We start from the raw sequence: 54088 nt of genomic DNA, 5'->3' as shown, positions 1-54088 counted from the left end.
TTGCCTTGGCACACCGTCAAACGCATTGACAAAGCTAGGTTGGTTCGGGAGTTGCCTGAAGTCGATTACGGTTCGCTCAGAACTCTGGTCATGGATGAGTTCGCATTGCACAAGGGGCACCGCTACGCCTCCGTCGTAGCCGATGCGGACACTCGGCAAGTGCTTTGGATCGGTGAAGGGCGCAGTCGCGAATCCATACGCCCCTTCTTTGAATCACTGGGCGAACACTGCGATCAAATCGAAGCGGTCGCGATGGATCAGAACAGCGCCTTTGACCTGGAGGTGAAGATGCACTGCCCGAATGCGGAAGTCGTCTACGACCTTTTTCATGTCGTTGCCAAATACGGCCGTGAAGTCATCGACCGAGTCCGCGTGGATCAGGCCAATGAACTAAGGCAGAACAAGTCGGCTCGCAGAGCGGTCAAACGTAGCCGATGGTTACTTCTAAAGAACAAGGACAACCTCAATGAAGAAGAACTTGTCAGGCTCGAAGAGCTGATGAATGCCAACCAATCCTTGGCTCAAGTCTACGTCCTGAAAGAACAGCTCAAAGAACTATGGCGAAGCTCAAGCATCTGGGGCGCCTTCAAACGCTGGCGCACATGGTGGAGGATGTGCCGTGAGTCCAAAATCAAACCCCTGCTCGCCTTCGCTGATAAACTCAGACCCTACCTCCGTGGAATCATAGCCTCAGCCAAATACCCACTCAACACCAGCGTGCTCGAGGGCATGAACAACAAGATCAAGGTCATCAAAAGAACCGCTTATGGCTTCAGGGATACGGAATACTTCTTCCTCAAGATTAAGCATGCTTTCCCCGGGAAATGACGATGAACCGAAAAAAAGGGGGAGGAAGAATTTGAGCCGTGGCACTAAGAAAGAAGCTACTCCTTCCCAGTGCGAGTTCAAGTGCAACACGACGGATCTCGTCGATTAATCCCGGGCACGTTTCCGGTAGTGGGCGGAGAGGCAGGATCCTTTTGCTGAAGCTGAACGGTACGATGGGGACACCAACGTTTTGTCTGTGACCTTCCTTTGTGGAAGATCGGTGCTGCTCGTCTTAGATTTCGCGAACGGGAATCCCACGCTCGCGAAGAAAAGCTTTTGCTTCTGGAATCGAGTAGGTGCCGAAGTGGAAAATGGAGGCGGCGAGGACCGCGCTGGCCTTGCCTTGGTCAAGGACGTCGGCGAGGTGATCGAGCTTGCCGGCTCCGCCGGAGGCGATGACCGGGACTTCGACCGCTTCACTGACGGCTCGGGTGAGCTCGATGTCGTATCCGTTTTTCATTCCGTCCTGGTCCATGCTGGTCAGGAGGATTTCTCCGGCGCCCAGGGAGACGGCTTTCTTGGCCCATTCCACGGCGTCGAGTTCGGTGGGTTTGCGCCCGCCGTGCGTGTAGACGCGCCAGCGGTTTTCTCCCGGCTCTTTCTTGGCGTCGATGGCCAAGACGATGCACTGGTTGCCGAAGCGTTTCGAAGATTTGAGGATGAGCTCTGGGTCGAGGATGGCAGCCGTATTCAGGCTGACCTTGTCGGCACCGGCCTTCAGCATGGTGCGGATGTTTTCGACGGTTCTCAACCCTCCGCCCACGGTAAGGGGCATGAAGCATTCGGACGCGGTCCGCTCGACGACATGAAGCATGATCTCCCGCTCATCGCTGGAAGCGGTAATGTCGAGAAAGACGAGTTCGTCGGCCCCTTGGGCCTCATAAGCCTTTGCGGATTCGACGGGATCTCCCGCGTCGCGGAGTTCTTCGAACTTCACCCCCTTGACCACGCGGCCGGCGGCAACGTCGAGACAGGGGATGATCCGGACACTAAGCATCGGCCAGCGTCAGGTCCGGGTCGAATTCGATCGCGAAGCGATAAATTTGGCCAGGACGGAGGACGAGGGGATGGTTGCGAGCGATTGTCTGCAAGTAGAAGAGGGGACCCCAGTAGGTGCGGGAGTCGGCGTCGTTGGCGACGATCTCATTTTCCTGCCATTCGCCTTGGAAGTCGTCTTTGAGGACGTTCGGGCGGAGGCCTTCTTCACCGAGCTTCAGAGAGGTGCCGACGCGATGACGCGAGTGAGGCATTCCGACAGCCAGAACGTAACGCATGCTGTCGATCGTAGTCTGGGTCTTTACCTCAAAGGAGAACTCACTGGAGATCTTGGTTCCGTTGAACTCCCAGCGCACTTTGCAGGAGCCGAGGTTCGGGATGATCTTTTCCTCGACCGTGATGAGGTCGGGTTGCTCGTAAGAGAAGAAGAGGGAATTGCGGCGGCCAATACCGGTCACGCAGCTCTTGCCGTAGTAGCAGGGGACGACCCGTTGCCCGCCGAAGTTGAGTTCGGGGACCATGACTGGCAGGTAGCGTCCGCAGGGCCAGTCGAAGATCCCGGGGCTGTGCGGGAATGCCAGCGAGTCGGAGTTGGCTCGGCCACGGTTGCCGACGAGCGGGATCTGGAAGTGTAGGCCGGAGGCGGCGTCGCTGTAGCTGAAGAGGCCGTTTTCGCGGCGTCCCCGCTGGTAAAGGGTGAACTTGCCACCGGACTTTGCAGGGGCTGGACGGGCGTCTCCCAGGTTGCCACCGATCGCACGGGCGAGTCGGGACCACTGGCTGAGGTAGCGGGCGGCGTCGAAATTCGCCATGCGGCTGGTGTGCCGGGAAATGGTCGAACGCTCTTCGTCACGAATGACGAGGAAGCCCTGCTCCTGATCCACGTAGGTTTGGAAGAAGAATTGGAAGAGGCGGCGAAGGACGTCGAGATAGACGGGCTTCTTCTCCGGAGCGATCCAGTCGTCACGAAGAGCCTGAAGAATGATGCTGATGCAGTGCATCTGGCCGTAGGCGCCGATGTTCTCACCGTAGGCCCAGCCGAGTCCATCTTGGCGGACGAGGTCGGGCATCATCTTAACATATTTCTCCGCATGGGTGCGCAGGCTGGGAAGCTTGCGGTCGCGGAGATGCAAGTTGGCGTGCAACTGCAGGGATTGGCGGATCATCACGAATGCGAGGATGCCGTAAATGTCGAAAGTGCCTCCGATGCCTTCGCCGCCAGCGTCGTCGAAGAATCCACTGGAGCTGTTACTCTTGATCTGCTCGAGGAAGCGCTCGATGAGCTTGCCGGTTTCGTCCTTCTTGGTGAGGCCGAAGCTGAAGCGGGTCACGGCCTTGGCAATGTTGCAGGCCTGACGGTGATCCGAGAACTCGGAACGCATGAGCATCTGGCGATCGAGGGCCTCACGGGTCTCGTCGACCAAGCGTGACCAGACGGCGTTGCGGTCCTTGGCGGGGCCAAAGGACAGGAGGCCGAGGCCGGCGTAAGCCAGTCCATTCTCGTTGCGTTCTTCGTCGAAGACCTGAGCGGTCACCGTGCGGGCAGCGAGGTCGACCAGGTCGAATTCCTCCAGCTGGGTTTCCCCGGTTGCGCGGTAGTATTCTCCGATCGCGAGCGCTGCGTGGCCCGGTTCATTGGCGACAGAAGCTTCTGCGTCCAGTGGGGAGAGGGTTCCGTCCTCGTTGATAGCCCCTAGGTTATTCCAGAGGATTGATTTTGCCAGTTCTTGGCACTGTTCGGCAAATGGATGTTCCATTCGGTCTTCGGTCTGCGTTGGTCTCGGTGTAAAAGAAGGTTTTCGGAGGGACGAAAGCCTTCCTTCATGGGCTTTCTCCGTTCGGATGGCAACCCCGAATCCTACGGGATTGCCGGAAAAGCTCGTTTAAAGATTTAACAAGCGTAAAAATTCTTGGTTTGTATCGGTTCTGCCCATCCGGGAGAGGACGGTCTCCGCCGCGTCTTCGGGTTTGAGGCTGGCGATGGCTCTCCGGAAAAACTGAGTTTTTTCCAAGACATCCGGAGCGAGAAGAAGTTCCTCGCGGCGGGTGCCGGAGGCGTTGACGTTGATGGCGGGCCACATGCGCAGTTCGGCGACCTTGCGATCGAGAACCATCTCCATGTTACCGGTGCCTTTGAATTCCTGGAAGATGAGATCATCCATTTTGCTGCCGGTTTGGATGAGAGCCGAAGCGACAATCGTCAGGCTTCCAGCTTCTTCCGTTTTCCGGGCAGCGGAAAAGAGTTGGCGGGGTTTTTCGAGGGCGCGGATGTCCAGCCCCCCCGTCATGGTCCGGCCACCTCCGCCTTTGCCTGAATTGTAGGCGCGGGAGATGCGGGTCAGCGAATCGACGAGAAGGACGACGTCCTTGCCCACTTCCACCAGACGCTTGGCCCGGTCGATTGCGAGCTCGGCGACGCGCAGGTGGTTGAAGATTTCCTCATCGTTCGAGGAGGCGTAGAGTTCCGCTTCGACGGTGCGGCGGAAGTCGGTGACCTCCTCAGGACGTTCATCACAGAGAAGAACCATGAGGTGGCACTCGGGATGATTCTCTTGAACGCCAGCGGCAATATCCTTGAGCAAAGTGGTTTTCCCGGTGCGGGGAGGGGCGACAATGAGGCCGCGCTGTCCTTTCCCAATGGGGCAAAAAAGGTCCATGATCCGGGTGGTCATCCGGCCATCCTTAGACTCGAGGGCGATTTTCTCGTCCGGAGTTACGGTGGTCAGCTGGGTGAAAGCGAATCGGTTCCGCCGGTCGTCCATCGTATCGCCGTCAATGGCGTCGATAAAGCGGACTTTCGGGTTCGGGAAACGGCCGTCGTGGATCGCCTTGGCTTTGATGTGGCTCCCTTGCTTCAGCTTGAAGCGGCGGATGAGTTCTTTGGGAACGAAAGGGTCGTCTGGGCGTTGGCGGCCGTTGTAGGCCGGCTGCAACAGTTGGCCCGTCTTGTTTTTGAGGATTTCGAGGACTCCCTCTACTTCAACCTCGTTGGAGTTAGCTTTGGATTCGGACATCCGGTGAATTTATTCGATCAGTGGGTTCGGCGTTTTCGAGTGCCGGTTCGGGATTCGTTGAGCACAAATCCAATTGCGGGGACGTTTCGGAGGGAGACTAGAAGGATGGAATGATCCAAGTTCTCGTTTCGCGATGTCGCCGAAAACCAGTAATCAGTCCGAAAGGCGGGAAGGGTGTCAACGCCGAAATGTTAAACCCTGCTACCGGGACCCCCGTAGAGATGTCATCGAAGAGATCCGTAATCGGGGCGTGCTCGTCTTCAAAATGTCTCCGGTTCTGGTCCGACGGTGAAACGTGCAGAAAGGGGCTGCTCTCAATGGATTGACGATGTGACGGGAAAGTTGCCAGAAGGGGCATAAAAAACCGCCGCCCGAGAAGGGCGACGGTTGGGAAAGTATTTGGCTTCGCCTGAGCTTAGAAGGAAGCGTTGACGAACGGGAAGAAGTAGAGCGGATCTGCTTCGACGTTGATGTTCGCCAGGCCGATTTGAACCCCGTAGAGTTTTTCGGAGTAGTTCACCAAGCCCAACTGGAGGCCTCGCATGTCACCGGCTTTATTGAAGAGACCCGTTTGGAGACCTGCAACTTTTGCGTCGGCGAGGGTGATCGCGCCAGCTTGCCATCCGTAGAAGTCGTCACCCTGAAGGTTAATGAGGCCGCCTTTCAGACCGCGGAACTCACCCTTGGTGTGGGTGTAGATCCCGGTTTGCCAACCGGACATGTCACCTTCGACGACACTGCCGATGAAGTTCAATTGGACACCTTTGACGTCGCCGGTGTTGTAACCAAGACCGAAAAGGCCGAGGTCCAGACCGGTGAGGTCATCGTTCTTCGCGTAGAAGATGTTCAAGCGAACTCCTTTCACGCTGTCGGTGGCGTCTCCAAGTTGGATTGGCGACCAAACGGAAAGTTCGATTGCGCGAGTTGGTCCTTCTTGGGCTTGGGCGTTCATGCCGAAGGCCGTGAGAATTGTTGCGAGTGCAAGTAGGGATTTTTTCATCGAGGGTAAAATATCGAATCATTTGACGCTTTGTCTATGGAAATTTACGAATTTATCTTAACAGGATTTTAGCCAACCTCTTTTTATGCAGGAAGTTGGAGAGCAGCGTGCAGGTTTTTCTAAGATTTTGAGGATGCTTCATTTTGGGCGCAAGAGGCTAGCAGCGGGGCTTTTCGGCTTATTTTGTCCGGCGTTTTTGGGAGTCATATCGATCGCTTCGAGTATCGAATTTGAGTTGCGGGAACAGTGAACTTATGAGCACTTAAAGGAGTGGCTTTTCCGAAACTCCAGCCGTTCTACTACCGGGATCATTTTCTCGAGATGCTTGCATTTCTTGAGATGCATTGTTCTCCGCTCATGGAGGAGGAGCATCGGGCCTTTATTCGTGAGTTCCGTTCGATGGAGGGGCGGACTCAGGCGGTTCTTGTGCGGATGGTTAACCGAAAGGGGGAGTTTTTCCGGATTCGTTCGCTGAATTATGAGGAGATCGGCGATCCGTCAGAGGCTTTGCGGGACCTGATGGAGCGCGGTTGGGCCCGGCCCGTCTTTAAGAGGGATCTGCCGGAATTGCTGCACCGACTGACGAAGGAAGAGTTGGTGGGAATGATGGACTCGGTGGGTCTCCCTCTGCGGGGGAGACGTTCCAAGGCGAAGGCCCAGTTGGTTGATATTTGTCTGAACGAGGGTGAGGTTGAATCGCTTTATTCGGCTTGCGCTCCCGAGGAATGGGTGGCTCTGGTGCGTCCGGAGTGCACGGGGTTTTTGCTTTTTCTCTACTTTGGGTTTCAGGCTGAAGATCTGACCGTGTTCACGATGCGGGATTTGGGAATTCTGAAGAAGTCGACAGGGGCCTTGCGGATCGAGCCGGCGTTCCCCGATTTGGAATCGGCGAGGAATGGATATTTTTACGCACGGCTGAGAGATCGGATGAAGCAGGGGCAGCGCTCGGTTTGGCTGCAGATGGTAAGCGAAGTATCTCATTGGCCGCGGCGCGAGAGTGGGGAGGACGAATTGCTGTTTGACCGGGCGGTGACGAGGCTGGGTCGCTCACTGGAATCTGTTGGGGAAGTCGACGCGGCGCTCGTGGTCTACGGGCGAACCGACTCGTACCCTGCGATCGAAAGGCTTTGCCGGTTGCAGTATTCGGCAGGGGAGACAGAGACGGTGCGGATGCGTTTGGAGCGGGTCATCGCAGATCCACCTTGCGATGAGGCCCAGATCTTTGCGGAAGATTTCTACGCACGGAAGTTTGGATGCCGGCGAGTCGGAGCTTTGACCTCGCTTCTTCGCGAGGCTCCGGTGATCGAAATTGACGAGTCGTTTCGAGGGCAGGTTGAGTCGGGTGTGGCCGAGTATTTTACCTCCCGTGACATGCCTGCGTATTGGACAGAGAACGGATTCTGGCGCGGCCTCTTTGGGGTAGTGTTTCGGGAGGAGTTGTTCGGCCCCGAGGGAGCTGGGGTGCCCAATGAGTTTGTGCGGGTGCCGATCTGTCTGCGGGATGGCAGTTTTTATCCCCGTTTTGAAGAGGCAATCGAGAGAAAGCTCGCAACTCTGGAGGCGGGACAGTTTTCAATGGGCCCCGGCAGTGAGGAAAGGGAAGATTCTTTGGGGTCCGAGACTTCTTTCAAAGGATGGGGCGGCCATGAAAAGGTCCGGGAGTTTTTGCGGAAAGCTCCGGGGGAAGCCGTTGCCGCGATCCTTCGGAGGATGGCCCGCGATTTCCAAGCCCACTCCAGTGGTTTTCCGGATCTTCTCGTCTTTGAATCCGACGGGGTAAAGGCCGTAGAGGTGAAGGCGGAGGGCGATTCGATTCGCCGCAATCAGCTCGCACAGTTTCGTCGTCTTCAAGAGGTCGGTTTTCCGGTGGAAGTCGTGCGGGTGCGTTGGTGTGTCGATCCCGATCAAGTTTATACGGTGGTCGATGTGGAAACGACAGGGGGATCGCCGGGGCGGCACCGATTGACGGAAGTGGCTGCCGTTAAGGTGCGCCGCGGGCAGGTCGTGGACCGCTTCCAAACATTGCTCAATCCCGAACGCTCGATTCCCCGGTACATCAGTGAGCTGACGGGTATCACCGATGAGATGGTGCGTGACGCCCCGACCTTTACTGAATCCGTTGAGGATCTCGCCGCCTTTTTGGGAGAGGGTGTTTTCGTCGCCCATAACGCCAAGTTCGACTACGGATTCTTGCGAGCGGAGTTTGCGCGATGTGGTCGGGAGTTTAAGCGTCCGGTTCTCTGTACGGTGGTGGAGTCGAGACGAGTTTTTCCCGGACTGCCCTCCTATGGGCTGAAGAATCTCTCCCGGCATTTTTCGATTCCCCTCGAGCAGCACCACCGGGCGCTGGCGGATGCGGAAGCGGCGGCTGCGATTCTGATCAAGATTCAAGAAAAGCGGAGGGAGGCAGCGCGGAAGAAGGACGAGGGTTCGTGATCTCTGAAATCCCGTGGATCGTTTGACGAGGGCGATGTTTCGAGTTTTTTGAGCGTCCGCGTTCGACGTATTTTACCTATTTTGTCTCATGAAAAGATTTATTGCCGCTTTGATTGTCTCTCTGATTCCGATTTTTGCCGTGGGTGAGGCTCGGGCTCAGACGGGAAAAGAGCTATTCATTGTTCCGGGTTATGCCGCGACTCCTTCCGATCACTGGTTTCCGTGGTTGGATGCTTATTTCAAAGAGAAGGTCTCGGAGGTTTCGATTGTTGAAATGCCGAGTCCGAATTCTCCGGATGTTGAAGAGTGGGTCGGTGCGCTGGATGAGGTCATCGGTATTCCCGATGAGAACACTTTCTTCGTGGCGCACAGTCTTGGATGCATTACCCTCCTTCACTATCTCGAATCATTACCGGAGGACACGAGAATCGGAGGTCTTGTTCTCGTCTCTGGATTTGATGCCTCGCTTCCCATTCTTCCGGAACTCGATCCATTTGTACAGCAACCCGTCGATTTTTCCCGGATCAAAAAAATGACTTCAAAGATCATTTTGATCACCGCGAGAGATGATTCGATTGTTCCCTATGAGCTAACGGAAAACCTCGGGAAGTCTTTGGGCGGAGAAGTGATCGTCGTCGACCAAGGAGGCCATTTTCTGGGAAGTGATGGTTTTACCTCCTTTCCCCTGGTAGCCGCGACTCTAGAACGAATCCTGGCCGAGGAATAATAGGAATCACACTTGGATGTAGGAGCCTGGGGCTCTGGGCACCCCCAGTCGCCTCTGTTGCAGCGGAGGCGACTGGAAGTCAGTCGTCTGGAAAGTTCAATACGAGTCGATGAGCGAGTAGACGTCCACAAGCTTCCGTGCTTCCACGACGGTAATTTTGTCCGGAAAGGTTGCCCGAATCGTGTGTGGAACATTCGGATACAGGTCGATGAAGTTCTCACTGTAGTGGGCCCCTCTTTCCGGGAAGTCCACTTGGACGCCGAGGTGGAGGGTCTTTGATTGCAGGGTGATCTCGATCTCGTTCGCTCCAATCTTTTGGCAGTCGACCTGAATGGGGTCGCGGCGGAGGCCGAGGAAGCGTTGGGCGGAGAAGAGAGCTGTGCGGGAAGTTGGCTCGCCCTTTTTAGGAGCCAGATCGACGCGGAGGAAGATCTCCTCTTGACCGTAGGCTTCAATCTCCTTCGAGAAGTCGAGGGTTTCCTGGAGAACGGATTGTCCGTATTGCAGTTTTACCTTTTTCGACCCCTTGCGGATCGTTTTTCCGTCAAGGGTCTGGAGTGCCCAGGAGATCTTGCCGGAATCATCCTCAGGGCTGTCGTAGACCGTGTGGATTTCGGCGCCGTGCATGGTGTTGATGCGGGTGTTGTTGGCACCGAGGGACTCTTCTCCGAGGATCTTGACGCTCAGTAGCGCCGGAGCGAAGAATCGCTGGGCTTCGAAGTGAACTGCCTTCCATTTGCCCGTATACTCCAAGCTGCTCCAAGAGGCGACGGGCCAGCAGTCATTGAGCTGCCAGTATAGAGCTCCCATTGTGCGGGGCATGCAGCGGCGGAAGTGTTCGATCCCCACTTTCATGCAATGCGCTTGGTTGAGCTGGGAAAGGTAGCTCAGGGCGCGGTAGTCCTTGGGGAACCGGAAAAGGCGAAGGACGTAATCGAGGATGATCAGATTCCCGGCGCCGTTCTTCTGGTGGATTTCCATGACTGGACCGAAGGGATTCATGTCCTCCGGGTTGCAGTAGGTGCGGGCGACCTCGGGAGAGCTGTAGGACTGCATCCCAAACTCGGAACAGAAGCGGAAGAACTTGGTCTCGTAAGTGTTAACGGGTTTGCGCGCGTGCCAGACATCCCAGAAATGGGAGTCTCCCGCCGACTCATTGTTGTGGCCTTTCTCGTAGCCTTCGGGGTTGTGTGGAGAGCACGGCCAATAGGTGGTGATGCCGTCCAGCCGCTCGACGATCTCCGGAATGACATCGTAGAAAACCTTCTCGTAGGCCTTTTTGCGGGCCTTGGTTTCGAGGATCTTCTCGGAGAGCTGCTCGAGCTCGTTGTTTCCACACCAGAGAGCGAGGCAGGTGCGGTAAGAAAGGCGTTTTACCTGCTGCTCCGCTTCAGCCTTTACGTTTTTGACAAAAGCGCGGTCGGCGGGATAGAGGCAGCAGGCGAACATGAAGTCCTGCCACACCAAAAGACCTTTTTCGTCGCAGAGATCGTAGAAATCCTCGGACTCGTAGATGCCTCCGCCCCAGACGCGGATCATGTTCATGTGAACGGCGGTCGCATCGCTGAGGAGCTTGTCATACCAAGCCCGGTCGACTCGATGCGGAAAGGAGTCAGCCGGGATCCAGTTCGCACCTTTGGCGAAGATCGGACGTCCGTTGATGACGAACTGGAAGGACTCGCCAAACTCATCTTTGTGACGATCGAGAACGATGGTGCGGAGACCCACGCGTTTGCTCCACGTGTCGATGACCTCACCTTCCTTGTTCAGCAATTCAAGGGTTACGGTGTAGAGTGGTTGTTCTCCGTGCCCGTGAGGCCACCAGAGCTGGGGATTCTTGATGGTCGCCAGGTCGCCTTCGAAAGTGGAGACAGTCTCGTCGTCGAGTTCGATGGTTCCCCGGAGTTTGGCAGATTTGCCGCGGGTGAGATGCGGTGTGAACTTGAGGTCGACCGTTTTCTTGCCGTGGTGCTGGGCGATGTGGACGGATTCAATCCGGTTCTCGGACCAGGCTTCAAGTTGAATGGGGCGCCAAATGCCGGAGCTGGGATAGCGGGGACCCCAGTCCCAACCGAAGGAGCATTGTTCTTTGCGGATGAGGGAACGCCCGCCGACCGGCTCGCAGTTTTCGACCATCTTCCCCGGGTAGGGGCGACTGCGGATGTATTTCATTGGACTGGTGAAATGAATCTCCAGATGATTCGAGCCTGTCTGAAGGAGTTTTTTCACTTCGAATCGATGTCCGATAAACATGTTTTCGGTCGTGCCGACCTCGGTTCCGTTCAGGGTGATCGTGGCGACGGTGTCGAGACCCTCGGCGACGAGGTCGACATAGGTTTGCTCGAGAAGGGATTCGTCGAGGTCAAAATCTAGGCGATAGGTCCAGTCCTTCTCTTCCAGATGCTGCAGGTCGAGCTCGTTGCGGCCCCAGTAGGGATCGGGGATCAACTCGTGGCGGAGGAGGTCGGTGTGGACGCAACCGGGTACTTCGGCGGGGAGCCATTGCTTGTCTTTGGGGGAAAGGAACGTCCATTCGGAATTGAGAGATTGGGTCTTCATCGCGGTTCGTAGTTTCGAATTTATCTTGTTTGTAATTAAGTTTGATTATGAAAGTGGGGAATGCGACCGTTCAGGATATCGAAAATATCTGATCTGTTATGAAATTCTCCGCACGCCCTCCGGAAACGATCCACGAAGCGGCCCTCTATTTTCATCCGGGTCCTGACATTCCAGAGTTTACGAAAATCCCTTCTCACGAGGAACGCATTGAGCTAGTGCTCGGGGGGCGCGGCTGGGTGGACGATTCCGGGAAGCTCGTCGAGGTGAAAGCGGGCCAGTTGATTTGGCACATCCCGGGAGACGAGACGATTTGCCGAAGTGATCCGAGAGATCCTTATTCGTGTCTGAACGTTCGCTTCGGGATCGGGGAAAAGTGTCCTCCGCGGAGTCACGCCCATCTTTCTCATTGGGAGAGTCCCGAATCGGCTCGTCGGTTCGCCGAGCAGGTCGTCCGTTGGTATGTGGATGAATCGATTGATCGCGACGGGCTCATTCAGTGGATCTACGGGACCCTGTTGATTCAATCCCGCCGGAGGATCGGATTCGCGGAGCGGGAAAAGCTCTCGTCCAGAACCAGACAGGTGCTTGTGGAATTGGAAGGGGATGAAGCTTCGGGGAGATCTCTGGCCGAAATCGCTCGCAGTGTGGGATGGTCGGTTTCCCATCTACATGCGGTATTCAAAAAAGAGATCGGCACCACTCCTCACGAGATTGTTCAGGTCCAGCGCTTGCGCCGGGCAAAGGAATTGTTGGCGAGCACAGAGCTGTCGATCAAGGAAGTCGCGGGCCAATGCGGTTACAGCAATTCTGCAGCATTCTGTCATTCGTTTCGCCAGCGAACTCAAGAAACTCCGAAAGCCTGGCGTTTGCGTCATCGGGGGAGAGGGTGAGCCTTTGCGAACCCGTTTCTTGTGAGAGGATGAGAGCTTTGGACGCAAAAAGATCTATTCGAAGAGAGCTCTGTTGAGCCCCCCGTAAAGGGCCTTTTTGATTAAAACGATGAGGGGGGGCTTTGAATCTCTCCTTCTCCAGCTTTTACGTGCATCGAAAGATATCGCCCGGGTTTTCGATGGGATGCCGGTTGGTGCCTGAGGGCTGACGGTCGCGCCTACTGCGGGGAGAATCCGCGGCGAATCATGCGGGCTGGAGCGTAGGCTTTGTCGAGAGGAGCATTTTTGAGGAGATGGTCCGCGAGGTGTTGCGTGAGCTTGGGTGCGAAAAGAGCGCCTTTGGAGCCGAGCCCGTTGCAGATGTAGAGTTGCGATTGGTTGGGGTGGGGGCCGAGGTAGGGCACGCGGTCACGGCTGCAGGGTCGGATGCCAGCACGGTGGTCGAGGATCTCTGGATCCTGATCGAGGCCAAACATTTCGCGGCAGGCGCGAAGAAGTTCGTCGCGGCCTTCCTGGGTGCGGGCGGACTGGGGCGCTTTGGTCGGCGCCTCGACTCCTTCTTTCCGGGAAGGGCCACGGCGATAGGTGGAGCCGATGCGGAATTTCTTCTCCCCGAGGGGGATGACCCACTTGTGATGGTGGAGAATTTCGGAAAAATCAGGCAGGTGTGGCAAGTGAACCGTGAGAGTTTCGCCCTGAACGGGACGAAAGGGGAGCCAACGGAACTGGGGATTGGCGAGGACGCCGACTCCTTCGCAGCAGATGATGAAATCGGCCTTGATGTTGTTGAGGCTCAGTCCTGATGGAGACTCGGTAAATGTCTGCCAGTCGGCGTCGACGGGGCGGTAGCGTTCTCCGAGTTCTTTGCGGATGGCGGCGAGGATCGGAATCGGCTCGACGCGGCCAACATCGTGGATGGGGAAGCTTCCGAGCGGGTCGTCTTGAATTGCGCCCGGGACTCCGGGAGGGAGGCGCGAACCGAGGTAGGGTTGGTAGTGGGGGATCTCTTTCCGCTCCTCAAAGCGCTCAATCTCAAGGTCGTTGACGAAGTAGCGCCGGATCGTTGCCTCGAAAAAGTGATTTTCGCCCCCGGGAATTTCCCGGTAAAGGGTGCGGGCCGCGTCCCGGTAGAGGTTGAAATCCTCCATCAGGGTGAGTCGGCCGCCGGTCACGGGATTGAGGACTCCGGCGGAAACGTCTGAAGCAGGCGGGAGTCGATTTCCTCCCAGGACCAGAATGTCCTGGTCGCGCAGTCGCCAAGCGAGGAGGAGTCCGGCGAGGCCTCCGCCGACAATGAGGAATCGGGTGCGCTCGGAAATCATCGGGGTGACCGGGCTTTTTTGCGGCGGAGAATCGCTGGGAGAAAGTCACGCACCGGTCCAAAACGGAGAGCGAAGAGAACTCCGAAGTAAAGCGCTATGCTGGTCGGAATGATCCAAAGTAGGCGTAACAAGAGGATTGTCTTGCTGGCATCGGGAGAGGAGGCCGGAAGGAGGAGGAGATAGCCGAGAAGGAGGAGCGATGCGATGCCCACTTTCCAGAGTTCGACGGGCATCCAGCTCTCGCCGTCGTCGACGTTCTTGCGGAGGCGGTGCTGCAGGAGGCAGACCTGGACGATGGAGGCGAGGGTATTGGAAGCGGCTAGTCCATAGACGCCAAAGGGGATCATGAGGCCGATGCTGAAGATGAGGTTGGCGAGTAGGACCCAGCCTGCCACTCGCACCGGTGTTTTCATGTCCTGACGGGCTTGGTGGGCACGGGAGAGGAGGGTGGATTGGGCGTAAAAGGGGAGGCCGGTGGCAAAGATTGCGAGAACCGGTGCGGCGAGGGCGGCATCGCGGGGGTCGAAGAGTCCCCATGCGAAGACGGCGCGGAAGATGGTGTCGCCCAGGAGGGCTAGACCGACGAAGGCGGGGAGAGTGATGCTCGCTACCAAGGCCGAACCGTTTCGATAGGAGCGGCGGAGGCCCGGGGTGTCCCCTCCGGCGGCAAATCGGGAAAACTCCGGGAAGAGTACGGTGGCGGCGGCAATCCCGAAGATCCCCAGGGGCAGCTCGACCAGGCGGGCTGCCAAGTAGAGGAGAGCGACCGCGTCGTCGTTGAGGAAGAAGGCAAGGGTGCGGGAGACCAGAATATTGACCTGAAGAATCGCGGCTCCGGCGAGGGCGGGGAAGAAGAGCAACTGCAGTTTCCGGAGCGATTCGTCACTCGAGAGGTCAATAGCGGGGCGCCAACCTCTCCGGTAGAGGTCGATGGCCGGGAGGAGAAGCTGGACAAGTCCACCGACGAGTACTCCGCCGGAGAGCCATAGGGCTTTTTGAAAGGGAGTCTCTCCGAGCCAGAGCGCTGGGCCAGCGAGGGCGGCGATCATACAGACGTTGAGAAAGACCGGGGTTATGGCGGCGGTGAAAAAGCGCCCGAGGACCTGAAGGGCGCCGGCCAGGAGGGCGGCCAAGCAGATGGGGATGACGTAGGGGAATAGGAGAAGGCCGAGGCGGCTCGCTTCGCCGTAGCGGGTTTCGTCCAATTTTCCGCTGAGGAGGGGGATGGCTACCAGAGCTCCAAAGAGTAAAGTAATTGAAAAAAGAACGAGGAAGAGGCGGGTTAGCGTCCGGTTGAGAAGGCGAAAACCAGCTTCGTTGTCATTTTTCAGGTTCTCTTCGGTATAAATGGGGATGAGGGCAGAGCTGAGTGCTCCTTCCCCGAAGAGCCTGCGGAAAAGGTTAGGCAGGGTGAAAGCGAGGATAAAGGCCGAGTTGGTCGGGCTCAGACCCAATTGAGCATAGACGAAGACATCCCGGAAAAGCCCGAGAATGCGGGACCCCAGCGTGGAACTGGACACGGTAAGGATCGACTTGAGATTTTTTCGCATGACTTCGAGGGGGGATTTCGGCATCTTCCGTGCTGAAACTCAATACAAGGCTTTGGCTTATCCCGAATGGTTTTCCAACCAGTCGAGCGCGAAGCCCCCCGAAAAAAATCTTACAGTCATGCCACTCATCCAAAAATTAACCGAGAAACTGGCCCGCCACCCGAAGCGGATCGTGTTCCCTGAGGGAAGCGATCCCCGAATCATTCAGGCAGCGCGCCTCTTCGCCTCGCGTCAGCTCGGAGTGCCGATCTTGCTCGGTGACCGGGCCCTGATTAAGAGCAATGCCCGCCGGCTGGGGATTTCGCTCGATCATATCCGTTTGATCGAGCCGCAACGCAGCGATGAGTTTGAGAGTTTTGTCGAACGCTTTCAGGGGCTGCGTCGTTTCCGGGGCCTTTCCCAGAAAGAATGCCACGAGTATGTGGCCGAAACGAATTACTTCGCCACCATGATGCTGGCGACGATGCAGGCCGATGCGATTCTCTCCGGAGCCACTTCCTCGGCGTCGAGTGCGATCCGGCCATTGCTGAAGATTATTCCCAAGCAGGAAGGGGTGCAGACGATTTCCTCCCTCCAGATCCTGGATTTTGATGAGGATTCCCACCGCTCGGAATTGTTCCTTTCGGACTGCGCCGTGGTGCCGGATCCCAGTCCTGAGCAATTGACGGACATCGCCCTGACGGCGGCCCACTTGCGCACACACCTGACCAATGAGGTCGCTCGGGTTGCGATGCTCAGTTACACGACGAAGAACACCAATTCTCGGAATCCGTCGGTCCTCAAGGTCCGCTCGGCGACCGAGATGGCGCAAAAACGGGTTTTGGAGAACAAGTGGTCCTTCAAGATTGACGGGGATCTCCAGGTCGACGCGGCGCTGGATCCGGCGACGGCCGATACCAAGCAAGTCGGCGGAGATGTCGCCGGCCGGGCGAACGTTCTCATCTTCCCGGATTTGAATAGTGGTAACATCAGCTCGAAGATGATTCAGATTCTCGGCGGTGCCCATTGCTACGGTCACATCCTTAGCGGATTGAGCCGCCCGGCAGCGGAAATCAGCCGCGGAGCCAGTGCTCATGATATCTTCGGCACGGCGGTTCTCGTTTGTGCTCAGGCTATCGAGCGCAGTTTTCTCTATCCGATGGAAACGAAAGGGTCCGAATGAGCAGTAGTGCCTCCCAGAAATCTTCCGATGACGAAGCCCGCTACGATTCGGAAAACTCGATCTCGATCTTCTCTTCGGGGAATGAGCCACTGATCAGCGCGCCCAAGAACACGACGACGAAACGCATCTTTGTCGCCGCTACACGTCAGAACCAGGGGAAAACCACAACCTCTCTCGGACTGTTCGGTGGGATGAAAAAGTTTTCGCCTCACGTCGGCTACATCAAGCCGATCGGTCAGCGCTTCGTGCAGATCGAAGGGCAAAAGATCGACGAGGATTCGGTTCTTTTCGATTCGGTCTACGACTTGGACGTTCCGATCGGCGCGATCAGTCCGGTTGCAATCGACGGAAGGATGACCCGTTGGTATCTGGATAATCCTGGTCGCAAGTTGGAGCATTTGATCGACCTGATCTGCCGGGCCTTTGACCGGGCGGCTTTCAACAAGGATTACATTATCATCGAGGGGAGCGGTCACGCCGGAGTGGGATCAGTCTTTGACTTGTCCAATGCGGCCATCGCGAGGATCCTCGGCGCCAAGGCGATCATCGTCTCGGAGGGCGGAATTGGTTCTCCGGTCGATGAAATTGCGATGAATAAGGCGCTTTTCGATCAGTTTGGGGTCGAAGTCATTGGGGCGATTATCAACAAAGTGCTCCCGGAAAAGCTGGACTTGATCCGCGAATATGCGGGCAAGGGCTTGGAGCGTTTGGGGATCCCCCTTCTGGGTTGCCTCCCTCTGCGGAAGCGATTGCAGGCTCCAACCTTCTCTCAGGTGGTGAAAGAGATCAACGGGCGCTGGCTCAATGGTGCCGAGCATGGAATGACCGAGCGCATTCTCCGGGTCGTTATCGGTGCGATGACGGCGAAGGGCGTTGTGGACTACATTCAGCCGGGGGTCTTGATCATTACTCCTGGGGACCGTGAGGATGTTCTCTTTTCGGCGATTGCGAGCGCGAACATTTCCAAGAAGCAAGTCGTCTCGGGGATTATCCTGACTCGCAATATTCTGCCTCATCCCAAACTCATGGATCTGATCAGTATGACGGAAATTCCCGTCGTGATCTGTAGTGAAGAAAGCTATACGGTAGCTTCGAAGATCAATAACATGACGGTGAAGACTCAGCCCACCGACGAGGATAAGATTCCGATCATTCAGGAGATTGTCGCCGAGCATACGGATATGGAACGAATTCGGGACGCCTTTACCGAAGGGAAGCCGAATCGGAAATAGCGGTGTGTAGGCAGGAATCTTAGTCAGAGATTCAGTGAAGAAATCGAGAAGGCTGGCGACGATTCTTTTCGGGGCCCTCCTTTTGTGTAGTTGTGGAATGCCCTCGCTGCGAGGCGAGGAGAATTCTGGATCTACTGCGCAAAAGGCGAATTTTTCTGCGACCTCGAATCAATCCCAAGGGGAAGCGGAGGAGACCAATCGTTCTGAGGAAGCCACTCCGGAAAAGTCGGAGGCGGAGGGAGGGGCTGCGGATCCAGCATCCGTTCCCAGTCCTGTCATTAAGCAACAGTATGACTGGATTGATACAAGTCACTCGTGGGCTTACAACGAAACGCAGCGAGTCATCGAGTGGTTTGATGGCTTGTTCGTCAGCGAGGATGAGAATCCTATCAAGACTCCTCCGTCCCGTTTTCGACTCGGGCTTTTTACCGAGTTTGATATCGAAGCAGACCGAGATTTTAAACTGGTCCCCGTGATCGACTTTAAGACGGATATCGAGCTTCCGAATCTTGAGCGCCGCTTGAAGGTGTTCATTACGACGAGGGATCCGACGGCTCTCCCGGATGAGGACCCGACGGAGTCAAACAGTGAGCTGCGTTTTGGTGCGACTCGGGATTTTTTTAAAAACTGGAATACGTCTGCGGGGGTCAAAGCCCGTTGGCCTCCCGAAGCTTTTGCGAATGCAGAGTGGGTGCCGACTTACAAGTTGCCCAATTTGTGGCGGATCTATCCGAAATTGAAACCCTTTTGGGATAGCGAGCGGGGATTTGGAGCGCTGACCTCATTGGTGGCCAATCATTGGAAGGATCGCTGGTTGTTCCGTCCGACGATATCTTTGAAATGGGACGAGAAGGATTACCATGAAGATCAAGACAGCGCCAATGACCCGACTAGTTCGCAGTATGGCCAGGACGGCTTGGGCTATCGTTGGTCCGTTTCTACCGTAGTCGGATATGTCCCGCATTTGCTGAACGAGAATGATTATGGACGGCGGGTCGGAGGATCTGATGCCGCGGAGGGATGGGCCCTCCGGGGAAGAATCGATGGGAATATTTCCCAGACGCTCGGCTATGACCTGACTCTTTTTCGAAAAGGTCCTCTCTATAAAGACTATATCTTTTACGTCATCGCACCCGAAGTGCAGTGGGAGCAGACGAACGATTGGAAAGCCGAGTATACGATTCAGATTGGAGTCGAGGTGCTTCTCTGGGGGCAGGAAACGTATCGTGGAAGGAACTAGACTGAGTATGAGTGAGGTCGATCAAATTGAGCAGGAGCCTTCGTATGAGGTGCGGTATTCCCTGACTCCTCAACTTCAACGACAAGCGGCTCACGAGATGTTTTTCAATGTGATCCTTGGCAAGAAATGGATGGGGGTTGTCGGGTTTGCGGCCGCTTCGTTGGTCTGTCTGATGTTCTCCGATGTGATCCCATGGGTCTTTCCGGCAGTATTTCTCGGCCTGACGCTCTATCTGCTCTTCGTTTGGATCCGGGGATATTTCCTGCTGCGAAAGAAGTCGTTGGAGGCTCTGAAGTCTGTCGAGAGTACGGAAACTCTCCTGGTTCTCGAAGGGCACGGGCTGACGGTCTGGGTGGGGTCAGGAGCCCGCACGGCTGGGTGGTCGGATATGAGTGGGTTGGTCGAAACGAAAAACTTCTTTATGCCTCTGGAGAACAAGCTTCCAGTCGTTTGCATTCCCAAGAGGGCCATGGGCGAAGAGGCGAAAGACTTTTTGCTGACTCAGTGTGACGAAGAGGAGTAGGCGGGCGATCCGAACTTTAGAGGAGGAAGGTTCGTCTCCGAGCATGGGTCTCTTCCTCGCATCTCGCGAATTCGGGGCGGGGCGATTGTCTTTTTCTGATCTATGGGTTCGCTTTTCTCCATGGTCCGCACTATCATTATCCTCACTATGTTTGGTTTTTTATCATCTGATGCCTCGCCACTTGAAGTGGGAGCCGATGCTCCTGAACTCACCGTCACGAACAGTGCGGGAGAGTCCGTGGAACTTTCCGAAGTGTATGCTCAAGGTCCGGCCTTGGTTTACTTCTACCCGAAAGCGGACACTCCCGGGTGCACTGCCCAGGCTTGTAACTTGCGTGACTCGTTCGAGAAACTGGGTGAGGCGGGAATTCAGGTCATTGGGGCCAGCACGGACAATGTGAAGTCTCAGGCAGCCTTTAAGGAAAAGTATTCTCTTCCCTTTACGTTGGTTGCTGATCCGGATGGGGAACTCGTCGATGCTTTCGGAGTTCCGAAAAAGCTGGCTTCGCTCGCATCGCGCCAGTCCTTTTTGATCGTTGACGGCAAGATTGCCTGGAGAGATTTAAAAGCGACGCCGAAGACACAGTCCGAAGACGCTTTGGCCGCTTTGCAGTCCTCTCAGTAAGTTTGCCTGGGGGGAGTCCTTGATTCGAGGCTGATGAAGATTCATTGGTTTCAACATGTACCCTTTGAAGGGTTGGGCGCGATTCGTTCTTGGATTGAGGAGCGAGGTCACGAAGAGGAATGCGTTCGGTTATTTGCGGGAGATTCGCTTCCAGAGGCCGACGATGTCGAGTTTCTGGTGATCATGGGCGGACCGATGAGCGTCAACGATGAGGAGGGCTATCCTTGGTTGGTGGAGGAGAAGAAATTGGTTCGGCAACTGGTCGAAGCCGGTAAGCCTGTATTTGGCGTTTGTCTGGGGGCGCAGATGATTGCGTCCTCTCTGGGGGCCTCGATTTATGGAGGACCTGAGCTGGAAATTGGCTGGTTCCCGGTGCGGGCTGCGCCCGAGTCAACGGATGCATCCTTCTCTTTTCAGGAAGAAGCCACAGTCCTGCATTGGCACGGTGAGACTTTTGACCTGCCCGAGGGCGCGATTCGAATGGCGAGTTCACCGGTTTGTCCGAATCAGGCGTATCTGTTGAGAGAGCGAGTCATCGGAACCCAATTTCATTACGAGGGTTCTCCGGATGCAGTAGAAGGATTTTTGGAAAATTCTTACGAAGGTATTTCTTCTTTGAATACGTATGTTCAAACTCCAGAGGAGATTCGGGAAGGAGCCCGAAAATTTTCGAAGGCCAATCAAGTGCAGCTTTTTCGCATGCTCGATTTTCTGGTTCGCTCTTAAAACATAAATACACGGCTCTCGGAGTAAAGAGGCTGTTAAAATTCTGGTTTGTAGAAAACTCGTTACTGAGAGCTATGGGTTCTTGAGGATCTTATTGCTATGTGGCATTGGTGTTGCTGCATCTCTGTCTCATGAAAAATCAAGGATCCATGAAAATACTACAAACTTTTCTCTTCTCTATAACTCTTGCTTTCGGTGCTTCGCCTCTCGGGGCGAGTATGAGTCTTACCTTTGATACCAGTAATTTCTCGGACACCTCGGATCTTTGGGTAACTTTTGCGGGCGCTTCCTCGGATATGGTCTATGATTCCGGAGGGTCAAATGAATCGATCAATTTTAGTTCCGGTTCAATTGATATTGGGGGGACTAGTTACGGAACTTCGAAAGCTTACCGCTTGGATGATATCAATGCGAATGGGCTGACGGTCAACTCGACCACGTCGCTCATTGGGTACATTTCCTATGGCGGGAAGAGTGGTCTCTCCCAGCTAGCTCCGGGGACGCAGCCGAGTCCGTTCTCGACGACAACGAGTCGGTATTCCAATTTTGAGCTTAGCTATAATGGAACTGCCGGAGGAGCGGACTTAACGAATATCACGGCCTACGGTGGATCTCTGAAACTCGCGTTTCTCAATGGGGCTACCGAGCAGGGATACGTGGCGAACACATTGAATACCGGAGACATGTTCCGAGAGCTGGCCGCAGCCTTCGGGGGCGTCTCTTCAAGTGCGATTGTCACTGATGGAAACGGTAAATTCCTTCGGGCGATCGGTCCCAACAAATTTCCGGCATCCGTTTCGGGTTCAATGGCGCAGAATCCGTATCCGAGCTTCAATGGTTACTTGAAGAATCTTTATCAGAATTCCGGGAATGGAACGCAATTTCTCGGGACGAAGTTGACGAATCTGGCTCCAGATGCGGATCCCGGAGGTAATGGGGCGACGGGGACCAAGAGTACGTCCGGAGCCGATACGAATCGGGTTGCTCAAAGCACGGGCTTTAATCTGGATTATCATTTTCAGGCCAAAGTCGAACAAGTGGAAGGTGAGAGTGGCAGTGCTCCAGATGGAACCTATAAGGTGGTTTTCACTGGATATGTGAATGCTACGAATCAGTCGAATCCAAGCGAGACTTACAAATATGAGGGGCTTGAAATTGTGGTGAACGCCGACGAGCCAGGCGGAAGCGATCCGAATCTCTACATGACGAATTTTCTGTATCTGGAAACGATAGACGGGGCGGATGTGAGTGTATCCGCTTCCGGTTGGCAGGATCTCGTAACTGACTTTGGAGAAGGTTTCACTGAGGGAGGGCTGAAACTAAAGGTGGCCGGTGATTTTGCGCAAGCGATCCTCTCGGGGTTGGTGGGTAGTGACGTCGAGATCAACGGAAAGGTAATTGGAGAGATGTCGAGCTACGAGCTCTGGGAAAAGGCGGCCCTGTATGCCTATGGGCCTGCTCAGCCGGACGATGAATTTTACAGTCTCTGGGCGCAAGTGGTTGCCGAAAATTCAGAAGTTCAGATACCCGGTGGCGCTTTTTATGATCGCCTTGGCGTTTATGGTTCGCCGTATGACGACCGATTTGGCACCAATACGATTTCGCCGAATGGAGATACGACGGAAATGCGGATCACGCTTCTCCCTGACGGAAGCCTTAGTCTTGTTCCTGAGCCAGACAGTTGGGCGCTAGGGCTCGGGTTGTTTGCCGGGGTCTTTGTGCTCGTGCGTCGCCGGCGTTGATACCGCGGCGATGGGTTGGAATCCGCTCTTTTTGAGCCGGACTCCGGAAACGAGGTCCTTTCTCCCGAGAAGCTCAGGATCCGGGGATCCCGAGCTTCTCGCGGTAGGGTAGGTCCTCGTTTTGGTTGAGCTGCCAATAGTAGAGGCGCTCCGTATGGGTTGCTTTTCCGCGGCTGAACATCTTCCCTTGGACGGTCTCCTTCCACCCGAAAATGCGATGAGGATATTGAGTTTCGTAGGAGATCGTTAGGGTTCGGTCGAGAGAGGGATAGTAGAGAGTATAGCGGGAGGTCGCGCCGCTCTCGTTGGTGGAGATCGATCCGATCGCCGACATCGTTGAGGGCTGCAGATGAGCGAGTCGTTGATAAAATAATTCAGGGAGTGCTTGGAACTCGCCCGTGGGGAGTGTGTTTGGGGCGATTCGGATGCGCAGCCAGAGTTCGTCTTCTGTCCAGACATTGGGAAGGGTCACGTTCTGGTCGCCTTCGTTCTGGAAATAGGAGCGGAGCTCACTCTGAAGAGCATCGTCTCGTCGATTAATTTGCTGAAAGACCAATCCGCACCATTCGGTGGCGCTCATGGCGATCTTGAGTCCGGAGGGTTCGGGGCCCACGTCTTCCATCGTGTGAAAGGCAGAGGCCATCAGTCGATAGTCATAAATTCCCGTAGTGAAAGAGCGAATGCGGTTGAGTTTGAGGACTGGAATCGAGTCGAGATCTTCTCCGTATTCATGCTTCACCTGTTTCTCCGGGAGGAAAGGTTCGGTGACGAAGATGAGGACGCTGTGGCCAGTGCGAATTTCGCCGTAGCGACTTTGTGTTAGCTCGTAGCGAGTGATTTCGGCTTTATCGAACCAGTATTCCGAGGCGTTGTTGGCGCTCGTTGCGGGGAATGGATTTTGTGCGAGAGAGCTGGAGGCGATCAAAAGCGTGCAGAGGAGCGTTCTCATGGAGAGGCAAGGAAGTCAGATTCATGAGAATTGCGAGGTTTCGAGGGGATTCACATCCCTTGTCAAAATCGGCGCGCCCGTTTTCTTGACCGGAGGAAGGAACGAAAGCTCTCGGATCCAAAGACAATCCAAGTGCCGAGGCCGTTGATGATGAGGGAGAGGACCCCAACAGGAACCAGCGGGATTGTTTCAGGTTGAGAGTAGAGGATGCCGATTAGAATCAGGGCCCCGAGGATGCCCAGAGAAAGTCCAATTCTTACCAGCCAAACCGCCCAAGTTCGCCCGAAGTAAAAAAAGATGAGAACGGGGATTAGGAGGACCCACCGAAAATACAGGAACGTCATGTCCTTGGTGGGGAGGTTCTCTTCTATGTAGAAGCTCGCAGCTTCATTTAGCAAAAGGATTAGGATGACTATCCAGGCCAGCCGTTTTCCGATGATTTTGCGTTTGGATCGGTGCTCACTCACGAGGTTGTTCTCTTTGAAATTGGAAATAGAGCTTCGGGGAATGAGAGCCTGATTCCGGGTGCTTCTTCTGGGGGATTGAGGCGGGATCCGTGTTCCATGCCTCAACCCTGCAAGGAAGTGGCGCAACTTTCACCGGAGGATCTTCGGGGCAATCCCTCAGGGCGTAGGATCCCGAAGATTATCGCTTTCCTCCTTTTCCGGGCCGGGCGCGGAAAATTAGATAACCGCCGACCAGGAGAAGGGGGAGGGAATAGAATTGCCCCCGGGTGAGGCCGAGGATGAGGGGCGCATCGGGTTCGCGGACAAACTCTGTACAAAAGCGGATGATTCCGTAGCCGATGAGGAACTCGGCACTGAGACGCCCGTTACTCAGGTTTGGGTTTCTCCAGAAGCGCCATTGGAGCCAGGCGAAGAGAAGGATGCCTTCGCCGAAGGCTTGGTAAAGTTGGGAAGGGTGGCGCGGAACGATCTCGCCGGTGATTGGGTCAGGAGGACTCTCGGGGAAGATCACCGCCCAAGGCACAGTGGAGGGGCGCCCCCAGAGTTCTCCGTTTACGAAGTTGGCAATGCGGCCAAAAAAGAGCCCGACCGGAGCGGCGGTTGCGAGCATGTCGGTGACGGCGAGGAAGCGAATCCGACGCCGGCGGGAAAAAATCCAGGTCGCCAGGATGACCCCGATCATGCCGCCGTGGCTAGCCATCCCTCCCTTCCAGACGGCGAAGAGGAGCAGAGGGTCCTGGATAAACTCCTGCCAGTCATAGAGGAGGACGTAGCCAATCCGGCCCCCGGCAATGACGCCGACGAGGAGATAGGTCAGGAGGTCCAGCTCTTCACCTACCTTGAGGGGAGAGCGGTCTTTCTTGCGGTAGAGGATGAGGAGGGCGATCCCAATGGCAAAGCCGAGTAGGTAGGCCACTCCGTAAAAGCGGATTCCTTCGACGGGGAATCCCTCGGGAAATCGTACGATAAACGGGCCGAGATCGTGGGTCCAATAAGCGAGGGAGTTCATGAAAATTCCTTTTGGTGTTCGACCGCTTCGTAGGTGCCGCCTCCGATCAACTCTTCGCCCCGGTAAAAGGCCAGAATCTGGCCGAGGGCGAGAGCTCTTTGGGGGTTCTTGAATTCGACTTCGATCCGACCTTCACCGGTCGCGATGATCTGGATTTCCTGAGCCGGATCTCGGTAGCGTGGCTTGGCTGCAAGGGTTTCGCCCTTAGAGGGAGGATCGCCGATCCAGTTGAGAGAGCCGATGATGGCACCGGTTTGATAAAGGAGGGGGGTCTCGGGGCGGTCAAAGCCGATGACGAGTTGGTTCTTTTCGAGATCTTTTGCGACGACGACGAAGGCCTCGTTGTCCGTATTCGAAGGAACTCCAATACCCCGGCGCTGCCCGATGGTGAATCGATGAAGGCCTTTGTGGGTGCCGCGGACGGTGCCCGCGGTATCGACGATGTCGCCGGGGCTGTCGGGAATGTAGCGGCTGAGAAATTCGTCGATCTTTACTTTCCCCAGGAAGCAAATGCCCTGGCTGTCTTTCTTGCGGGCGTTGGGGAGCCCGATCTCGTTGGCGAGTTCGCGGACCTCGGCCTTGCGCAAATCGCCCACGGGGAAGACGACGTTTTGCAGGTCCTCTCCGCGAGTCAGGGCGAGGAAGTAGGATTGGTCCTTGGTCTTGTCGATTCCTTCGAGGATGCGGGTTTGCCCTTCGCTGGATTGGCTGCGGCAATAATGCCCAGTCGCAATGTGGCTAAATCCTTCCTGCCGGGCAACGTCTCGGAAAACCCCAAACTTCATCTCGCGGTTGCACATGATGTCGGGGTTTGGGGTGATGCCCCGGCGATAGCCATCGACGAGATAAGTGACGACCTTCTCCCGGTAGTTGCGGACGAGATTGACGATGCGGAAAGGAATGCCCAGATGGTCAGCGACCGCCTCGGCATCTTCGATGTCCTGAGCGGCTGGGCACTCGCCGAGATCTTCTTCGTCCAGCCAAGTGCGAATGTAGGCACCCTCCACGTCGTAGCCCCGCTTTTGCAGAAGTGCGGCCGCGATGGAGCTATCCACCCCGCCAGAGAGTGCGACGAGAATCCGGTTGTCGTCGGGAGTTTTCAGTGGAGCGTCCCCCTGGCTTGCACGTAAATCGATCTCTTCACAGAGAGTAGGGGGGAACCCAAAAATTCGATGCCGTCAATCCAGAACCCGCAGGAGAGGGAATCAGGATTCCCTCTCCGCGAGTAAGAATGGTCGGTGGTTCCCTGAATCAGGAGACCGTTGTCTGGGAGCCAGCTCCTATTCGGAACTGGGCTCGGGAGCGACGTTTAGTAGAAGCTCGGTGTAGAGATCGAGGTGCCGCCTGCTGCGACGGTTTGGTCTTCGCCATTGGCCCAGATCTCGTCGTTGACGAGGAACTTGAAAACGATGCCGCTGTCGGCCTCGGTCGTTTCCAGCTTCCACTCGTCAGAGGAAAGGTTCTCCATGGGGGTGCCTTGAGTCCAGCTCAGTCCGCCGCCCTCACCGCGCACGTAGAGTGCGTTGCCAAAGCGAACGTCAACCCGGGCGATGATCCGCGTCACGGACTTTGCCTTTGGGGTGCTAGGTGCTGCCTTTGGCGCCGCTTTCTTGGTGGCTACCTTCTTGGTCGTGACCTTTTTGGCCGCGATCTTTTTCGTGGCGACTTTTTTCACAGCCTTCTTAGCGGCTACCTTTTTCGTAGCCACCTTTTTTACCGGTGCTTTTTTGGTGACGATCTTCTTCGTCGCTTTTTTGGCTGCGGCTTTCTTGGCCACCTTTTTGATAGTTTTCTTCGCTGCTGACATGAGTGATGCGTTTTTAAGTTAAATTGTACGCAATTAGTTTGGATTTAGCTTTAGCAAGAATGAATCCAGTTCACTTTTTCTTAAAGAAAAATCCATTCTTCCGGAGAGAGTATTTATAGCGCTAATTTACGGAGAGTCGAAGGTTTGAAAATGCAATGGGGCTCCATCCTTGAGGAAAGGGCTTCGGTTGTTTTCTCCCTCGCAAACAGAGGAAAGCTGTTCTACCACGGAAGGCCATGCATGGAATACGACTCGGACTCACGGGAACTATCGGCTCGGGCAAATCGACAGTCCTCTCTCTTATGGCGAAACAAGGATGGCGCGGGGTTCGGACGGATCATTTGGCACGGGAAGAGATGGAGACGCCGAAGGCGATTGCGAAAATTCGAGACCGATGGGGCAGTGCAGTTTTTGACGAGGAAGGGGTGCTGGACCGTGAGGCGGTGGCTGGAATCGTTTTTGTCAATGACGAGGAGTTGAATTGGCTGGAGAACCTTTTGCATCCCTTGGTTCGGCAGCGTTGGATGCAGAGAATGGAGGAAGATGCGGAAAACGATGTGGTGGTGGAGATTCCTTTGCTCTTTGAGAAAAAACTTGCCTCCCACTTCGATTTCGTCGTTTCGTTGAATTGTCCGGAGCCCCTTCAGTTCGAACGATTAAGGGCGAGAGGACTTTCCGCCAACGATATCGAAGCGCGGAAACTCCGGCAACTCCCCGCCTCGGAAAAGGATTCCCGAGCGGATTTTGTAATCTCCAATAGTGGAACTATCTCCTTTCTCGAAAAACAAGTTATCCGCCTTTCCGAACGCATCCGAGGAATGGCGAATCGAAAATCATGAGTGAAGATCAATCTGAAAACGAGTCGAAGCTAACAAGCGAGAGCCCTGCTCCCGCAGCCAAGAAGGCTCGTAAGACTACCCGTAAAAGAGTTTCCCGTGCCAAAGAAGCGCCTGAAGAAGGCGCAGCGAAGCCTGCTGTGAAAAAGCGGGCTCGGAAGACTGCTCGCAAGACCGCTGCCTCCGCGGAAGATACGGCTTCCGCCAAGAAAGCGGCCAAGGCCGAGAATCAGGAGTTTGATTTTGCCGCTTCCGAGAAGCCCAAGCCTGCCTCCAAAAGAGCGCCGAAGGAGATTTCGGCCAAGGAAGCTCCGGCGAAAGAAGCTCCGGTGAAAGAGGTTTCGGAGCCTAAGCCTGCGGCTTCGGAGGATAAAGGATCGGCGGAGCCTCGGCAGGAAAAGAATCGTCCTGAGTCGAATCAGGGAGAGCGTTCCGGTGGCGACCGTCGCAACTCTGATGGTAATCGTGGTAATGGTGGTCAGGGGAATTCTTCCAATCGCGGAGGCGGTGGAGGAGGTCAGCCTCACTTCCGCCAGTCCGGTGGAGGCAATGATGGCGGGAACCGGTTCAACAACCGGAATAACAATAACAACAACCAGAATCGCAAAAAGAAGAAGCGGAAAGGTAAATTCGATAAGGGACCCGGAGGAGGAGGGGGTGCTCGACGCAATACTCCCTTCAATGCCGGAGGCGTTCCGGTAGAAGTCGATCCGAACCTGGAAATGGGTCAGCTGGTCGATGATGAGTTGTTGCAGGATGTTGCCGCTTTGGAGGAGTCCTTCCAAAAGCTTTATGACGAATCGGTTCCGCCGGTTCTGTTTAACGATCTTTACGACCTTCCCCTTCAGGAATTGCGGGAGCGTTCCCGCCGTTTGCAGTTGGATCTGGAAAACGCGCCTTCCCGCCCGCAGATCCTTGAGCGGATGATGAAGCACTTCGAGGAGAAGAAGAATCCCGTCCTCGTCGAAGGTTGTCTTGAGGTTCTGGACGATGGCTTCGGGATGGTTGTCTTTCCCGAGGACAGTTATCGGTTGAAGCCGCTTTGCCCGTTTGTCAGCGAATCCTTGATCGAGCATCACGGACTTCAGCGGGGGCACATGATCAAAGTTTTCATCCAAGCTCCGAGGGAGGGGGAATCCTGCCCGATCGTCTTGAAGGTTCAGTCGGTGATGGGTTCCGATATTAAGGCCTTGGAAAAAATCACTCCGTTCACTGAGCTCGTTCCCTATTATCCTCTCGACCGAATTCTGTTGGAAAATTCGGATGAGAATCCGGAGAACAATCTTTCGATGCGAGTCGTGGATCTCATCTCGCCCATTGGCTTTGGTCAACGGGGGTTGATTGTGGCTCCGCCTCGAACCGGGAAAACGGTTTTGCTGCAGGGCATAGCGCATTCGATCCAAATGAATTACCCGGATTCGCATCTGATCGTCCTGCTCATTGACGAGCGCCCAGAGGAGGTGACTGACTTCCGGCGTCGGGTCCGCGGGGAGGTCATCAGTTCCACGTTTGATGAAACCGCCGGCAGTCACGTTCACGCGGCCGAGATGGTCATCGAAAAGGCCCGCCGAATGGTGGAGACCGGTCGGGATGTCGTCATCCTGCTCGACTCGATTACCCGTCTTGCTCGTGCTTACAACACTCTCATGCCCAGTAGTGGGAAGATCCTCTCTGGTGGGGTTGAAGCGAATGCGCTCCAGAAGCCGAAGCGCTTCTTTGGTTCGGCTCGCAATATCGAAGATGGCGGAAGTCTGACGATTATGGGCACCGCCCTCGTGGATACCGGGAGTAAAATGGACGAGGTCATCTTTGAGGAATTCAAAGGGACGGGGAACATGGAGCTCCATCTGGACCGCAGTCTCGTCGATAAGCGGGTATTTCCTGCCTTGGCCATGGATCGCAGCGGGACTCGGAAGGAAGAGCTTCTCTACCACCCGGACGAAATGCAAAAGGTCTACTCGCTGCGTCGGGCCACGAAGGGAGTTCCGCCCGTGGAAGCGATGGAAATGTTGATTCAACGGGTCAAGAAGACGCGGAGTAATGCTGAGTTTTTGATGACTTTGAGCCGTTGACGGAGCGATCTGAACGACTTTTCACAGCAATCTAGCAAGCAGAAGGTTGACGCGGTGCGGCTTTTCGGGTGTTCTGGGGACGCTTTTTGACTTTTCAGTCTTCCTCCAAAAACCTTTAAATCCATACCGTGACTTCTGCTGACGACTACGTCCTACAGCTTCTCGCCGAGCGAGAAATAATTACAGATGATGATATCGAAGCGGCCCTGGGTGAAGTTCGGGAGACCGCCTCCGGGGAGGAGGGCGAAGCGGATGAGAATTCGCTCGCTCTAAATCTTCTCATCGAGAGAGGGTATACGACTTCGGCGCAGGTTGCCGAGACTTTGGCCGAATCCTTCAACATGGAGGTTGTCGATCTCGACAGCGTCCGTGTCGATGAAGAGACCTTGAAAAAGGTTCCGGCCTCTCTCGCCCGCCGCTATCACGTCTTTCCTTTGGAAATCGATGAATCGGAGGTGAAGCTGGCCATCAGCGATCCTCTCGATGTCGATGTTACCGACAACATTGCCCAGTATCTGCGGAAGACCGTAACGCCCTACATCGCGACTACCGAGTCTATCGAGAAGGCCATCGCCGGTAATTACGGTCAGGAAGATACTTCTGAGATGGCCTCTTTCATTTCCTCACTCGATACCGAGGAGGAAGATGCAAAGAACAAGGATGCCGCTGAAGGGCTGGACATTGAAGGTCTGGGTGATGGTGACGGAGAAGAGGGTCCGATCATTCGCTACGTGCAGATGGTGATCGCCGAGGCATTGAAACGGCGCACTTCTGATATTCACCTCGAGCCCCTTGAGAAGGAGTTTCGCGTGCGTTACCGGATTGACGGTGTGCTTCACGAGGTTGAAGGGCCACCCAAACGATTGCAGCCGGCGATTATTTCCCGGATCAAGCTGATGTCGAACGTCAGCATTGCGGAAAAACGAGTTCCGCAGGACGGACGTATTTCCGCCAAGGCCGGGGGCAAGGATATTGACCTCCGCGTTTCGGTTCTGCCGACGGCATTCGGGGAGAGTATCGTCATGCGTATTCTCGATAAGGAAGGCCTGAAGCTGGGGCTGCCTGAGCTCGGATTTTTCTCGGATGACCAAGCGGTTTTTGAGCGGATTATCGCCATGCCAGACGGAGTGTTCCTGGTCACCGGACCGACCGGTTCCGGAAAATCGACGACCCTTTATTCGGCTCTGCATTACATCAATCAGCCTGACCGGAAGATTATCACCGTTGAGGATCCGGTGGAGTATGAAATGGCGGGGATCAATCAGGTTCAGGTGCGCCGCGAGGTGGGCATGGACTTTACCTCGGCCCTGCGCGCCATGCTTCGTCAAGCTCCCAACATCATTATGGTGGGGGAAATTCGGGATAAAGAAACCGCGGAGATTGCGATCAACGCTTCGCTCACCGGGCATATGGTCTTCAGCACGCTTCACACCAATGATGCCCCGAGCGCGATTACTCGTCTTGTCGATATCGGCGTGAAGCCCTTCCTCGTCTCTGCTTCGCTACGAGCGGCAATGGCGCAACGCCTTGTTCGAAAGATCTGTGTGCGATGCAAAGCCGACCATATTCCGGAAAAGAAGGATCTCGATGCGGTCGGAATCCGTCCGGATGACGTCGACGAAGGCAATTTCAAGAAGGGCGAGGGCTGTGCCAGTTGTTCCGGCACTGGCTATCGCGGTCGATTTGGGGTTTTCGAATTGTTCACTGTAAACGACGAGATTGCCCAGATGATTTATGAAGAGCGCACTCTCGTCGAGTTGCGCCGGAAGGCTCTCGATCTCGGCATGCGCTCCATGCGTGACGATGGCATTCGGAAGATCATGGCAGGGATGACTACCTGCGAAGAAGTTCTTAAGTCGACGGTCGCCGCCGCCATCTGATCCATGGGTTACGAACTCAACGATTTGCTGGAATTAACGGTCTCGGAGGGTGCCTCCGATCTGCATATTCATGTTGGGCGCCCACCATCGCTGCGATCGGGGGGAGGAATGGTCCCGGTCGAGGGTCCAGATCTGACCCCGGAGGATGCCGAAGAGTTGGTGATGGCGATTGCCTCCGATGAGGTGCAGCAAAAGTTGAAGAGCGCTGGGCAAGCGGATTTCGGTTTCGCCTATCGCGATCAGTGCCGGTTCCGCGTGAATGTCTTCCGAGCTCGGGGAAATGTGGGCATGGTCCTTCGCCAAATTCCGTCAGATCTCTTTTCTCTCTCCGATATCGGGATACCGCGTCAAGTCGTAGAGTTGTTGAATCGCCCTCGGGGTCTCATCCTCGTTACCGGTCCGACAGGTTCGGGGAAGTCGACGACACTGGCTTCGATGATCGATTGGATCAATCGGAATCGGGATGGGCACATCGTTACGATCGAAGATCCGATCGAGTATTATCATCCCCACCGCAATTGCATCTTGACCCAGCGGGAGTTGGGACACGACGTCGACAACTTCGGAGACGCCATCCGTGCCGCTCTTCGGCAGGATCCCGATGTTATTCTGGTCGGGGAAATGCGGGACTTGGATACGATCCAGGCCGCGGTCACAGCCGCCGAGACCGGGCACTTGGTCTTTGGAACGCTCCACACGACGGGTGCGGCCCGCACAGTCGATCGTATTGTCGATGCTTTTCCCGCTGCCACCAAAGATCAAATACGCACCCAGCTCGCGTCTTCAATCGTCGCCGTGGTTTCTCAGGTTCTCTGTCGTAAGATTGGCGGAGGGCGGGTCGCAGGTCTCGAAGTGATGGTCACTACCACTTCGATCGCCCAGCAGATTCGTGAGAACAAGACTTTCCGTATCGACTCGGATATCCAAACGGGTGGCCGTCTCGGTATGATTTCCCTCGATGTGCACCTTCGAGCCCTCGTGAACGAAGGCCTCATCGAACCAGCAGAAGCCCTTAAGAAGGCACAGAAGCCCGATATGATGCGGGAGAAATTAGCGGAATCTGGATTCAAAGTCTGAACCCCATGTTTGAAGATCACAACGACACTATTTTTGACCTCCTGAAGGAACGTGAACTCGTTCCTCATGACCAGCTGATCGCCGCATTTGACGAAACGCACGGCACCGGTAAGGCTCTGGCGGAGGTGCTCATCGATTCGGGATACCTCACCGAAGAGCAAATCTTGGAGAACCTGGCCGACTACCTCGGGCACCAATATATGGATGAGGTCCCGCGGATGGTTGAGGAAGATGTCTCCAAGCAGGTCCGTCCGAATCTGGCCCGCATGTACGGTGTGGTCCCGGTCCGCTACGACGACACTTCGATCGATCTTCTGGCCATGGATCCCCTGAATTTCAGCATCGTTGACGATCTGACTTTCACCCTCAATAAGGACATCAACTTGGTCGTGGCGGATCCGCCCAAGATCGAGACTCTTCTCTACGAGACTTACGGTCAGGGAGATGCTTCGATCGACGATTTGCTTGGTGAGCTGGATGAAGATTCAATGGAAGATGTCGATGATGACATCTCGGATGATGATCTCAACCAGTTGGCGAATCAGACTCCGATCATCCGGTTTGTGAATCTGGTTCTCCAGCAGGCCATTAAGGATAAGGCCTCAGACGTTCACTTTGAGCCGTATGAGGACCAGTTCCGGATTCGATACCGGATTGATGGGGCGCTCTATGAGATGTCGCCACCGCCGAAGAAGTTAGCGGTCCCCGTGATCTCCCGCATCAAGGTTATCGCGAATCTTAACATCGCCGAAAAGCGCATTCCTCAGGATGGTCGTATCAAAATGACGATCGCCGGTCGTCCGGTCGATCTTCGGGTGTCCACGCTCCCGACACAATTTGGCGAGAGCGTCGTGCTTCGTGTCTTGGATAAATCCGTGGTGAACCTCGACTTGGAGTCACTTTCTCTCCCAGACGATGTCCTCGAGAACATCCGGAGCACCGTTCGTTTGCCCAATGGGATCTTCATTGTCACCGGGCCGACCGGTAGCGGCAAGACGACGACTCTCTATAGCGCGCTTCGTGAGATCAACCAGATCGATACCAAGATTCTCACGGCTGAGGATCCGATTGAGTATGAGATCGAGGGGATCATGCAGGTGGCCGTAAACCACCAAGTCGGCCTCGACTTCGCCCGAGCCCTGCGCTCATTCCTCCGGCAGGATCCGGATAAGATCATGGTGGGTGAGATTCGTGATATTGAAACCGCGCAGATTGCGGTCCAGGCCTCCCTTACGGGGCACGTCGTGCTCAGCACCTTGCACACGAACGACGCTTCCGGTGCTGTCACCCGTCTTGTCGATATGGGGCTGGAACCCTTCTTGATCTCCTCCTCGCTTGAAGCCGTCCTCGCCCAGCGCCTTGTGCGGCGAATCTGCCGCCAGTGCCGCCAAGAGTACGAACCCGATGGTGAAATGATTGATCTTCTCGGGGTCGATCCGCTGGAGGTTGCGGACAAAGATTTCTATTTCGGAGCAGGATGTCCCCACTGTAGCAACACAGGATATTCCGGTCGTATTGGTCTCTTTGAGATGATTATGGTGACCGATCCGCTCCGCGAATTGATCAACAAACGCTCACCCACTCTCGTGATCCGCCAGAAGGCTTTGGAGCAGGGGATGAGGAGTCTCCGAGAAGACGGTCTCCGAGCGATTTTTGATGGCCATACTACCATTGAAGAGGTCCTAAAATACACTTGATTGGCGGTATTCGGACCCATAACGTTTACTCTGTTTTATTTAATCCCTTTTTTTCTGAGTTATGCCCCAGTTTTCATACAAAGCAATCGACGGTAACGGTAAAGAGCGTCGCGGAAAAGTTAACGCTGCTTCACCCGAGGAGGCGAATAGCCAGTTGACCAACATGGGGCTGATGCCTCTGGAAGTCACTGAGTCGAAAGGCCGTTCCAAGCGCGGTGCTTCGAAGCCGAAGGCGCAGAAGAAGAAAAGTTCTCTCTTCGGTCGGATTAAGAACGAAGAGTTGACGCTCTTCACCCGACAACTCGCAACCCTTCTCCGTTCCGGTGTCCCGCTCCTCCGCGGCCTCGATGTCATGGAGCGTCAGGAGAAAAATGCGAAACTGGCTCAGATCATTGGCAGCTTGGCCGAAAACGTGCGCGCTGGTAATTCATTTTCCGACGGGCTGACCCAATACCCGAAGTATTTTGACAAACTTTACGTGAACATGGTCCGTGCCGGTGAGGCTGGGGGTGTTCTCGAGACGGTTCTCGACCGTTTGGCCGGCTTCATGGAAAAGTCGCTGCGTCTGCGGAAGCGCGTGAAATCGGCCATGGTTTATCCGTCGGTCGTTGTCTTTGTCGCCATCGTCATCGTGGTTCTTCTGATGGTTGTCGTGGTTCCGAAATTCGAGCAGATCTTCGAGGAAATGCTTAGAGGGGCCGCTCTTCCGACAGTGACTCAGATCGTTATTGGAACCAGTCGATTCATTCAGGAGAATATTTTGATTGTCCTTGGCGCGATCGTCGCGGTCGCCGTGATCGGTCGAATTTTGGTGAAGACCCCGGCGGGTGGTCGTGCGAAGGATATGGTTCTCTACAAGCTTCCCAAAGTGGGGGACCTCCTCAGTAAGGCGAATATTGCCCGCTTTACCCGGACCTTTGGAACACTCCTTTCGAGTGGGGTTCCGATCTTGGACGCGCTGGTCATTACTCGCGAAATCGTTTCAAACCGCTACTTTGCGGATGCGATCGGGCGAATTCATGACCAAGTCCGCGACGGGGAATCCGTGGCGGGTCCGATGGCCAATGAAAAAGTTTTCCCGACGATGGTGACCAGTATGGTTGAAGTGGGTGAAGAAACCGGTGAGTTGGATGAAATGCTGACTCGGGTGGCTGATAACTATGATGAAGACGTGGACAACGCGGTGAACGGAATTACTTCCATCATCGAGCCGGTCATGATCGTCTTCCTCGCTGTGGTCGTTGGTTTCATCGTCATCGCGCTCTTCATGCCGATTATCAAGATCATCGAAACGCTCAGCGTTTAATGATCTGAGCCGCCTTACCGAAAATCTCGTCAATGAGGTTTCGGTCGGAGGTTTAAGCCTGATATTTTAGGAAGGCCTTTTAGAGGCTTCCCGAGGGTCTGAAGATCACCTGACGTTGGACCGAAGGTTCGACGAGGGCTGTCCAGGGAATTTTGTCGCCTTAAGGATTGAGTATCCCCGTGGCGGAAGAGCACTCAGGAGCCTGAATACATATCCTGTGATAATGGGACGATCGCGAATTTTTTTGCTGATAGGGATTTTCTGGTTGGAATCGAGGAAAAATTCGTATTTGGCCCATTGCGGAACCGGGAAATGTGGTTAGATTTAATCCATGCCCTACCTAGCCGAGTTTGTCGGTACCCTGCTCTTAATTCTTTTTGGAAACGGGGTAGTCGCGAATGTTCTGTTGAACAAATCCAAAGGTAATGATTCGGGAACTTTCATGGTTACCGCCGGATGGGGAGTCGGAGTCGCGGTCGGGGTTTACGCCTCAGGACACGTGAGTGGCGGCCACATCAATCCGGCTGTCACGATCGCCTACGCAATAAATGGCACTTTTGCCTGGTCGATGGTCCCCGGTTTCATTCTCGCTCAGTTAGCGGGAGCTATGGCGGGAAGCTATTTGGTGTATCTGACCTATGGATCACAGTATCAAGCAACGGAAGATCCGGATGCGATTTTCGCCACTTTTGCCACGGCACCTGAGATTCGGAACACTCGTGATAATTTCCTCACCGAGATGATCGGAACTGCCATTCTCGTCTTCGGTGTCCTGGCCATTTTTGCCCCCGGTAATCAGGTTGGCGGCCAAATTGGACCCGCCCTTGTGGGAATGCTGGTCTTTGGGATTGGGATGTCGCTTGGCGGTCCAACTGGATATGCCATCAATCCCGCCCGCGACTTGGGGCCCCGGATTATGCACGCAGTCCTTTCGATCAAATCCAAGGGTAAGACGGATTGGGGCTACGCATGGATTCCCATTATCGCGCCTATTGTTGGTGGCATAATCGGAGGAGTGCTGTTCTCGATGACCTCTCTGGGAGCTCCGCTGTCCTGATTTTCTTTCACTGCAATAAAAACCCAAAAAACTGTTTAACCCTATGTCTAAAGATTTCCTTCTGGCTCTCGATCAAGGGACTACTTCCTCCCGAGCTATTCTCTTCGATAAGTCTGGCGCGATCAAAGCGGTGGCTCAGCAAGAGTTCCCTCAGTATTTTCCCGAGCAAGCATGGGTTGAGCACGACCCGTCGGAAATTTGGTCTTCCCAAAGTGCGGTCATGGCTGAGGTGTTGGCCAAGGCTGATGTATCTGCACGGAGGGTGGATTCCATCGGCATCACCAATCAGCGCGAGACGGTTGTGGTTTGGGACCGGAAGACCGGACAACCGATCCACCGTGCGATCGTTTGGCAGGATCGTCGCACCGCGGATATGACCAGCCTTTTGCAGAGTGGGGGACACGGAGATATGATTCGCGAGAAAACGGGACTGCTTCCCGATCCATATTTCTCCGGATCGAAAGTGAAATGGATTTTGGATAACGTCGAGGGGGCCCGGAAGAAAGCAGACGACGGAGATTTGGCTTTTGGGACCATCGATACCTGGCTGGTCTGGAAACTGACGGAAGGAGAAGTCCACGTTACCGATGCCACCAATGCCTGCCGGACGATGCTGATGAATATTCACACCGGCGATTGGGACGACGAACTTCTCTCGCTCCTCGAGATTCCTCGTTCGATGCTTCCCGAGATTCGAGGATGCAGCGAAGTCTATGGAGAGTGTGCCTTGTCGGCTACTGCTGGCGTTCCGATTGCCGGCATGGCGGGTGACCAGCACGCTGCCCTCTTTGGGCAGGCCTGCTTTGAGCGGGGTATGGCGAAGAACACGTACGGAACCGGGAGTTTTGTTCTCATGAACACCGGTGAAGAAGCCGTTAAGTCGAAGAATAACCTCCTGACCACAATCGGTTGGAGAATCGGGGATAAAACGGAGTACGCGCTGGAGGGTAGTATTTTCATTAGTGGAGCCGTTGTCCAATGGTTGCGCGACGGGATGGGACTCTTCCGAACCTCGCCGATGATTGAAGCCCTCGCCGAAAGCGTCCCCGACACCAACGGAGTCTATTTTGTCCCCGCATTCGCTGGATTGGGAGCGCCTTACTGGGATCCTCATGCCAGAGGTCTGATTGTCGGCTTAACCCGCGGATCTACGGATGCCCACATCGCCCGGGCTGCTCTCGAAGCGATCGCCTTCCAGTCTTGCGATGTTCTGGAGGCCATGGCCAAAGATTCCGGGACCGACCTCAAAGAGCTTCGAGTCGATGGAGGGGCTTCGAAGAATGATCTTTTGATGCAGATCCAGTCGGATTACCTGCAAGGAAGAGTGGTTCGGCCGAAGGTTACCGAGACAACCGCTTTGGGTGCGGCTTGTTTGGCGGGACTGGCCACAGGATTTTACAAGGATCGAAAGGAAATCGCTGCGCAATGGGAGGAAGACAAGGTTTTTGAGCCCGAGCGCGGCGCCGAAGAGATCAAAGAAAGCCGAAAGAATTGGAAGCGGGCGGTTAAGTTGTCCCGCGACTGGCACGAGTCTGAGTGATTACCCGAAAAGGAATTTAAATGAATAGAGATAAAGCAGTAGAGAAGATCGCCGATTCGTCGGAAAAGTGGGATTTCATTATCATCGGTGGGGGAGCCACCGGCCTTGGGGCTGCGGTGGATGCCGCCTCTCGAGGCTTCCGACCGCTCTTGCTGGAGCAGCACGATTTTACCAAAGGGACTTCGAGTCGGAGCACGAAGTTGGTTCATGGTGGCGTCCGCTACCTGAAGCAGGGGAATATCTCCCTCGTCCTTGAAGCCCTCAAAGAACGAGGATTGCTCTGTGCCAACGCGCCGCACTTGGCCCATGACCTCGCTTTCGTCATTCCCATCTACAACTGGATCGACACACCCTTCTACGGTGTCGGCCTCAAGGTCTACGACCGGATGGCCGGTAAACTGGGTCTGGGGCACTCGAAAATCCTTTCCGTAGAGGAAACGCTCAAGCGCGTCCCCACCGTCGAGACCGATGGTCTGATCAACGGTGTGGTCTACCACGATGCTCAATTTGACGATAGCCGTCTGGGAATCAACTTGGCCGAAACCGCGGTAGAGCAGGGCGCTACCGTTGCCAATTACATGAAGGTCATCGGGCTCCTGAAAAAGGACGATGTCGTTTGCGGGGTGCGAGTCCGTGATGAAGAAACGGGCAACGAGTACGAAGTCGAAGGCGGCGCCGTCATCAATGCGACCGGAGTATTTGTCGATAACGTCTTGAAAATGGACAACCCCGAAGCAAAGCCGATCGTTGCGCCAAGTCAGGGGATTCACATGGTCCTGCCGAAATCATTCCTCCCGGGTGATACTGCAGTCATGGTTCCTAAGACGAAAGATGGGCGCGTGCTCTTTGCGGTGCCGTGGCACGATTCGGTGGTCGTTGGCACGACGGACACCTCTGTCAAAGAAATCAGCTTAGAGCCACGACCGCTCAAGGAAGAGATCGAGTTTGTTTTCACTCATGCACAACACTATCTCCGAAAGGATCCGGAACCTTCGGATGTGCTGAGCTTCTTCGCCGGGCTTCGTCCGTTGATCAAAGCTGGGGACGACTCGAATACGGCAGCCCTTTCCCGGGATCACTCTATCCTGATTTCTCAGACCGGTTTGATTACGATAGCCGGAGGAAAGTGGACGACTTACCGCAAAATGGCGCAGGATGTGATCGACCAGGCTGAAACCGTTGCTAGCTTCGACACGAAACCCTGCAATACCCATCACCTGCAGATTCACGGATGGACCCAGCAGAAGCCAAAGAAATTCGAACACCTGAGTTTTTACGGTTCCGACGCCAGCTCTATCGAAGAATTGGTCGCCCAGGATTCAAGTCTGGGGGATCCTCTCCATGCCGACCTTCCTTACATCAAAGCAGAAGTCATCTGGGCCACACGCCATGAAATGGCCCGTTCGGTGGAAGATGTCCTCGCCCGCAGAACCCGCTCCATCTTGCTTGGAGCCAAGGCCAGCATGGAAGCCGCCCCAGAGGTTGCCCGTCTGATGGCCGGAGAACTCGGACGCGACGAAAGCTGGCAGAAAGATCAGGTAAGTGCTTATCACGATCAGGCTAAGGGCTACCTGATGCCCGAAGGCATGAGCCTGTAGCGATTGGACTTCGAAAGTTATCTTTTTCAGAGAATCCAGAAGTCACTGGATACAAAAATGGCCCCCAATTGAGGGGGCCATTTTTTATGAATTTTAGAGAGCTGATGTCCGACTTCGATGAAGTCCTGAGAATGCCTATTCCGTCTCTTTTTCGAGAAACTTGATAACGTCCTCGAATTTGGCCGCATTGGAGCGGTCTGCGTCTACCAGGTTCCTATGAGCCTCCAGCATTGAGCGAGATTCCACACTTTGATTGGGCAGCGACTCAAAGCCCTTGTCTGGCTCGTTGTCACTTTCCTCTCCTTCACCCATCGAAGAGACGACGGTCAGGATCCTGTGGAGCCCTAAATTTCTGACGAGCTCCAGGTTGCGAGTGTTTAGGTTGCACAGCTCCAGGTAGCCCTCCGGAAACTCTCTCTTCACCCGCATCGCGGCACCCGCCAGAATTCCCAGAAAAGTGCTGTCCATCCCCGTGCATTTTCGGAAATCGAGGATGAACTTACACTTTCCCTGATTCAGGAGGTGATTGAAGAGATGGTTCACGGGAGCGCTCGTTAGATAGCTCGCGCGTCCGTCTATCCGCAGCACGGCAGGCTCACCCGACGCATCAACGGTGAAGATCGGTTTTTCGTCTTCGGGCATTAGGGTAGTCTCCGTGTGAGAAACAGATTTTTCGGGTTCTCGTTCGTTCTTATCGGGTTAAGTCGCGGAGGACATAGGGGAGGATTCCTCCGTGACGATAGTAATCAATCTCTACTCCTGTATCGATTCGAATCAGAACCGGAAGCTTCTCGACTTCTCCATTCGCTCGTTCGATGACGAGGGTGGTTTCTGTCTGAGGCTTCAGATCATTGGTGAGATCGGGAAGGGAGTAAACTTCGGTGCCATCGAGCGAGAGGGATTCCGCATTCTGCCCATCCTTGAACTGGAGGGGGAGGACTCCCATCCCGATGAGGTTGCTCCGGTGAATCCGCTCGTAGCTCTGGGCAACGACGGCTCGGACTCCGAGGAGGGCTGTGCCTTTAGCTGCCCAGTCGCGGGAACTGCCCATTCCGTAGTCGTTTCCGGCGATCACGATAAGAGGCGTGTTTTCTTCACGATACTTTTCGCAGGCTTCGAAAATGGAGGTTTCCTCCTTCTCCGGCATCACGCAGGTGTAGCCACCTTCTTTTCCACCAGCGAGCAGGTTCTTGATCCGAACGTTGGCGAAAGTGCCTCGGGTCATGATCCGGTCGTTTCCGCGGCGGGAACCGAACGAATTGAAGAAGCGTTTTTCAACACCCTTGGAGATCAGGTATTTTCCAGCGGGTCCATCTTCTGGAATCGCCCCGGCAGGAGAAATGTGGTCTGTGGTGACCGAATCCCCAAAGATCGCCAAGGGGCGCATCGAAGAGATCGGCTCAATGGTGCCGGGCTCTGGAGAAAATTCCTCGAAGAAGGGAGGGTTCTGGATGTAGGTGCTATCCTCGTCCCACTCATAGAGATCGCCAGTGGACGACTCGATCTTGGTCCATTCTTCGTTGGCGTTGGCAACTTCCGAGTATTTCTCGCGGAACATTTCCGGAGTAATTCCGGTGCTGATGAGCTCCTTGATTTCCGCCTGTGTTGGCCAGAGATCTTTGAGGTAGACGGGGTTGCCGTCGCTGTCGTTGCCGATGGGATCCGAGTCGAGGTCGATGTCGATGCGCCCGGCGAGGGCGAAGGCGACGACCAAGGGAGGAGACATCAAGAAGTTGGCCTTGATGGAGCTATGGACGCGGGCTTCGAAGTTACGGTTTCCAGAGAGAACGCTGGCTGCGACGAGGTCGCCCTTCTTCACGGCCGCTTCGATCTCATCGTCGAGAGGTCCGCTGTTGCCGATGCAGGTTGTGCATCCGTACCCGACGAGTTGGAAGCCGAGCTTGTCGAGATATTCGTCCAAACCGGTTTTCTCCAAGTAGTCGGTGACGACGCGGGAGCCCGGCGCGAGGCTGGACTTCACGTAGTCGGGAACGGTGAGGCCCTTTTCGACAGCACGCTTGGCAACGAGGCCAGCCGCAAGCATGACGCTCGGGTTGCTGGTGTTCGTGCAGCTCGTGATCGCAGCGATGACGACCGAGCCGTGTTTGAGGCTTTCCTGTTCTTTATGGGTGTGGGTCGACTCGTGGCCGGGGAAGGCGGGGCGGTTGGTCACCATCTCCATCTCACTTTGCCCGTTTTCTTGAGCCGCCGGAGAGAGATTGTCGCCGCCGGAGATGTCTTCGCCATCGCTGGAAACGGGGACGATCGGAACCTCACGATCGAGGTCGTCCGCCTTGCCAAATCCTCCGTCGCTTGCGTCCTTGTTCAGGAGGTCTGAAAAGGTCTGTTTGAGGGCAGGAATATCGATGCGGTCCTGAGGACGTTTCGGTCCAGCGGTGCAGGGAACGACCGAACCGATGTCGAGATCGAGCACTTGGGTGTATTCTACATCACCCTTCTTCGGAATTCCGTAGAGCCCTTGGGCGGTCAGGTAATCTTTGATGAGAGCGATCTGCTCGTCGGTCCGACCGGTGACCCGGAGGTATTCGAGCGTTTGATCATCGACGGGGAAGAATCCCATCGTAGCCCCGTATTCAGGGGCCATGTTGGCGATGGTCGCGCGGTCGGCCAGAGTCAGCTCTTCCACGCCTTCGCCGAAGAATTCGATAAACTTCCCGACCACCTTGTGCTGACGAAGCATTTCGGTGATGCGGAGGGTCAGGTCCGTTGCGGTGACACCTTCTTTGAGGACGCCGGTCAGGTTCACCCCGATGACTTCGGGAGTGAGGAAGTAGACGGGTTGGCCGAGCATGCCGGCTTCCGCTTCAATTCCTCCTACACCCCAGCCGACGACTCCGAGGCCGTTGATCATGGTGGTGTGAGAGTCGGTTCCGACCAGTGTGTCGGGGTAGAAAACGGATTCACCGTCGACTTCGCGTTCAAAGACGACCTTGGCCAGGTGCTCGAGATTGACCTGGTGGACGATCCCGATGGCCGGAGGAACGACGCTGAAGGTGTCGAAAGCCTGTTGGCCCCATTTCAGAAATTCATAACGCTCGCGATTCCGCTCGAACTCGAATTTGAGGTTCTGGCGGAAGGATTCGGCGGTGCCGGCGCGATCTACTTGGACGGAGTGGTCGACCACGAGATCGACGGGTACGAGCGGCTCGATGACCGAGGGCTCTTTCCCGAGTTTAGCGGCCGCATCACGCATGGCCGCAAGGTCGACAAGGAGAGGCACCCCGGTGAAGTCCTGCAGGACGATCCGGGAAACGGTGAAAGGAATTTCTTCCTGAGCGGGACTCTTGGCGTTCCAGTTGGCCAATCGTTTGACATCGTCTTCCGTGATCCGTTCGCCATCGCAATTGCGAAGGACGGATTCCAAGACAACTCGGATGCTGACCGGCAGGCGGCTGATGGGTCCCACACCCTGCTTTTCAAGTTCCGGCAGGGAGTAAAATTTACCGGCCGAAGAGCCGCTTTCGAAGGACTGAAGACTGTTAAACGGATTGGTCATAGAGAGCGCGTAATTTTATATCTGTGTAATGAATGCGGTTCTGTTTGGGTCTTAGGCGGAAATCGCCGCCCGGAGTTCCGGGAAGTCCGGAACATTTTTCGGATCGTCGCTCGACCAAGAGTAAGTGATCTCTCCGTCCTTGTTGATTACAAAGGCAGATCGTTTCGCAACCCCTCTCAGGCCGAGGAGATCTTCGTAGAGCACGTCGTATGCCTTGGCGACATCCTTGTTGAAGTCGCTGAGAAGGGGAAAGCTGATGTTTTCCTTCTTGGCCATTACTTCGAGTGTGAAGGGACTGTCGACGCTGATCCCATACACCGATGCGTTCAACTCAGTGAAAGCATTGAGAGTATCCCGGACCGAACACATCTCCGACATGCAGACGCTGGTGAAGGCGAATGGGAAGAAGAGGAGAACCGTATTTTTCTTCCCGAAGTTGTCGGAGAGGGTCACGTCAGTGAGACCGTCTGCAGTTTTATACTTAAGTTTGAAGTCTGGTGCTTTCGTTCCTTTTGAGAGTGCCATAATAATGCTCAAGTTGTTAGTGCTTAGCGAATCTAAGTGTTTAGGTTCTGAGCCGAGTGGTGTCAACGATCCTTGGCCCTCATAAATCGATAGACTCCGGCCCCGTCATGGCCTGTGCGGGAGGGGAGGGCGCGGATCGCGGCGGTGAGTTGAAAAGAGCTCCCCTCGGGGGATTGCAAAAATGACTCGGCGACGGCTCGATTCTCCTCTTCCTCAATACTGCAGGTGCTGTAGACGAGGCATCCGCCGGGGCGGACGAAACGGGACGCTTCCCGAAGGAAAGTTTTTTGGATGAGGGGCATAGCCTCCATGTCTTTGGGGCTGAGGCGCCATTTTACGTCGGGTTTGCGATGAATAACGCCGGTGTTTGAGCAGGGAGCGTCGAGGAGAACGGCGTCGAACTGGTTCCTCCATGCTTCCGGGAGGGTTTCCGGACGTTCCAGATCGATCGCCACTGCACTGACGCGGTCGGCCCAAGGCGATAGGTTTTGCCGAAGATCGGCGAGGCGTTCTTCCCGGTCAGCGGCGACCAACGTCGATGGGCCGTTGGCCCGGGAGAGAATGGCGCGGCTTTTCCCTCCCGGGCTGGCGCAGAGGTCAAGAACTCGGTCGGGGCGAGAGGCGCAGAGGAGGTTTGCCGCGATGCGGGTCGCCGGGTCTCGGATCGTCAGAGCCCCTGATTGCAGGCCTTCGGCTACCGCGGGGGAGATTCCATGGGGGATCCGGGAGAATTCGGGCCATTGAGTCGGTTCGAGACCGGCCTTCTCGCGATCTTCTTGGGATCCCGAGGCATAAATGTCGGGAGGCGTTTGATTCCATTGGAGGATGCGCTCGGTCTCCAGTTTTCCCAGGGACTCGGTCCAGCGACGAACCAGCCAGTCAGGGTGCGAACTCAAAATCGCGGGGGAGAGCTCGGTTTTGCCATCCCGGGCTTTTTCCAATTGGGCCGAGGCGCGGCGGAGAACCGCGTTGGCAAATCCGGATGTTTTGCGGCCGCCGATCTTGCGCACGGCGCCGACCCAGGAATCGATGATCGCCGGTTTTCGGCCCGAAGAATCGAGATCGACCTCGGTCAGGGCGAGAAACAATGCGGCCTGTACCTCTGGCGAGGGCTTCTTTGCGACCAGAGGGGAGAGGATCTCCCGATAGAGTCGCAGGTGGCGCAGGCACGAGGCGTGCAGCCTTCGAGCCCGCCTCTCTGCTTGCGGTGTGTCAGATTCCGCACCGCCCGCTTCACGGATTTCCGAAGATTTTGCCGGAGTCCGCAGGTAGCGCGTCATCCACGCCAGAGCGAGCCTTTGGCCACTCTGGGAAAAACTGTTGTCATTCTTGGTCATGTCCCCACTATTGTACGTTTTACTTCATTCCAAAGAGCAGCTTGCCACAAACATTTATGGATTCAGAAACAATCGATCAGTTGATTGCCGCAGACGCGAAGCTGGAGGCGTCCCGCGAAAAGTTGGAGGCGATGCAGCCCGGCAGTTATTGCATTCACCGAAGCTGGGGTTTCGGAAAGATTCAGAGCTACGACTCCGACGCGAACAAGCTCATTATTGATTTCGAAGAAGGAAAAGAGGGCCATGCAATGGATCCCGCCTTCTGCATCGACAAATTGGAGATCCTCGGGCACGACGACATCCTCGTCCGCATGCGGACCGAGCCTGACGTCGTCAAAGAGATGATCGACAAGGATCGCGTGGGAATTGTCACCGCGATTTTGGCGGCCAAGGCTGATAAACAGGCCACCGCGATCGAGATTGAGCGCCAACTCGGCTTCCTCATCCCTCAGGACCGCAAACGCAAGAAATGGTGGACGGACACCAAGAAAGATCTCGTCCGCGAGCCGCGCGTCGCCGTTCCCTCCAAGAAGACCGATCCTTTTGTCCTGCGCGAAGAAGAAATTACCCCGGAAGAAGAAATTCTCGAGGAGTTCTTCGCGACCAAGAAGGCCAAACAAAAGATCATCCTCGCTGAAAAACTCTATGCCCTTTCGAAGGACAAGGACGAGTTGAAGGAGCACCTCGAGAGCGTTCTTGAGACCCTGACCAAGGCCATTGAAAGCACCAAGCTGTTGACACAGGCTGACCGTCTGCACGGCGTTTGGGTTCGCAATGACCTGGCCCGCGATGATTCGACTGATATCGACGTCGAGACTCTTGAGCCGACCTCTTTCTCAATTATCGAAGAGGCCGCTGAGAATCTGGAGAAGCTCGCCGACGAACTGCCAGCCGCTTACTATCACCGTTTCCTTGACCTCCTGACCCGGACCTATCCTGACAAGTGGGAAGACATCATCGTCCGCCTCCTGCGTCACAGTGAAGGGAAGTTCACCAGCGAGTGCATCGCCTTCCTCTATGAGAAGAAGAAGGAAGCCCGCGTGAAGGAGTGCTTCGAACGTTGGCTCAATGAGCAAACGATGCGCGGCCCGATCCTCCAGTGGATCATCAAGAACCGCAATTCGGTCAAATATGCGGACCTGATTGACAGCCTCCTCAGCCCGCGTCTTCTCAACGCCGTTTTCTACGCGATCGACCTCGAGTCTTTGCAAAACGCCTCCACCCGCCGGATTCCGCTCGCCGATGCGCTTAGCGATGACACCGAGCTCATCCCGCTCCTCCTCGATCGAGGAACTGCGGAAACCGCCCGCGACTTGGCGCAGACCCTTCTTCTCAATCAAGGTTTTGACGACCTGACGAAGAAGTCTCTGCTCGTTCGCTTCATCCGCAAGTATCCGAGCATTCAGAGCCTCCTCGAGCGCGAAGCAGCTGCAGATCAGGAACCGGCCGCCGATTCGGCCCTTACGGTTTCGCAGAAGAGCTTCGATCTGGCCAAGAAGGAATACGAAGAGCTCGTCAGCAAGAAGATCCCCGAAAACAAGCAGGCGATCGAAACGGCCAAGGAGCACGGCGACTTGCGCGAAAACGCCGAGTACAAGATGGCCCGTCAGGACCAAGACACCCTCTTGGCCCGCAAAGGCGATCTCGAGAAGGATCTGGCCCGTGCCCGCGTCACCGACTTCAGCGATGTCTCCACCGATGTGGTCGGGATTGGTTCAGTCGTCGAGCTGCATGAAGGTTCTTCGGGTGAAGTCCGCAAGTATGCCATCCTTGGCGCTTGGGACAGTGATCCGGACAGCGACATCCTTTCCTACCTCACTCCGCTCGGTCAGCGTCTCCTCTCCCGCAAGGTGGGCGATACGGTCGAAACCGAAGTGGACGGAGCCAAGGAAGCCTGGAAGGTCGAGTCCATCTCGCGTTGGGTCGACCAGCCCTGGTAATCCCAGGGAGGTCTATTTTCGAGTAGGAGGGAAGCCATGGCGGAAGGTTGGGAAACTCTTCGCCTGCTTTCCGAGCCTACTCGGGCTCGTATTCTCTCTCTGGTTCGTCGGGAGGAACTCACTGTAGCGGAGCTGCAGGAGATCCTCGGGATGGGTCAGTCGAGAATTTCTTCTCACCTCGGTCTACTGCGCCAAGGCAACTTGGTTTCGGATCGTCGGGAGGGGAAGCATTCCTTCTACGGGCTGAACCCGTCTCTCGGCGGATCGGTGAGAAATCTCGTCGATTCCGCTTTGGCGGTGGCCGAAGAAGACGATCTTTTCGCGGAGGATGCCCGCAACCTCGAGCGGATTCTCGCACGGCGGAAACAGGTCGCGGAAAAGTACTTCAATCTCGTCGCTGGCCGACTGGGCCGAAGCTACTGCCCGGGGAGATCGTGGCAGGCGTTGGGGCACTTTCTCCTCCTGCTTTCGCCCCGGATTCGCGTCGCCGACCTTGGGGCCGGAGAGGGGATGATCTCGCAACTTCTGGCGCGTAACGCCGAGAAGGTCTTCTGCATCGACAGCTCTCCGCGGATGGTGGAGGTCGGTAAGGAATTGGCCGAGAAGAACGGACTGAAGAATCTCCAGTATAAACTCGGTGATATCGAGGACGTGCCGATGAAGGACGGCTCGGTCGATCTGGCTATTCTTAGCCAAGCCCTTCACCACGCCGAGAAGCCGAAACAAGCCATTTCGGAAGCATTCCGCATCCTCAAGCCGGGCGGGCGTCTGGCCGTTTTGGACCTTGACGAACACAATTTTGAAAAGGCCCGCGAGTTGTATGCTGACAAGTGGCTCGGTTTCTCTGAGAACGAACTGTATCAGTTCCTCCGGGACGCCGGATTTCGTTCGGTTGAAGTGACCCCCGTTTCACGCGAAGAGCAGGAGCCTGGCTTCGTTACTCTTCTGGCGACGGGTTTGAAGCCGTCTGCGTAAGGATTCCCGTTATCGGATTCTACCCCGGTTGGGCAAATGCGGTGCGATTTCGTTTATTCGCAGGAACTCACGCCAAGATCAGCAATCACGAGCACCATTTTCCCGTGGAGCGCGGACTTGAGTCCGCCCCGTAGGATCGGCCGTTTGGCAATTCATCGAAGCTGCGCCGGAAGAGAATTCCGGCATCAGGGCGTCTCAAGCGAAAGCAGCCTTATGATGCTGGGCTGAAGGTGGAAGAGATGGGGATGCCCTTTAAGAGGGAATCGGTTCCCTTTCGCGCGACTCAATAAGACCGAGCAAAGACGGCCATTGGTGCGTTCTCTGTTCCGGTGAAGGGGCAGGTGCCTGTTTTCTTCTCGTCCATCGGAATACAACGAATGGTGACCTTCGTTTCGGTTGAAATTTCCTTTTCGAGCTCGGCGCTTCCGGCCCAAGGGCAGATGACGAATCCAGATTCCTTTTCGTTGGCGAACCAAGAATAGAATTCCTCTTTGGTTTCGATACGCTTGGTGTTCTCCTTTTGGAATTTGAGGGCGCGCTGGTAAAGGGCTTCGTGGATATCTCCCAAAATCCCTTCAATCGACTGGAGCAAATCTTTGCGGGAGACGGTCTGGCGGTCCTTGGCAGCTTTGTCGCGGCGGCCGAGGAATACGGCGTCGTTTTCGACATCGCGGGGGCCCACTTCGAGGCGAACCGGGACGCCCTTTTTGACCCATCCCCAGACTTTTTCGCCACCGCGCATGTCGCGCTCGTCGAGCTCGACCCGCAAGGGTTGATCGCCGTAGTTGCAGCCGAGAAGCTCGCCCTGCAGCTTGCGACAATAGTCGGTCACCGCGTCGCGGTGCTCTTCCTTGGGGATGACGGGAATGATGACGACGTGTCGCGGTGCCAGCTTGGGCGGCAGCACGAGGCCGTCGTCGTCGCTGTGGACCATGATCATCGCCCCAACGAGGCGGGTCGAAACGCCCCAAGACGTGGTCCAGGCGTATTCTTCCTGACCCTCCGAACTGAGGAATTTGATCTCGCTGGATTTTGCAAAATTCTGCCCGAGGAAATGGGAGGTGCCGGCCTGGAGTGCCTTGCGGTCCTGCATCATGGCCTCAATGCTGTACGTCGAGACGGCCCCTGGGAAACGTTCGGCGGCGGTCTTCTCTCCCTTAATCACGGGGACGGCCAGATAGTCGCGGGCGAAGGTCTCGTAGACGTCGAGCATCTTGAGAGTTTCTTCGACGGCTTCTTCCTGGGTTGCGTGAACCGTGTGGCCTTCTTGCCAGAGGAACTCTGCCGTGCGCAGGAAGAGGCGGGTCCGCATTTCCCAACGGACAACGTTGGCCCATTGGTTGATGAGGATGGGCAGGTCTCGATAGGACTGGACCCATTTCGAATACATTTCCCCGATAATGGTTTCGGAGGTGGGCCGGACAATCAGAGGTTCTTCGAGTTCGCCGGTGGGCTGGAGAACGCCGTTTTCATCGGCTTCAAGACGAGAGTGGGTGACGACCGCACACTCTTTGGCAAATCCGTCGACGTGCTCGGCCTCTTTCTGGAGAAAACTGCGCGGGATGAAGAGAGGAAAGTAGGCGTTCTCGTGGCCCGTCTCTTTAAACATCCGGTCGAGAACCTTCTGGATATTTTCCCAGAGACCGTATCCCCACGGCTTGATGACCATGCAGCCACGCACCGGGCTGTTTTCGGCTAGATCAGCAGCTTTGATGACTTGCTGATACCATTCGGGATAATTCTCAGCCCGGGTGGGCTCAATCGCGGTTCTCTGTTTTTTCGCCATGGAAGATTCACGTCTACGGGCTCACTGGCCGTCTGACGAGGGGATTTTTGCGGTTTGTGGTGGATGCGATGAGGCGGGTCAGTATTGGAGAATCGAATCCGATTCTTGCTGACGCTCGTTCTGCTTGTTCTCGAGGCTTTCGAGGCCTGAGTCTACGTTCTTCACAAGAGACCCGCCGATGAAGATCGCTCCGGCCACGCAGGCATAGGTCATGATCATCGAGATGAAGACTTTGCCTTCAGTAATTCCGAGTATAAACCGGGAGAAGATCATGGTGGCGAGAAAGCCAGCCAGAATCGCCCCGGCGAGGGGGAGATAGTCCCGCACCGGACCGGCGTTGAGCTCGGGAACGGCGTAAAGAGTGACGGCGATCCAGCCCGCGATGGCGGCGGCACCGGGGAGGAGATTTGCGATAAAGGAGATGATCATGCCCCGTTTCGCGGAGAAAATGAAATTGGAGATGAGCCAGCCAAAAATTAGAAGGACGCCGAGAGCAATGCCTGCCGAGACCCAGAACGGTTTCGTTCCGTAGGGGGCGTTGAAGATCATCTCGAGGAAAGAATTCAGCTCAGTTTTCCATTCATTCATAGTGGAGGCGATGTTCTCACGCTCCGTATGGGGAAGACGAGCCCATTTTATTGTCCGTGGGGTCGCGGTTCGGGAGTCGACGCTTGCGGTGTGGACGTGAACTTTCAGAGGGTAAGAGGATGTCCGATGCGAACGATTCCCTGTCTTTACTCCGTGAACGCTTTGGATTTGAGGAATTTCGACCGGGCCAGCAGGAGGTGATCGATCGTTTGCTTGCGGGGAAGGGGGCGGCCGCCATCTTTCCCACGGGCTCGGGCAAGAGTCTCTGTTATCAACTCCCTTCGCTCTTACTGCCGGGGCTGACTCTGGTCATCTCCCCGCTCTTGGCCTTGATGAAGGATCAGATCGACAGTCTCCGCGCCAAAGGGGTGCGGGCCGAGCGTCTCGATTCGAGTTTGGACGAGGAGGACTACCGTCGTGTGACCGCGGAGATCCGGGCGGGGGAGGTCGGGCTTCTTTTCGTCGCTCCGGAGCGTTTGGGGAACGAGAGGTTTCTCAGTTTGATTCGGGGGCAGCGGATCAGCCTCCTCGCGGTGGATGAGGCTCATTGCATTTCGGCGTGGGGGCACAATTTTCGTCCCGATTACTTGAAGCTGGCCGATGCCGCCAAGTCTTTGGAGGTGGAGAGAGTGCTCGCTCTCACCGCGACGGCCACGCCCAAGGTGTCGGCGGATATGGCGGCGGCCTTTGGGATCGCTCCCGAGGACATCATCAATACGGGGTTTTACCGGGCCAATCTCGAGTTGCGGGTCACGGCCTGCGCGGATGAAGTTCGGCCGGATCTGCTTCTCCAGCGTCTGCGGGACCGACCAGCGGGAGCGACCATTGTCTACGTGAGTCTCCAGCGGCATGCAGAGGAGGTTGCTGCCTCATTGAAGGAGGCGGGCTTCAACGCGGAGCCCTACCATGCCGGGATGGCGGCGGAAAAACGTAGCTCGACCCAGGAGGCCTTTATGCGGGGCGATGTGCAGATCATTTGTGCCACGATTGCCTTCGGGATGGGGATCGATAAGGCCGACATTCGATATATTTACCATTACCATCTGGCGAAAGGATTTGAGAGCTACATGCAGGAGATCGGGCGAGCGGGGCGCGACGGGAAGCCGTCGGTCTGTGAGCTTTTTGCCTGTGGCGATGACGTCACCACCTTGGAGAATTTTGTCTATGGGGACACCCCTGATCCGGTGAATCTGGAGAATCTGCTCGGCGAGTTGCTCATGCAGGGACCCAGCATCGATCTGGCCGTCACGGATCTTGCCCGGCGGTTCGATATGCGCCCGCTCGTCATCAGCACCTTGCTGACTCGTCTGGAATTGGCCGGAGTGATCCGTTCGGAGGGACATTATTACGGGAGTGTCCGATTTGCCCCGAAGGTGGACAGTCAGGCCATGCTCGGCGAGTATTCCGAGGGCCAAGCGAGTTTTCTGCGGAAGCTCTTTGCCTGCTGCGCTAAAGCAAAGAAATGGGTGACCCTCGATATGGATCGGGCGGTTGAAGCGACGGGTCAGGACCGAGCGGTGGTGTTGCGGGCTTTGGAAAGTTTGCAGACGAAGGGATTGGCGGATCTGCAGTTGGCAGGTTACCGGCAGCGTTTCCAGCTGCTGGCGGAGGAGCCGGACCCGGCTCTTCTTGCGGAGGAGCTGGCCGCAAGTTTCGAAACGCACGAACGGATGGAGATCGAACGAATCGGCCTCATGCTGGAGTATGCTGAGGAGCCCGGATGTCTCACCGCAATGTTATTGGAGTACTTCGGGGAGAGTATCGCCGACTGTGGGCATTGTGGAAATTGTCTGGGAGATACCCCGGAACCGATCCCACCACGGCGGAGTCCGGGAATCGAAAGTTTGGCCCTCGATGGTTTTGAAGACTTGGTTGCGGCTCATCCGGAGGCGTTGGGGCGTCCGCGGCAGCAAGCTCGTTTTTTGTGCGGACTCAGCTCCCCGGCGGTTTCCGCGGTTCGGGGACTGCGGGGGAATGCATGGTTCGGGAAATGTGCCGAGGTGCCGTTTGCCGAAGTGTTGGCCGCTCGCAGTTGAGGGCGGGGTCTTTTCCCGGCAAGGAATCGGAGGGGAGTCAGAGAGTCTAGTTTCTCTTTAGCGACGAGGATTTCGTCACATTCTGTTGCAGGATGTTCTGAGTGTCGGTTTCGCGTTGGGCCTTCTCGTGTTCCAACGTGTGGAGGCTGGAATCCATCTCGCGAACCAGCGATCCGCCGAGGAAGATCATGCCGAGAACGCAGGCGTAGGTCAGGAAGTTGGTGACGATGGAGCTCGAGCCGGAAATGCCGAGGATTTTCCGGGAGGTGAGCAAACTGGCTACCATTCCGATCAGAATCGCGCCGACGATCGGCACGAGCGTTTGCAATCCTTCTCCTTCGAGTCGAGGACCGACGTGGCGGTGAAGGGCGATCCAACCAAAGATCGCGGCGAAGCCGGGAATGGCTTGGGAGAAAAAGGAGGCAAAAATGCCCTTGCGATGGGAGCAGATGAGGTTGGTGATCATCCACGCGAAGAAAACGAGGCTGCCGAGAGCGATGACGCCAATGATCATAAAAGGCGTCGAGCCCTGGGGCTCCCCGAAAATTCTCTCAAGAAAGATGGAGAAATCATGGGACCAAGTAGCTTGCATTGCCGCATTTATAGATGGAAGAAGGCCTGTTTGGCCAACTATTGGTGGGGCTTGGACGCATTTTTACATTTAACTTTCGAAGTATCGAGAGTGGGCGGAATCGGCAGGTTCTGGGGGGCTGGGAGAAATTGAGGCTGGGGAGGGGGCGAGAAAAAATTGGATTCACCGACCGCTAGGGGTTGCGTTCCCCTGTGCGATTCGGCAAAAGCGTGTTCCATGGCAAAATCAGGCGCGCCCGCTGGGAAATTTATTTTTGTAACTGGAGGAGTGGTATCCTCTCTAGGGAAGGGGCTGACGTCGGCTGCTTTAGGGGCGTTGCTTGAGCAACGCGGCTTTTCCGTGAGAATCCAGAAGTTCGATCCATACCTGAATGTCGACCCGGGCACGATGAGCCCGTTTCAGCACGGTGAGGTCTATGTCTTGGACGATGGAGCCGAGACGGATCTGGATCTCGGGCACTACGAGCGTTTCACCTCCGGCAATCTTTCCCGTTTCAATAACCTGACCTCCGGTCAGATCTACGAATCAGTGATTCAGAAGGAGCGTCGTGGAGATTACCTCGGGAAGACCGTGCAGGTGATCCCTCACGTGACCAACGAGATTAAAGAACGCATCTACGCGGCCGGCGAGGATGTGGATATCCTCATCACCGAGATTGGTGGAACGATTGGGGATATCGAGGGGCTACCTTTCCTGGAAGCGATGCGCCAGTTCTCGCTGGAGATTGGCCACGAGAACCGTCTCTTCATTCATGTGACCCTCCTGCCTTACCTGAAGGCGGCTGGCGAGTTAAAGAGCAAGCCGAGCCAAATGAGTGTGGCGAAGTTGCGCGAGATTGGGATTCAACCCGATATTCTTATCTGCCGGACCGAGGAAGCCATTCCGGGTGAACTTCGTCAGAAGCTCAGTCTTTTCTGCAACGTTCC

Annotated in this window: 43 protein-coding genes (1 of these 43 cut by a window edge); 24 read left to right on the top strand and 19 right to left on the bottom strand. The window is 55.6% G+C overall.

What is annotated here, in order from left to right:
- Positions 1-828: ISL3 family transposase (locus tag H5P30_RS04255; RefSeq protein WP_185691362.1), on the top strand; the 828-nt coding region annotated here is incomplete at its 5' end.
- 232 nt (positions 829-1060) lie between these two features.
- Here the strand turns inward: H5P30_RS04255 and hisF are convergent.
- The 4 genes from hisF to H5P30_RS04235 all read right to left on the bottom strand — a co-directional run bounded on the left by hisF (position 1061) and on the right by H5P30_RS04235 (position 5838).
- Positions 1061-1825, bottom strand: a complete 765-nt coding sequence (hisF, locus tag H5P30_RS04250) for an imidazole glycerol phosphate synthase subunit HisF (RefSeq protein WP_185691717.1) — start codon at positions 1823-1825, stop codon at positions 1061-1063.
- Positions 1818-3581, bottom strand: a complete 1764-nt coding sequence (locus H5P30_RS04245) for a hypothetical protein (RefSeq protein WP_185691716.1) — start codon at positions 3579-3581, stop codon at positions 1818-1820. Before H5P30_RS04245 ends, hisF begins: the two co-directional genes overlap by 8 nt.
- Positions 3582-3707: 126 nt before the next feature.
- Positions 3708-4838, bottom strand: coding sequence for a transcription termination factor Rho (rho, locus tag H5P30_RS04240; protein ID WP_185691715.1), 1131 nt, complete (start codon positions 4836-4838; stop codon positions 3708-3710).
- A gap of 415 nt (positions 4839-5253) precedes the next feature.
- Positions 5254-5838 (bottom strand): LA_2272 family surface repeat-containing protein, encoded by a 585-nt coding sequence (locus tag H5P30_RS04235; RefSeq protein WP_185691714.1) that lies wholly within the window; start codon positions 5836-5838, stop codon positions 5254-5256.
- A gap of 270 nt (positions 5839-6108) precedes the next feature.
- Here H5P30_RS04235 and H5P30_RS22405 point away from each other — a divergent pair, with 270 nt between their 5' ends.
- Both H5P30_RS22405 and H5P30_RS04225 read left to right on the top strand, forming a co-directional pair.
- Entirely contained in the window at positions 6109-8274 is a 2166-nt protein-coding gene (locus H5P30_RS22405) for an exonuclease domain-containing protein (RefSeq protein ID WP_185691713.1), read from the top strand.
- A gap of 88 nt (positions 8275-8362) precedes the next feature.
- Positions 8363-9001 carry an RBBP9/YdeN family alpha/beta hydrolase gene (locus tag H5P30_RS04225; RefSeq protein WP_185691712.1) on the top strand — a complete coding sequence of 213 codons (639 nt, stop codon included), beginning with the start codon at positions 8363-8365 and terminating at the stop codon, positions 8999-9001.
- Positions 9002-9097: 96 nt separating this feature from the next.
- On the opposite strand, the gene H5P30_RS04220 is transcribed toward H5P30_RS04225, so the two are convergent.
- Entirely contained in the window at positions 9098-11560 is a 2463-nt protein-coding gene (locus tag H5P30_RS04220; RefSeq protein ID WP_185691711.1) for a beta-mannosidase, read from the bottom strand.
- Positions 11561-11658: 98 nt separating this feature from the next.
- Here H5P30_RS04220 and H5P30_RS04215 point away from each other — a divergent pair, with 98 nt between their 5' ends.
- Positions 11659-12450 carry a helix-turn-helix domain-containing protein gene (locus tag H5P30_RS04215; protein WP_185691710.1) on the top strand — a complete coding sequence of 264 codons (792 nt, stop codon included), beginning with the start codon at positions 11659-11661 and terminating at the stop codon, positions 12448-12450.
- A gap of 218 nt (positions 12451-12668) precedes the next feature.
- Here H5P30_RS04215 and H5P30_RS04210 read toward each other — a convergent pair whose 3' ends face one another.
- Together H5P30_RS04210 and murJ are read right to left on the bottom strand one after the other, a co-directional pair.
- On the bottom strand, positions 12669-13772 hold the full coding sequence (locus H5P30_RS04210) for an NAD(P)/FAD-dependent oxidoreductase (RefSeq protein WP_185691709.1): 1104 nt from the start codon (positions 13770-13772) through the stop codon (positions 12669-12671).
- Complete coding sequence (gene murJ / locus H5P30_RS04205) at positions 13769-15322, bottom strand: murein biosynthesis integral membrane protein MurJ (RefSeq protein ID WP_185691708.1); 1554 nt, start codon at positions 15320-15322, stop codon at positions 13769-13771. Before murJ ends, H5P30_RS04210 begins: the two co-directional genes overlap by 4 nt.
- 118 nt (positions 15323-15440) lie before the next feature.
- Between murJ and H5P30_RS04200 the strand changes: the two genes are divergently transcribed.
- The 7 genes from H5P30_RS04200 (at position 15441) to H5P30_RS04170 (ending at position 22571) form a co-directional block, all read left to right on the top strand.
- Positions 15441-16484 carry a phosphate acyltransferase gene (locus tag H5P30_RS04200; protein WP_185691707.1) on the top strand — a complete coding sequence of 348 codons (1044 nt, stop codon included), beginning with the start codon at positions 15441-15443 and terminating at the stop codon, positions 16482-16484.
- On the top strand, positions 16481-17716 hold the full coding sequence (locus tag H5P30_RS04195) for a phosphotransacetylase family protein (protein WP_246459305.1): 1236 nt from the start codon (positions 16481-16483) through the stop codon (positions 17714-17716). The genes H5P30_RS04200 and H5P30_RS04195 overlap by 4 nt, the downstream gene beginning before the upstream one ends.
- Before the next feature lie 34 nt (positions 17717-17750).
- Positions 17751-18956 carry a hypothetical protein gene (locus tag H5P30_RS04190; protein ID WP_185691706.1) on the top strand — a complete coding sequence of 402 codons (1206 nt, stop codon included), beginning with the start codon at positions 17751-17753 and terminating at the stop codon, positions 18954-18956.
- 7 nt (positions 18957-18963) lie between these two features.
- Positions 18964-19479 (top strand): YcxB family protein, encoded by a 516-nt coding sequence (locus tag H5P30_RS04185; protein ID WP_185691705.1) that lies wholly within the window; start codon positions 18964-18966, stop codon positions 19477-19479.
- Between the two features lie 147 nt (positions 19480-19626).
- Positions 19627-20103: a peroxiredoxin gene (locus H5P30_RS04180; RefSeq protein WP_221774274.1), complete on the top strand. Its 477-nt coding sequence runs from the start codon at positions 19627-19629 to the stop codon at positions 20101-20103.
- A gap of 33 nt (positions 20104-20136) precedes the next feature.
- Positions 20137-20829 carry a type 1 glutamine amidotransferase gene (locus tag H5P30_RS04175; protein WP_185691703.1) on the top strand — a complete coding sequence of 231 codons (693 nt, stop codon included), beginning with the start codon at positions 20137-20139 and terminating at the stop codon, positions 20827-20829.
- A gap of 131 nt (positions 20830-20960) precedes the next feature.
- Positions 20961-22571: a hypothetical protein gene (locus H5P30_RS04170; protein WP_185691702.1), complete on the top strand. Its 1611-nt coding sequence runs from the start codon at positions 20961-20963 to the stop codon at positions 22569-22571.
- Positions 22572-22644: 73 nt separating this feature from the next.
- Here H5P30_RS04170 and H5P30_RS04165 read toward each other — a convergent pair whose 3' ends face one another.
- From H5P30_RS04165 to H5P30_RS22615, 5 genes are all read right to left on the bottom strand, one after another.
- Positions 22645-23520, bottom strand: coding sequence for a septum formation inhibitor Maf (locus H5P30_RS04165; RefSeq protein WP_185691701.1), 876 nt, complete (start codon positions 23518-23520; stop codon positions 22645-22647).
- A 62-nt stretch (positions 23521-23582) separates the two neighbouring features.
- Complete coding sequence (locus H5P30_RS04160; protein WP_185691700.1) at positions 23583-23987, bottom strand: hypothetical protein; 405 nt, start codon at positions 23985-23987, stop codon at positions 23583-23585.
- 178 nt (positions 23988-24165) lie between these two features.
- Positions 24166-24996, bottom strand: coding sequence for a prolipoprotein diacylglyceryl transferase (lgt, locus tag H5P30_RS04155; protein ID WP_185691699.1), 831 nt, complete (start codon positions 24994-24996; stop codon positions 24166-24168).
- Entirely contained in the window at positions 24993-26075 is a 1083-nt protein-coding gene (mnmA, locus tag H5P30_RS04150; protein ID WP_343075426.1) for a tRNA 2-thiouridine(34) synthase MnmA, read from the bottom strand. The genes lgt and mnmA overlap by 4 nt, the downstream gene beginning before the upstream one ends.
- 230 nt (positions 26076-26305) lie before the next feature.
- Positions 26306-26803, bottom strand: a complete 498-nt coding sequence (locus H5P30_RS22615) for a hypothetical protein (protein ID WP_185691698.1) — start codon at positions 26801-26803, stop codon at positions 26306-26308.
- Between the two features lie 236 nt (positions 26804-27039).
- On the opposite strand from H5P30_RS22615, the gene coaE reads away from it, so the two are divergent.
- From coaE to H5P30_RS04100, 9 genes are all read left to right on the top strand, one after another.
- The gene (gene coaE, locus H5P30_RS04140; RefSeq protein WP_185691697.1) at positions 27040-27642 is read left to right on the top strand and encodes a dephospho-CoA kinase; all 603 of its coding nucleotides are present in this window, start codon (positions 27040-27042) and stop codon (positions 27640-27642) included.
- The gene (gene rho / locus H5P30_RS22390; protein WP_185691696.1) at positions 27639-29711 is read left to right on the top strand and encodes a transcription termination factor Rho; all 2073 of its coding nucleotides are present in this window, start codon (positions 27639-27641) and stop codon (positions 29709-29711) included. Before coaE ends, rho (H5P30_RS22390) begins: the two co-directional genes overlap by 4 nt.
- 128 nt (positions 29712-29839) lie before the next feature.
- On the top strand, positions 29840-31591 hold the full coding sequence (locus H5P30_RS04130) for an ATPase, T2SS/T4P/T4SS family (RefSeq protein ID WP_185691695.1): 1752 nt from the start codon (positions 29840-29842) through the stop codon (positions 31589-31591).
- Between the two features lie 3 nt (positions 31592-31594).
- Positions 31595-32668, top strand: a complete 1074-nt coding sequence (locus H5P30_RS04125; protein WP_185691694.1) for a type IV pilus twitching motility protein PilT — start codon at positions 31595-31597, stop codon at positions 32666-32668.
- Positions 32669-32673: 5 nt separating this feature from the next.
- A complete protein-coding gene (gene gspE / locus H5P30_RS04120) occupies positions 32674-34365 on the top strand; it encodes a type II secretion system ATPase GspE (RefSeq protein ID WP_185691693.1) in 1692 nt (563 codons plus the stop codon).
- A gap of 61 nt (positions 34366-34426) precedes the next feature.
- Positions 34427-35671, top strand: a complete 1245-nt coding sequence (locus tag H5P30_RS04115; protein ID WP_185691692.1) for a type II secretion system F family protein — start codon at positions 34427-34429, stop codon at positions 35669-35671.
- A gap of 331 nt (positions 35672-36002) precedes the next feature.
- On the top strand, positions 36003-36728 hold the full coding sequence (locus H5P30_RS04110) for an MIP/aquaporin family protein (RefSeq protein WP_185691691.1): 726 nt from the start codon (positions 36003-36005) through the stop codon (positions 36726-36728).
- A 43-nt stretch (positions 36729-36771) separates the two neighbouring features.
- Positions 36772-38268 carry a glycerol kinase GlpK gene (gene glpK / locus H5P30_RS04105; RefSeq protein ID WP_185691690.1) on the top strand — a complete coding sequence of 499 codons (1497 nt, stop codon included), beginning with the start codon at positions 36772-36774 and terminating at the stop codon, positions 38266-38268.
- Positions 38269-38288: 20 nt separating this feature from the next.
- Positions 38289-39866, top strand: coding sequence for a glycerol-3-phosphate dehydrogenase/oxidase (locus H5P30_RS04100; protein ID WP_185691689.1), 1578 nt, complete (start codon positions 38289-38291; stop codon positions 39864-39866).
- Positions 39867-40001: 135 nt separating this feature from the next.
- Here the strand turns inward: H5P30_RS04100 and H5P30_RS04095 are convergent, their stop codons facing one another.
- The 4 genes from H5P30_RS04095 to H5P30_RS04080 form a co-directional block, all read right to left on the bottom strand.
- Positions 40002-40508: an STAS domain-containing protein gene (locus H5P30_RS04095; protein WP_185691688.1), complete on the bottom strand. Its 507-nt coding sequence runs from the start codon at positions 40506-40508 to the stop codon at positions 40002-40004.
- A 49-nt stretch (positions 40509-40557) separates the two neighbouring features.
- The gene (locus H5P30_RS04090) at positions 40558-43383 is read right to left on the bottom strand and encodes an aconitate hydratase (RefSeq protein WP_185691687.1); all 2826 of its coding nucleotides are present in this window, start codon (positions 43381-43383) and stop codon (positions 40558-40560) included.
- 51 nt (positions 43384-43434) lie between these two features.
- The gene (locus H5P30_RS04085) at positions 43435-43908 is read right to left on the bottom strand and encodes a redoxin domain-containing protein (RefSeq protein ID WP_185691686.1); all 474 of its coding nucleotides are present in this window, start codon (positions 43906-43908) and stop codon (positions 43435-43437) included.
- A 62-nt stretch (positions 43909-43970) separates the two neighbouring features.
- On the bottom strand, positions 43971-45245 hold the full coding sequence (locus tag H5P30_RS04080; RefSeq protein WP_185691685.1) for an RsmB/NOP family class I SAM-dependent RNA methyltransferase: 1275 nt from the start codon (positions 45243-45245) through the stop codon (positions 43971-43973).
- Positions 45246-45301: 56 nt separating this feature from the next.
- Here H5P30_RS04080 and H5P30_RS04075 point away from each other — a divergent pair, with 56 nt between their 5' ends.
- Positions 45302-47185 carry a GreA/GreB family elongation factor gene (locus H5P30_RS04075; RefSeq protein ID WP_185691684.1) on the top strand — a complete coding sequence of 628 codons (1884 nt, stop codon included), beginning with the start codon at positions 45302-45304 and terminating at the stop codon, positions 47183-47185.
- 36 nt (positions 47186-47221) lie between these two features.
- The gene (locus tag H5P30_RS04070; RefSeq protein WP_185691683.1) at positions 47222-48160 is read left to right on the top strand and encodes an ArsR/SmtB family transcription factor; all 939 of its coding nucleotides are present in this window, start codon (positions 47222-47224) and stop codon (positions 48158-48160) included.
- A gap of 283 nt (positions 48161-48443) precedes the next feature.
- Here the strand turns inward: H5P30_RS04070 and proS are convergent, their stop codons facing one another.
- Positions 48444-49946 (bottom strand): proline--tRNA ligase, encoded by a 1503-nt coding sequence (proS, locus tag H5P30_RS04065; RefSeq protein ID WP_185691682.1) that lies wholly within the window; start codon positions 49944-49946, stop codon positions 48444-48446.
- A gap of 78 nt (positions 49947-50024) precedes the next feature.
- Complete coding sequence (locus tag H5P30_RS04060) at positions 50025-50534, bottom strand: hypothetical protein (RefSeq protein ID WP_185691681.1); 510 nt, start codon at positions 50532-50534, stop codon at positions 50025-50027.
- Between the two features lie 119 nt (positions 50535-50653).
- Between H5P30_RS04060 and H5P30_RS04055 the strand changes: the two genes are divergently transcribed.
- On the top strand, positions 50654-52570 hold the full coding sequence (locus tag H5P30_RS04055) for a RecQ family ATP-dependent DNA helicase (protein ID WP_185691680.1): 1917 nt from the start codon (positions 50654-50656) through the stop codon (positions 52568-52570).
- Positions 52571-52616: 46 nt separating this feature from the next.
- Here H5P30_RS04055 and H5P30_RS04050 read toward each other — a convergent pair whose 3' ends face one another.
- Entirely contained in the window at positions 52617-53162 is a 546-nt protein-coding gene (locus tag H5P30_RS04050) for a hypothetical protein (protein WP_185691679.1), read from the bottom strand.
- Positions 53163-53378: 216 nt separating this feature from the next.
- Between H5P30_RS04050 and pyrG the strand changes: the two genes are divergently transcribed.
- Positions 53379-54088 carry the 5' end (the start) of a CTP synthase gene (pyrG, locus tag H5P30_RS04045; RefSeq protein ID WP_185691678.1) on the top strand. It continues 922 nt past the right edge of the window, so only the first 710 of its 1632 coding nucleotides appear in the window; the start codon lies at positions 53379-53381; its stop codon lies beyond the right edge, outside the window.

This window comes from Puniceicoccus vermicola (assembly GCF_014230055.1).
Classification (GTDB): Bacteria; Verrucomicrobiota; Verrucomicrobiia; order Opitutales; family Puniceicoccaceae; genus Puniceicoccus; species Puniceicoccus vermicola.
Note: the sequence above shows the minus strand (reverse complement) of the source record. Positions and strands in the feature narration are given on the sequence as shown.

Bases quoted from the DNA above. Each gene is read 5' to 3' on its own strand.
- H5P30_RS04225 (WP_185691712.1), top strand. From the start codon at position 8,363: ATGAAAAGATTTATTGCCGCTTTGATTGTCTCTCTGATTCCGATTTTT.
- H5P30_RS04110 (WP_185691691.1), top strand. From the start codon at position 36,003: ATGCCCTACCTAGCCGAGTTTGTCGGTACCCTGCTCTTAATTCTTTTT.
- H5P30_RS04060 (WP_185691681.1), bottom strand. From the start codon at position 50,534: ATGAATGAATGGAAAACTGAGCTGAATTCTTTCCTCGAGATGATCTTC.
- H5P30_RS04125 (WP_185691694.1), top strand. From the start codon at position 31,595: ATGGGTTACGAACTCAACGATTTGCTGGAATTAACGGTCTCGGAGGGT.
- H5P30_RS04050 (WP_185691679.1), bottom strand. From the start codon at position 53,162: ATGCAAGCTACTTGGTCCCATGATTTCTCCATCTTTCTTGAGAGAATT.
- H5P30_RS04245 (WP_185691716.1), bottom strand. From the start codon at position 3,581: ATGGAACATCCATTTGCCGAACAGTGCCAAGAACTGGCAAAATCAATC.
- H5P30_RS04175 (WP_185691703.1), top strand. From the start codon at position 20,137: ATGAAGATTCATTGGTTTCAACATGTACCCTTTGAAGGGTTGGGCGCG.
- H5P30_RS04070 (WP_185691683.1), top strand. From the start codon at position 47,222: ATGGCGGAAGGTTGGGAAACTCTTCGCCTGCTTTCCGAGCCTACTCGG.
- H5P30_RS04095 (WP_185691688.1), bottom strand. From the start codon at position 40,508: ATGCCCGAAGACGAAAAACCGATCTTCACCGTTGATGCGTCGGGTGAG.
- H5P30_RS04080 (WP_185691685.1), bottom strand. From the start codon at position 45,245: ATGACCAAGAATGACAACAGTTTTTCCCAGAGTGGCCAAAGGCTCGCT.
- H5P30_RS04210 (WP_185691709.1), bottom strand. From the start codon at position 13,772: ATGATTTCCGAGCGCACCCGATTCCTCATTGTCGGCGGAGGCCTCGCC.
- H5P30_RS04165 (WP_185691701.1), bottom strand. From the start codon at position 23,520: ATGAGAACGCTCCTCTGCACGCTTTTGATCGCCTCCAGCTCTCTCGCA.
- rho (WP_185691696.1), top strand. From the start codon at position 27,639: ATGAGTGAAGATCAATCTGAAAACGAGTCGAAGCTAACAAGCGAGAGC.
- gspE (WP_185691693.1), top strand. From the start codon at position 32,674: ATGTTTGAAGATCACAACGACACTATTTTTGACCTCCTGAAGGAACGT.
- H5P30_RS22615 (WP_185691698.1), bottom strand. From the start codon at position 26,803: ATGTCAGCAGCGAAGAAAACTATCAAAAAGGTGGCCAAGAAAGCCGCA.
- glpK (WP_185691690.1), top strand. From the start codon at position 36,772: ATGTCTAAAGATTTCCTTCTGGCTCTCGATCAAGGGACTACTTCCTCC.
- H5P30_RS04185 (WP_185691705.1), top strand. From the start codon at position 18,964: ATGAGTGAGGTCGATCAAATTGAGCAGGAGCCTTCGTATGAGGTGCGG.
- H5P30_RS04085 (WP_185691686.1), bottom strand. From the start codon at position 43,908: ATGGCACTCTCAAAAGGAACGAAAGCACCAGACTTCAAACTTAAGTAT.
- rho (WP_185691715.1), bottom strand. From the start codon at position 4,838: ATGTCCGAATCCAAAGCTAACTCCAACGAGGTTGAAGTAGAGGGAGTC.
- murJ (WP_185691708.1), bottom strand. From the start codon at position 15,322: ATGCGAAAAAATCTCAAGTCGATCCTTACCGTGTCCAGTTCCACGCTG.
- H5P30_RS04215 (WP_185691710.1), top strand. From the start codon at position 11,659: ATGAAATTCTCCGCACGCCCTCCGGAAACGATCCACGAAGCGGCCCTC.
- H5P30_RS04055 (WP_185691680.1), top strand. From the start codon at position 50,654: ATGTCCGATGCGAACGATTCCCTGTCTTTACTCCGTGAACGCTTTGGA.
- hisF (WP_185691717.1), bottom strand. From the start codon at position 1,825: ATGCTTAGTGTCCGGATCATCCCCTGTCTCGACGTTGCCGCCGGCCGC.
- H5P30_RS04090 (WP_185691687.1), bottom strand. From the start codon at position 43,383: ATGACCAATCCGTTTAACAGTCTTCAGTCCTTCGAAAGCGGCTCTTCG.
- H5P30_RS04235 (WP_185691714.1), bottom strand. From the start codon at position 5,838: ATGAAAAAATCCCTACTTGCACTCGCAACAATTCTCACGGCCTTCGGC.
- H5P30_RS04200 (WP_185691707.1), top strand. From the start codon at position 15,441: ATGCCACTCATCCAAAAATTAACCGAGAAACTGGCCCGCCACCCGAAG.
- H5P30_RS04100 (WP_185691689.1), top strand. From the start codon at position 38,289: ATGAATAGAGATAAAGCAGTAGAGAAGATCGCCGATTCGTCGGAAAAG.
- H5P30_RS04115 (WP_185691692.1), top strand. From the start codon at position 34,427: ATGCCCCAGTTTTCATACAAAGCAATCGACGGTAACGGTAAAGAGCGT.
- H5P30_RS04075 (WP_185691684.1), top strand. From the start codon at position 45,302: ATGGATTCAGAAACAATCGATCAGTTGATTGCCGCAGACGCGAAGCTG.
- coaE (WP_185691697.1), top strand. From the start codon at position 27,040: ATGCATGGAATACGACTCGGACTCACGGGAACTATCGGCTCGGGCAAA.
- H5P30_RS04195 (WP_246459305.1), top strand. From the start codon at position 16,481: ATGAGCAGTAGTGCCTCCCAGAAATCTTCCGATGACGAAGCCCGCTAC.
- H5P30_RS04180 (WP_221774274.1), top strand. From the start codon at position 19,627: ATGTTTGGTTTTTTATCATCTGATGCCTCGCCACTTGAAGTGGGAGCC.
- H5P30_RS04220 (WP_185691711.1), bottom strand. From the start codon at position 11,560: ATGAAGACCCAATCTCTCAATTCCGAATGGACGTTCCTTTCCCCCAAA.
- lgt (WP_185691699.1), bottom strand. From the start codon at position 24,996: ATGAACTCCCTCGCTTATTGGACCCACGATCTCGGCCCGTTTATCGTA.
- proS (WP_185691682.1), bottom strand. From the start codon at position 49,946: ATGGCGAAAAAACAGAGAACCGCGATTGAGCCCACCCGGGCTGAGAAT.
- H5P30_RS04170 (WP_185691702.1), top strand. From the start codon at position 20,961: ATGAAAAATCAAGGATCCATGAAAATACTACAAACTTTTCTCTTCTCT.